Annotated in this window: 58 protein-coding genes (2 of these 58 only partly in view); 43 read left to right on the top strand and 15 right to left on the bottom strand. The window is 61.5% G+C overall.

All coding sequences use genetic code 11. The features are described from left to right. Window positions 1-995 carry the 3' portion of an SLC13 family permease gene (locus tag AB1E33_RS14170; RefSeq protein ID WP_372577924.1) on the top strand. It extends 784 nt beyond the left edge of the window, so 995 of the gene's 1,779 nt are visible here — the last part of the coding sequence; its start codon lies off the left edge, out of view; its stop codon occupies window positions 993-995. Between the two features lie 106 nt (window positions 996-1,101). Then, window positions 1,102-1,839 (top strand): YbaY family lipoprotein, encoded by a 738-nt coding sequence (locus AB1E33_RS14165; RefSeq protein WP_372577923.1) that lies wholly within the window; start codon window positions 1,102-1,104, stop codon window positions 1,837-1,839. Between the two features lie 7 nt (window positions 1,840-1,846). Here AB1E33_RS14165 and AB1E33_RS14160 read toward each other — a convergent pair whose 3' ends face one another. Continuing rightward, window positions 1,847-2,704, bottom strand: a complete 858-nt coding sequence (locus AB1E33_RS14160; protein ID WP_372577922.1) for a bile acid:sodium symporter family protein — start codon at window positions 2,702-2,704, stop codon at window positions 1,847-1,849. A 73-nt stretch (window positions 2,705-2,777) separates the two neighbouring features. Continuing rightward, window positions 2,778-3,512: a glutamine amidotransferase gene (locus AB1E33_RS14155; RefSeq protein ID WP_372577921.1), complete on the bottom strand. Its 735-nt coding sequence runs from the start codon at window positions 3,510-3,512 to the stop codon at window positions 2,778-2,780. Between the two features lie 108 nt (window positions 3,513-3,620). Here AB1E33_RS14155 and AB1E33_RS14150 point away from each other — a divergent pair, with 108 nt between their 5' ends. Further along, entirely contained in the window at window positions 3,621-4,241 is a 621-nt protein-coding gene (locus tag AB1E33_RS14150; protein WP_372577920.1) for an HAD family hydrolase, read from the top strand. A 16-nt stretch (window positions 4,242-4,257) separates the two neighbouring features. Here the strand turns inward: AB1E33_RS14150 and AB1E33_RS14145 are convergent, their stop codons facing one another. Continuing rightward, entirely contained in the window at window positions 4,258-6,030 is a 1,773-nt protein-coding gene (locus AB1E33_RS14145; RefSeq protein WP_372577919.1) for an SLC13 family permease, read from the bottom strand. 168 nt (window positions 6,031-6,198) lie between these two features. On the opposite strand from AB1E33_RS14145, the gene AB1E33_RS14140 reads away from it, so the two are divergent. From AB1E33_RS14140 to AB1E33_RS14120, 5 genes are all read left to right on the top strand, one after another. Next, complete coding sequence (locus AB1E33_RS14140) at window positions 6,199-6,783, top strand: TetR/AcrR family transcriptional regulator (RefSeq protein ID WP_372577918.1); 585 nt, start codon at window positions 6,199-6,201, stop codon at window positions 6,781-6,783. Between the two features lie 18 nt (window positions 6,784-6,801). Then, window positions 6,802-7,206, top strand: a complete 405-nt coding sequence (locus AB1E33_RS14135) for a hypothetical protein (protein ID WP_372577917.1) — start codon at window positions 6,802-6,804, stop codon at window positions 7,204-7,206. Window positions 7,207-7,211: 5 nt separating this feature from the next. Next, on the top strand, window positions 7,212-7,547 hold the full coding sequence (locus AB1E33_RS14130; RefSeq protein WP_372578170.1) for a serine hydrolase: 336 nt from the start codon (window positions 7,212-7,214) through the stop codon (window positions 7,545-7,547). 51 nt (window positions 7,548-7,598) lie between these two features. Then, a complete protein-coding gene (locus AB1E33_RS14125; protein ID WP_372577916.1) occupies window positions 7,599-8,024 on the top strand; it encodes a serine hydrolase domain-containing protein in 426 nt (141 codons plus the stop codon). 94 nt (window positions 8,025-8,118) lie between these two features. Further along, a complete protein-coding gene (locus AB1E33_RS14120) occupies window positions 8,119-8,859 on the top strand; it encodes a YebC/PmpR family DNA-binding transcriptional regulator (protein ID WP_372577915.1) in 741 nt (246 codons plus the stop codon). A 70-nt stretch (window positions 8,860-8,929) separates the two neighbouring features. On the opposite strand, the gene AB1E33_RS14115 is transcribed toward AB1E33_RS14120, so the two are convergent. Further along, window positions 8,930-9,367 carry a hypothetical protein gene (locus AB1E33_RS14115; RefSeq protein WP_372577914.1) on the bottom strand — a complete coding sequence of 146 codons (438 nt, stop codon included), beginning with the start codon at window positions 9,365-9,367 and terminating at the stop codon, window positions 8,930-8,932. A 32-nt stretch (window positions 9,368-9,399) separates the two neighbouring features. Between AB1E33_RS14115 and AB1E33_RS14110 the strand changes: the two genes are divergently transcribed. After that, window positions 9,400-10,233: a helix-turn-helix domain-containing protein gene (locus AB1E33_RS14110; protein WP_372577913.1), complete on the top strand. Its 834-nt coding sequence runs from the start codon at window positions 9,400-9,402 to the stop codon at window positions 10,231-10,233. A gap of 9 nt (window positions 10,234-10,242) precedes the next feature. Here AB1E33_RS14110 and AB1E33_RS14105 read toward each other — a convergent pair whose 3' ends face one another. Further along, a complete protein-coding gene (locus tag AB1E33_RS14105; protein WP_372577912.1) occupies window positions 10,243-10,545 on the bottom strand; it encodes a YciI family protein in 303 nt (100 codons plus the stop codon). An 89-nt stretch (window positions 10,546-10,634) separates the two neighbouring features. Here AB1E33_RS14105 and AB1E33_RS14100 point away from each other — a divergent pair, with 89 nt between their 5' ends. After that, entirely contained in the window at window positions 10,635-11,513 is an 879-nt protein-coding gene (locus AB1E33_RS14100; protein WP_372577911.1) for a LysR family transcriptional regulator, read from the top strand. Here AB1E33_RS14100 and AB1E33_RS14095 read toward each other — a convergent pair. Continuing rightward, entirely contained in the window at window positions 11,500-12,387 is an 888-nt protein-coding gene (locus AB1E33_RS14095) for a LysR family transcriptional regulator ArgP (protein ID WP_372577910.1), read from the bottom strand. The two genes, AB1E33_RS14100 and AB1E33_RS14095, sit on opposite strands and share 14 nt — an antisense overlap. A gap of 86 nt (window positions 12,388-12,473) precedes the next feature. On the opposite strand from AB1E33_RS14095, the gene AB1E33_RS14090 reads away from it, so the two are divergent. The 7 genes from AB1E33_RS14090 to AB1E33_RS14060 all read left to right on the top strand — a co-directional run bounded on the left by AB1E33_RS14090 (window position 12,474) and on the right by AB1E33_RS14060 (window position 19,769). Further along, entirely contained in the window at window positions 12,474-13,073 is a 600-nt protein-coding gene (locus AB1E33_RS14090; protein WP_372577909.1) for a LysE/ArgO family amino acid transporter, read from the top strand. Window positions 13,074-13,112: 39 nt separating this feature from the next. Continuing rightward, entirely contained in the window at window positions 13,113-14,024 is a 912-nt protein-coding gene (locus AB1E33_RS14085) for a DMT family transporter (protein WP_372577908.1), read from the top strand. Window positions 14,025-14,097: 73 nt separating this feature from the next. Next, window positions 14,098-14,670 (top strand): choline-binding transcriptional repressor BetI, encoded by a 573-nt coding sequence (gene betI / locus AB1E33_RS14080; protein WP_372577907.1) that lies wholly within the window; start codon window positions 14,098-14,100, stop codon window positions 14,668-14,670. Further along, on the top strand, window positions 14,667-16,175 hold the full coding sequence (betC, locus tag AB1E33_RS14075) for a choline-sulfatase (protein ID WP_372577906.1): 1,509 nt from the start codon (window positions 14,667-14,669) through the stop codon (window positions 16,173-16,175). Before betI ends, betC begins: the two co-directional genes overlap by 4 nt. A gap of 32 nt (window positions 16,176-16,207) precedes the next feature. Continuing rightward, complete coding sequence (gene betB / locus AB1E33_RS14070; RefSeq protein ID WP_372577905.1) at window positions 16,208-17,665, top strand: betaine-aldehyde dehydrogenase; 1,458 nt, start codon at window positions 16,208-16,210, stop codon at window positions 17,663-17,665. A 91-nt stretch (window positions 17,666-17,756) separates the two neighbouring features. After that, complete coding sequence (gene betA / locus AB1E33_RS14065; protein ID WP_372577904.1) at window positions 17,757-19,415, top strand: choline dehydrogenase; 1,659 nt, start codon at window positions 17,757-17,759, stop codon at window positions 19,413-19,415. Window positions 19,416-19,529: 114 nt separating this feature from the next. Beyond that, complete coding sequence (locus AB1E33_RS14060) at window positions 19,530-19,769, top strand: HP1242/YdcH family protein (protein WP_372577903.1); 240 nt, start codon at window positions 19,530-19,532, stop codon at window positions 19,767-19,769. Window positions 19,770-19,821: 52 nt separating this feature from the next. Here AB1E33_RS14060 and AB1E33_RS14055 read toward each other — a convergent pair whose 3' ends face one another. Beyond that, window positions 19,822-21,225 (bottom strand): helix-turn-helix domain-containing protein, encoded by a 1,404-nt coding sequence (locus tag AB1E33_RS14055; protein ID WP_372577902.1) that lies wholly within the window; start codon window positions 21,223-21,225, stop codon window positions 19,822-19,824. A gap of 60 nt (window positions 21,226-21,285) precedes the next feature. Then, a complete protein-coding gene (locus AB1E33_RS14050; protein WP_372577901.1) occupies window positions 21,286-22,500 on the bottom strand; it encodes a multidrug effflux MFS transporter in 1,215 nt (404 codons plus the stop codon). 181 nt (window positions 22,501-22,681) lie between these two features. Between AB1E33_RS14050 and AB1E33_RS14045 the strand changes: the two genes are divergently transcribed. From AB1E33_RS14045 to AB1E33_RS14020, 6 genes are all read left to right on the top strand, one after another. Further along, complete coding sequence (locus tag AB1E33_RS14045) at window positions 22,682-24,214, top strand: acyl-CoA carboxylase subunit beta (RefSeq protein ID WP_372577900.1); 1,533 nt, start codon at window positions 22,682-22,684, stop codon at window positions 24,212-24,214. A 75-nt stretch (window positions 24,215-24,289) separates the two neighbouring features. After that, window positions 24,290-24,727, top strand: coding sequence for a DUF6497 family protein (locus tag AB1E33_RS14040; protein WP_372577899.1), 438 nt, complete (start codon window positions 24,290-24,292; stop codon window positions 24,725-24,727). Window positions 24,728-24,941: 214 nt separating this feature from the next. Further along, window positions 24,942-25,079, top strand: coding sequence for a hypothetical protein (locus AB1E33_RS14035; protein ID WP_372577898.1), 138 nt, complete (start codon window positions 24,942-24,944; stop codon window positions 25,077-25,079). 69 nt (window positions 25,080-25,148) lie between these two features. After that, a complete protein-coding gene (locus AB1E33_RS14030; protein WP_372577897.1) occupies window positions 25,149-25,496 on the top strand; it encodes a hypothetical protein in 348 nt (115 codons plus the stop codon). A gap of 349 nt (window positions 25,497-25,845) precedes the next feature. Further along, window positions 25,846-26,049, top strand: coding sequence for a hypothetical protein (locus AB1E33_RS14025; protein ID WP_372577896.1), 204 nt, complete (start codon window positions 25,846-25,848; stop codon window positions 26,047-26,049). Between the two features lie 135 nt (window positions 26,050-26,184). Further along, on the top strand, window positions 26,185-28,230 hold the full coding sequence (locus AB1E33_RS14020; protein WP_372577895.1) for an ATP-binding protein: 2,046 nt from the start codon (window positions 26,185-26,187) through the stop codon (window positions 28,228-28,230). A 66-nt stretch (window positions 28,231-28,296) separates the two neighbouring features. On the opposite strand, the gene AB1E33_RS14015 is transcribed toward AB1E33_RS14020, so the two are convergent. After that, complete coding sequence (locus AB1E33_RS14015) at window positions 28,297-28,743, bottom strand: DUF4174 domain-containing protein (RefSeq protein WP_372577894.1); 447 nt, start codon at window positions 28,741-28,743, stop codon at window positions 28,297-28,299. Between the two features lie 183 nt (window positions 28,744-28,926). On the opposite strand from AB1E33_RS14015, the gene scpA reads away from it, so the two are divergent. The 6 genes from scpA (at window position 28,927) to AB1E33_RS13985 (ending at window position 34,464) form a co-directional block, all read left to right on the top strand. Beyond that, complete coding sequence (gene scpA / locus AB1E33_RS14010) at window positions 28,927-31,053, top strand: methylmalonyl-CoA mutase (RefSeq protein ID WP_372577893.1); 2,127 nt, start codon at window positions 28,927-28,929, stop codon at window positions 31,051-31,053. A 155-nt stretch (window positions 31,054-31,208) separates the two neighbouring features. Further along, on the top strand, window positions 31,209-31,817 hold the full coding sequence (locus AB1E33_RS14005) for a VOC family protein (protein ID WP_372577892.1): 609 nt from the start codon (window positions 31,209-31,211) through the stop codon (window positions 31,815-31,817). Next, window positions 31,814-32,317 (top strand): GNAT family N-acetyltransferase, encoded by a 504-nt coding sequence (locus AB1E33_RS14000; protein WP_372577891.1) that lies wholly within the window; start codon window positions 31,814-31,816, stop codon window positions 32,315-32,317. Before AB1E33_RS14005 ends, AB1E33_RS14000 begins: the two co-directional genes overlap by 4 nt. Before the next feature lie 31 nt (window positions 32,318-32,348). Next, window positions 32,349-33,029 (top strand): molecular chaperone DjiA, encoded by a 681-nt coding sequence (locus AB1E33_RS13995; RefSeq protein ID WP_249707807.1) that lies wholly within the window; start codon window positions 32,349-32,351, stop codon window positions 33,027-33,029. A 3-nt stretch (window positions 33,030-33,032) separates the two neighbouring features. Continuing rightward, window positions 33,033-34,046, top strand: a complete 1,014-nt coding sequence (locus AB1E33_RS13990) for an endonuclease/exonuclease/phosphatase family protein (RefSeq protein ID WP_372577890.1) — start codon at window positions 33,033-33,035, stop codon at window positions 34,044-34,046. 37 nt (window positions 34,047-34,083) lie between these two features. After that, the gene (locus tag AB1E33_RS13985) at window positions 34,084-34,464 is read left to right on the top strand and encodes a hypothetical protein (protein WP_372577889.1); all 381 of its coding nucleotides are present in this window, start codon (window positions 34,084-34,086) and stop codon (window positions 34,462-34,464) included. 113 nt (window positions 34,465-34,577) lie between these two features. On the opposite strand, the gene AB1E33_RS13980 is transcribed toward AB1E33_RS13985, so the two are convergent. The 4 genes from AB1E33_RS13980 to AB1E33_RS13965 all read right to left on the bottom strand — a co-directional run bounded on the left by AB1E33_RS13980 (window position 34,578) and on the right by AB1E33_RS13965 (window position 39,431). Further along, window positions 34,578-36,119: a Ppx/GppA family phosphatase gene (locus AB1E33_RS13980; RefSeq protein ID WP_372577888.1), complete on the bottom strand. Its 1,542-nt coding sequence runs from the start codon at window positions 36,117-36,119 to the stop codon at window positions 34,578-34,580. A 46-nt stretch (window positions 36,120-36,165) separates the two neighbouring features. Further along, on the bottom strand, window positions 36,166-36,855 hold the full coding sequence (locus AB1E33_RS13975; protein WP_372577887.1) for a P-loop NTPase family protein: 690 nt from the start codon (window positions 36,853-36,855) through the stop codon (window positions 36,166-36,168). After that, complete coding sequence (locus tag AB1E33_RS13970) at window positions 36,856-37,923, bottom strand: AI-2E family transporter (protein WP_372577886.1); 1,068 nt, start codon at window positions 37,921-37,923, stop codon at window positions 36,856-36,858. It lies immediately after the preceding gene. A gap of 140 nt (window positions 37,924-38,063) precedes the next feature. Then, window positions 38,064-39,431 carry an FAD-dependent oxidoreductase gene (locus tag AB1E33_RS13965; protein ID WP_372577885.1) on the bottom strand — a complete coding sequence of 456 codons (1,368 nt, stop codon included), beginning with the start codon at window positions 39,429-39,431 and terminating at the stop codon, window positions 38,064-38,066. 167 nt (window positions 39,432-39,598) lie between these two features. Between AB1E33_RS13965 and proS the strand changes: the two genes are divergently transcribed. From proS to AB1E33_RS13940, 5 genes are all read left to right on the top strand, one after another. Then, window positions 39,599-40,951 carry a proline--tRNA ligase gene (proS, locus tag AB1E33_RS13960; RefSeq protein ID WP_372577884.1) on the top strand — a complete coding sequence of 451 codons (1,353 nt, stop codon included), beginning with the start codon at window positions 39,599-39,601 and terminating at the stop codon, window positions 40,949-40,951. Between the two features lie 13 nt (window positions 40,952-40,964). Beyond that, complete coding sequence (locus AB1E33_RS13955; protein WP_372577883.1) at window positions 40,965-41,870, top strand: glycosyltransferase family 2 protein; 906 nt, start codon at window positions 40,965-40,967, stop codon at window positions 41,868-41,870. A 2-nt stretch (window positions 41,871-41,872) separates the two neighbouring features. Continuing rightward, window positions 41,873-42,658: a glycosyltransferase family 25 protein gene (locus AB1E33_RS13950; protein WP_372577882.1), complete on the top strand. Its 786-nt coding sequence runs from the start codon at window positions 41,873-41,875 to the stop codon at window positions 42,656-42,658. Between the two features lie 131 nt (window positions 42,659-42,789). Then, window positions 42,790-44,076: a lipoprotein-releasing ABC transporter permease subunit gene (locus tag AB1E33_RS13945; protein ID WP_372577881.1), complete on the top strand. Its 1,287-nt coding sequence runs from the start codon at window positions 42,790-42,792 to the stop codon at window positions 44,074-44,076. Continuing rightward, window positions 44,069-44,755: an ABC transporter ATP-binding protein gene (locus AB1E33_RS13940; protein WP_372577880.1), complete on the top strand. Its 687-nt coding sequence runs from the start codon at window positions 44,069-44,071 to the stop codon at window positions 44,753-44,755. The genes AB1E33_RS13945 and AB1E33_RS13940 overlap by 8 nt, the downstream gene beginning before the upstream one ends. Here the strand turns inward: AB1E33_RS13940 and AB1E33_RS13935 are convergent. Beyond that, window positions 44,739-45,176: a DMT family transporter gene (locus AB1E33_RS13935; protein WP_372577879.1), complete on the bottom strand. Its 438-nt coding sequence runs from the start codon at window positions 45,174-45,176 to the stop codon at window positions 44,739-44,741. The two genes, AB1E33_RS13940 and AB1E33_RS13935, sit on opposite strands and share 17 nt — an antisense overlap. 105 nt (window positions 45,177-45,281) lie before the next feature. On the opposite strand from AB1E33_RS13935, the gene AB1E33_RS13930 reads away from it, so the two are divergent. Continuing rightward, entirely contained in the window at window positions 45,282-45,671 is a 390-nt protein-coding gene (locus tag AB1E33_RS13930) for a c-type cytochrome (RefSeq protein ID WP_372577878.1), read from the top strand. Window positions 45,672-45,687: 16 nt separating this feature from the next. Beyond that, complete coding sequence (locus AB1E33_RS13925; protein ID WP_372577877.1) at window positions 45,688-46,092, top strand: c-type cytochrome; 405 nt, start codon at window positions 45,688-45,690, stop codon at window positions 46,090-46,092. Here the strand turns inward: AB1E33_RS13925 and AB1E33_RS13920 are convergent. Continuing rightward, window positions 46,089-46,769, bottom strand: coding sequence for a hypothetical protein (locus AB1E33_RS13920; RefSeq protein WP_372577876.1), 681 nt, complete (start codon window positions 46,767-46,769; stop codon window positions 46,089-46,091). The genes AB1E33_RS13925 and AB1E33_RS13920 overlap by 4 nt on opposite strands. A gap of 157 nt (window positions 46,770-46,926) precedes the next feature. On the opposite strand from AB1E33_RS13920, the gene AB1E33_RS13915 reads away from it, so the two are divergent. The 7 genes from AB1E33_RS13915 to AB1E33_RS13885 all read left to right on the top strand — a co-directional run. Beyond that, complete coding sequence (locus tag AB1E33_RS13915) at window positions 46,927-47,235, top strand: ArsR/SmtB family transcription factor (RefSeq protein ID WP_372577875.1); 309 nt, start codon at window positions 46,927-46,929, stop codon at window positions 47,233-47,235. Between the two features lie 90 nt (window positions 47,236-47,325). Beyond that, window positions 47,326-48,531: an oxidoreductase gene (locus tag AB1E33_RS13910; protein WP_372577874.1), complete on the top strand. Its 1,206-nt coding sequence runs from the start codon at window positions 47,326-47,328 to the stop codon at window positions 48,529-48,531. Window positions 48,532-48,769: 238 nt separating this feature from the next. Then, complete coding sequence (locus AB1E33_RS13905) at window positions 48,770-50,071, top strand: DUF8692 domain-containing protein (protein WP_372577873.1); 1,302 nt, start codon at window positions 48,770-48,772, stop codon at window positions 50,069-50,071. Between the two features lie 547 nt (window positions 50,072-50,618). After that, window positions 50,619-51,569 carry an ABC transporter substrate-binding protein gene (locus tag AB1E33_RS13900; protein WP_372577872.1) on the top strand — a complete coding sequence of 317 codons (951 nt, stop codon included), beginning with the start codon at window positions 50,619-50,621 and terminating at the stop codon, window positions 51,567-51,569. A 10-nt stretch (window positions 51,570-51,579) separates the two neighbouring features. Then, complete coding sequence (locus tag AB1E33_RS13895; RefSeq protein ID WP_372578169.1) at window positions 51,580-52,632, top strand: quaternary amine ABC transporter ATP-binding protein; 1,053 nt, start codon at window positions 51,580-51,582, stop codon at window positions 52,630-52,632. Further along, window positions 52,629-54,695 (top strand): ABC transporter permease, encoded by a 2,067-nt coding sequence (locus AB1E33_RS13890; RefSeq protein ID WP_372577871.1) that lies wholly within the window; start codon window positions 52,629-52,631, stop codon window positions 54,693-54,695. The genes AB1E33_RS13895 and AB1E33_RS13890 overlap by 4 nt, the downstream gene beginning before the upstream one ends. An 87-nt stretch (window positions 54,696-54,782) precedes the next feature. After that, window positions 54,783-55,441, top strand: the 5' portion of a protein-coding gene (locus tag AB1E33_RS13885; RefSeq protein ID WP_372577870.1) for an NnrU family protein. It continues 7 nt past the right edge of the window; the window shows 659 of its 666 coding nt (coding positions 1-659); the start codon lies at window positions 54,783-54,785; its stop codon lies off the right edge, out of view.

Raw genomic sequence — 55,441 nt, 5'->3', positions numbered from 1 at the left:
GCGATGCCTCGCTCAGGCGCAATCTGAAGGGGGTCGAATTGCGAGTCGGCGACCGCGTGGTCCTGCGCACTCAGATGACCGAGCTGCTGAGCCTGCAGAGCAACAAGGAACTGAAGCGGGTGGATCAGGTTTCGGCGGTCGAGACCTCGACGGTCGAGGTGCTGATTACACCGGAATGCCGCATGGTCGGGCGCTCGCTGGGTATGTTGCGCCTGCGGCGGCGCTTTGGCGTCTACGTTCTGGCGGTGCATCGACGCAACCAGAATATCGGTCGGCAACTGGATGAACTGGTCGTGCGGGTGGGCGATACGCTGCTGCTGGAAGGGGTGCCCGAGGATATCCGGCGGCTGGCTGCGGATATGGATATGGTCGATGTCTCGCGCCCGTCGGCACGCGCCTACAGGCGGGGGCACGCGCCTGTCGCCGTTGCCACGCTGATGGGGTTGGTGGTGCTGGCAGCGCTTGGGCTGGCGCCGATCCTGCCTTTGTCGATCATGGCGGTGGCGGTGGTGCTGGTGACGCGCTGCATCGACGCGGACGAGGCGTTCTCCTTTGTCGACGGACGCTTGCTGGCGCTGATCTTTGCCATGCTCGCCATCGGCGCGGCGCTGGAAAGTTCGGGCGCGGTGCGGCTGATCGTCGAAGCGATTGCGCCTTTCCTGGGCATGATGCCACCCTTCCTGGTGGTCTGGGCGGTCTATCTGCTGACCTCGGTCCTGACCGAGCTTGTGTCGAACAACGCGGTGGCGGTCGTGGTCACGCCGATCGCCATCGGTCTGGCAAGCGCAATGGGCATCGATCCGCGTCCGCTGATCGTGGCGGTCATGGTGGCGGCCTCGGCCTCGTTCGCGACGCCGATCGGGTATCAGACCAACATGATGGTCTACGGCCCCGGCGGCTATCGTTTCACCGACTTCATGCGCGTCGGTATTCCGCTGAACCTGAGTGTCGGGCTTCTGGCCTCGCTCGTGATCCCGTTTATTTGGCCCTTTTGACCCGCCAAAGTTGAGCGCTATTCGGCCAGTCTCGTTTTTTGCGACTTGAATTCGCGCACACCGCGCCGATCTTGAGGGCGCGTCGCATCGGGAAAGGATGAGCAAGATGTTGTTTTGGGGTCTGATGACCGCGCTGCTGACCAGCGCAACGGTTGGAACTGCCGCAATGGCGGGCACCATCGAGGGGACGGCCACCTACAGAGAACGGATCGCAGCGCCACCGGGAGCGGTGTTGCAGGTCAAGCTGGTCGATATCTCGCGCTCCGACGCGGCAGCAATCGAACTATCGGCCATGCGCTATGCGTTGGCGGGCGTGCCCGCAGACTTCACGCTGAGCTATGACGATGCCCTGATCGAAGACAGCCGGAGCTACGCGGTCGAAGCGTCGATCCTGCTGGATGAGCAACTGCTGTTTACCAACGATACCGTTCATCCGGTGCTGACGCGGGGCGGTACGCACACGGTGGAAATGGTGCTGGTCAAGACCTCGCACCCCGAACAGACGCAGGTGCTGGACAACAGCAAATGGCAAGTCAGCGAGATCGCAGGCGCCTTGGTGACGGCCGGGAAAAAGCCCGAGATCGCGTTTGCCGAGGGCGGGCAATTTGGCGCCACAGGTGGTTGCAATCGCTTTGTCGGCGCCGCGGAGATTGGAGCGCGCACGATCGATTTTCCCGACAACATGGCTGGTACTCTGATGGCCTGCCCGCCGGAGCAGGACGCGGTGGAGCAGGACTTTCTGGCCGGATTGACCCGCACAACCGGCTATGTGGTCAATGGCGATCTGCTGGCGCTGACCGACGCGTCGGGCGAGACGGTGATGCGGCTGACCCGCATCCCGTGAGCCGAGCTCAGCGCGCGCGGAACCAAATCAGGAACGGGATCGAAACCGCATACATGGTGATCGAGTAGACCGCCGATGGCAGTGCCAGCACGCTGAAACCTGTGGTGGTGCCGGTGATCAGCGCCGCCAGCGTGATGCCGAGCGTTGAATTCTGGATGCCGGTTTCGATCGAGATGGTTTTGGTTTCCTGCCAGGTCAGCCCCGCACCGCGCCCCAGCCCAAGGCCAATCAGAAGCAAGATGACGTTCAGCGTGATCAGGCCTGCCCCCATGGCGCCGAGGTTCTCTACAAAGATGGTCCAGTTGCCGGTAAGGGCTGCGATTACGATCAGGACGAAAAGCGTTGTCGCCAGCAGCGATAGCCCCTTGTCGATCCGCAATGCAAAGCCACGGGCAAAGGTCCGGATCGCAACCCCGATCGAGACCGGCAGCGTCGTGATCAGGAACATCGCGATCGCAAGCCCGGTGATCGAGACGTCGGGGGCCTGCTCGCCCAGAAAATAGCTAACCGACCAGGCGGCCAGAATTGGAACGGTCAGGATCGACAGCAAGCTGATGATCGCCGTCAGCGACACAGAGAGCGCGACATCGCCCTTGGCCAGTTTCGACAGTATGTTGGTCGTCACGCCACCGGGGCAGAATGACAGCAGCATGAAGCCTGCCGCGATCTGCGGCGGCAGGCCAAACAGATGCGCGATCGCAAACGCGGTCAACGGCAGCAGGATCACCTGGCTGACGGCTCCGACGGCAAAAGCGTATTTCCGCGTCAGCACACGGCGAAAATCCGCGATCTCAAGGCCTACGCCCAGTGACAGCATGATAATGGCCAGCGACAGCGGCAGGCCCACATTGATTAGAAAATCCAAACTGCTCCCCCCGTAGGTTTTCAGCGAAGCTAGAGGAGGGTAGGGCGTTCAGGCAACCGGGTATGCCGTAAGGTTATTCATATCTCTTGGCGAAACGGCGCAGGATTTCTCCGGGTTCGGTCACTTGGGCCGCCTTGCATTCCCCGATCAGCCGTTCGGCGTCGGAGGGCGGGAAATAGCCGTAATCCTTGTAGATCCTGATCCGCTGCTCGAAGTCATTCGCATCCGCCTCGGGGTGGAACTGCGTGGCATAGACATTTTCGCCGTACCGGATCATCTGGTAGGGGCAGGCCTCGGAGTGGACCAGATGCACGCAGCCCGGCGGCAGGTTCTGCACCGCCTCCTTATGACCCACAAAGGCTTCGAATTTCGGTTTCAGTCCGGTGGTGAGCGGGTCGGTCGCACCATCCTCCGTCAGCGCGCAATGCGACGGCCCGACAGGCTCGCTATAGCGTGCCTTGCTGACCTCACCGCCCAGATGGGCTGCCAGCACGCCCAGACCGTAACAGCAGCCCATGAAGGGATGATCCTGTTCTATAATCTGCGGCATCAACCCCATCACCTGTGCCTCGATCCGTGCCTCAAGCGCGGGTTTGGAGACCGGATCGTCGCTGACGCATCCCGGCCCGCCACCAACGATGATCCCAGCATAATCGCTCACTTGCAGCCCCTCGGGCAGCGTTTCGCAATCCAGCCGGATGCGATGGACGCGCTCTTCGGGCAGGCCGCATTTGTGCATAATCGAGGCAAACTCGGCATCCGCCGCGTCACGTTCGGGGCGCAGTTGCAGGATCAGAAAGCGTTTCATGGCTGGGCTTTAGCGCGATTTGGCCAGTATTGGCAACGCCTATGGGGGCGGCTTGCCTTCGTGTTATCCCGCGATACCGTGTGGGTTCTGCTTGCGACGGAGATTGTTATGGCCGAGCCTTCCATCATCGCCTGGGACTTTGATGGCGTTCTGAACCGGAACATCCGCGATGGCGTGTTTTTATGGGCCGAGAACTTTGAGCGGGACCTCGGGCAGTCGCTGGATGTCTTCACCAAACATATTTTTGCCGATGATTTTGACCGGTTCATCACGGGGCAGGAGGATTTGCGGGATCGTGTGGCCTCATGGGCCAATCTGGTTGGGTTCGATCCGGGTCCGGATGCTTTGCTGGAGTATTGGTTCAGTAACGATGCCTTGCCGGATGTCGAGGTTCTCAAGGTGCAGGCGGCGCTGTCGGCCAGAGGGATCAAGCATGTCATCGCGACCAACAATGAAGCTCGCCGCGCGCGATATATCGAAACCGTTATGGGGTTTGCCGACAGGGTCGGATATGTCTTTGCCTCGGGCCGGATGGGCGTACGCAAGCCGGACCCGGCGTTCTACGTGCGGATTACCGAGACTCTGGATGTCGCACCCGAAAGGATGCTTCTGATCGACGATTATCAGGCCAGCGTCGACGCGGCGCGCGCAATAGGATGGCAGGCCCATTTCTTTTCGGATGACAGCCGAAATGATGTTCTGGGCCAACTGCGAGCGGAGTTCTTGTGAGCTTGGGTATGATACCTCACATCGGCCAGAACACCAGGATCGCTGGGATCGAGACAGCTACCACCAGCACCTCCAGCGGCAGCCCAATGCGCCAGTAATCGCCAAACCGGTATCCGCCGGGGCCAAGAATCAGCGTGTTGTTCTTGTGACCGATGGGCGTCAGGAAGGCTGCCGAGGCGGCCACCGCCACCGCCATCAGGAACGGGTCGGGCGAGACGCCCAACGTGCTGGCCATCTGGATGCCAACCGGTGCCGCGACGATGGTGGTTGCCGTGTTGTTAAGCACGTCGGACAGCGTCATCGTCACAATCATCAGAACCGTCAGGATCGCCCAGGCTGGCAGCCCTTGGGTAAACTGAAGCAGGCTATTGGCGATGAGTTGCGTGCCGCCAGCGGTCTCCAGCGCTGCGCCCAGCGGGATCATCGACCCCAGCAGAATCACCACCGGCCATTCGATGTGATCATAAAGCTCGGCGATGGGCAGGATGCGGGTCAGTACATAGGCCACCACCACCAGCCCCAGCGCGACCGGCAGGTAGATCAGCCCGATACTGGCGGCCAGGACGGCCGCTGCAAACAGCCCTATGGCCAGCCAGACCTTGTCATTGGCAGTCACCGACAACCCGCGTTCGGCCAGAGGCAGACAGCCCAGCCAGTCGGTCACGTCTGCGGTCCTGTCACGGGGACAGAGCAGCAGCAGGATGTCGCCCGGCTCGACCTCGGTCTTGCGCACCTGGTGCAGGATGGGTTTGCCCTGGCGCGAAATGCCCATCAGCAGCGTGGTTTGCCGCCAGGCCAGCCCGATGCCCTGCGCCGAGCGCCCGGTGATCCGGGCGCTTTCGGGGGCCACCACCTCGATCACCTCCAGTCCGTCGCCTGCAGCGGCCAGCAATTCCTGCCGCTGGGCGTCCGAGAAATCCAGCGACAGGGCTGCGCGAAACTCGTCCAGCGCTTCGGGGTTGGCCTCCAGCACCAGCGCGTCGCCCGTCCGCAGCAGTGTGTTTGCGGCCCGGCCATAGAGGCGCTTGCCGTCGCGGATGAGGCCGATGATGGCCACATCCGACTGATCGGCGGTCTCATAGAGCTCGGCCAGCCGCTTGCCGATCTGGGGCGAACCTTCGGGGATGGTCAACTCGGCGATGTAGTCCGCCAGCGCGGTTGCGGTATCGGCCTCAGCCCCACGATCGGGGATCAGCCGCCAGCCAATCAGGGCAACGAAGGCCAACCCGGCTAGTGCCGCCAGTCCGCCCACCGGCGCGAAATCGAACATGTGGTAAGGCGTACCGACCGCCTGTTCGCGGATCGAGGCGATGATGATGTTCGGCGGCGTGCCGATCAGCGTGGCCATGCCGCCCAGGATCGTGGCGAAACTGAGCGGCATCAGCGTCAGGCCGGGCGCACGACCCGCCTTGCGCGCGGTCTGGATATCCACCGGCATCAGCAGTGCAAGGGCGGCCACGTTGTTCATGAAGGCCGACAGCACCGCGCCGATTCCGCCCATCAGCGCGATATGTGTCCCTAGTTTGCGGCCCGAATCCACCAACGTCCGCGTGATCAGGAACACCGCCCCTGACCGCACCAGCCCGGCCGAGACAACCAGCACCAGCGCCACCACCACCGTGGCGGGGTGGCCAAAGCCCGAGAACGCGTCCTTGACCGGGACAACGCCCAAAACAACGCCGATAAGCAATGCGGAAAAGGCAACCAGATCATATCGGTAGCGGCCCCAGAGCAGCATCCCAAAGACCCCGATGAACAATCCGAACAATATTATCTGATCCACAGTCATGGGATGACCCTAACCGGTTCATCGCAGTGGCGCGACGGGGAATTCGTTAGCCGCGCGATCAGGGATTCGTGACGCCGAGTCACTCGGATTCAATGTTGTCAAAGTGACAATAAATCCTCCAACCTATTTCTTGTCACTTTGACAAGAAACTGAGCGAAGGACGAATTTATGGCACGTCCAAAGATGGAAAAAGAACGCAAGGCACAGATCCTGGATGCTCTGGAGCAGATCGTTCTGCGTGACGGATTGGCCAAACTGACCCTGGCCAAGCTCGCGGCAGAGGCTGACCTGCCAAGGTCCCTGTTGCGCTACTTCGCAGGTAACCGGAATGATCTGATCCTGCTGCTGTTCGATCGCATGATCGAACGGGGTGAAGCCAAGCTCGAGGCATTTGCCCGATCCGAACAGGACAGGCTGAGCACAGAACAGGTGGTCGACCTCGCACTTGACGAGTTGCTGGGCGATGAAAGCCTCAGCCTCATGGTCGAAGAGTTATGGCCCTATGCGGCTTTGGATGACTGCATTCAGAGGCGTCTCCGGAGGTTGTACCAGCGGCTCTGTCAGGAACTGACTGACCACATGGCGTCAGACGGAATTGGCACCGATGGCGAGGATCGCTTTCGCCGGGCCTATGGCATCGTCGCGATGGGTTTTGGGGCCGCGGCTTTTTCCGATATCGGCTTTGCGCCGGAAGATCGCGAGGTCCTTCGCAGCACGGCGCGTGCGTTGCTTCGCCTGGACGAGAAATCTTAGATACTGAAGGAAAACGCCATGAAATGGATCAAACGCGGGGCCATCGCTTTGTTGGTGCTGGCTCTGATCGGTGGTGTCGTGTTCTGGGGCAAGATTCAGGACATTCGGGCGCTCCAGAACTATGCGGCCGTTTTCGAACCTGAAAATCTCGATGAGAACTTCCGGACGCTGCATCAAATCTATCCCTCAATTTCGATCCCGCAATCCGAGCCGGTGGCAGAGTTTGTTAGTAACCCGGACCCGGATGTCATTCCCGAAACCTACAGTTTCAACGGCTCAGACGAACCCGTCGGGCAGCTTTTCGAGCGGTTTCACTGGACCGGCTTGATCGTCCTGAAGGACGGTGAGTTGATCCACGAGGCCTATGCGCGCGGCAACACCGATAAGACACATCACATCGAGTTTTCGGTGACGAGTCACTAACTGCGATCCTGATCGGCATTGCTCGGGACGAGGGCCACATTCCCGATCTGAATGCACCAGTCACCGACTATGTGCCCAGCCTGAAAGGGTCGGGATATGACGGGGTAACGATCCAGCAGGTGTTGGATATGACTTCGGGGATTCGGTATGTCGAGGATTATGACGACTTGAATTCGGAGATTGTAAAAACTGTGGTAGCGATGCTGCGCGGATTGCAGGATGAGTATTCGACAACCATTGAACGCGCACGCGAGCCGGGTAGCTTCAACCTCTATGCCAGTATCGAAACGCAGGTTCTGGCGCAAATCCTACGCGGAGCCACCTGGCAGAGCTACACCTAGTATTTCGAGGAAAAACTGTGGTCAAAAATCGGAGCGGAATCGGATGCAAAGATGCTGGTCGATGCCGTGGGCGAGCCGGTGGCGTTCGGAGGCGCCAAACTGAGGCTGCGCGATCTGGCGCGGATCGGTCAAATGGTCCTTAACGGTGGCGTCTCTATGACCGGTGAGCGAGTCGTGTCGCAGGAATGGCTGGCCCGATCCGTTACAACCGACACGGCCCAATCGCAGCCGGGTGCGCATGACCTGACGGATTATCCGCTGGGGTACAAGAACCACTGGTGGATACCGGTCGACCGCGACGATGGTGATTTTACCGCGATCGGCATCTATAGCCAGTTCCTGTATATCAACCCGGTGCGGAAGGTTGTGATTGCCCTGAATTCGGCCTTTCCGCAGTATAATGAGGACCCTGAAGCCGAATTGCGGATGGTCACCCTGCTGCAGGCCATCGCGCGCCATGTCAGCCCCGGCACCTGACCAGCCACAGAGTGCTGGCCGGGGGGAACTTGAACCCGGCCTTCGGCTTGCTCTATAGAGGTCTGCGAAATTGCATTCCTCGGGAGTTCCAGACATGGCCGGCCATTCCAAATGGGCAAATATTCAGCACCGCAAAGGGCGTCAGGACGCCGTACGCTCAAAGCTGTTTTCCAAGCTCAGCAAGGAAATCACTGTCGCGGCCAAAATGGGCGATCCCGACCCCGACAAGAACCCGCGCCTGCGACTCGCGGTGAAAGAGGCCAAGTCGAACTCGGTCCCCAAGGACGTGATCGACCGCGCCATCAAGAAATCGCAGGCGGGTGAGGGCGATGAATACGAAGAGATTCGCTATGAGGGCTATGGTCCCAACGGCGTGGCGGTGATCGTCGAGGCGATGACCGACAACCGCAACCGCACTGCGTCCACCGTGCGCTCGACCTTTTCCAAGAACGGCGGCAACCTGGGCGAGACCGGCTCGGTCGGGTTCATGTTCGAACGCAAGGGCGAGGTAGTGTACACGTCTGAAGCGGGCGACGCTGACACCGTGTTCGAGGCTGCCATCGAGGCTGGTGCGGAGGATGTAGAAAGCTCGGAAGACGGCCACATCATCTATTGCGCCGACACCGATCTGAACGAGGTCTCGAACGCGCTGGAGGCTGCGCTGGGCGAATCCGACTCCACCAAACTGGTCTGGAAGCCGACCACGACCACCGAGTTGGATCTGGACGGCATGCAAAAGCTGATGCGGCTGGTGGATGCGCTGGAAGATGATGACGACATCCAGCGTGTGACAACCAATTTCGAAGCCGATGACGAGGTCATGGCGCAGCTCTGATTGCGAACTGAGCTCAGGGACAGCCCGGAGCATTGCTCCGGGCCCTTTTTTTGCTCAATCACACCGAACCTTACCCGGCCAATACCGTACGGTCCTGCGCCGGACGCCAAAGCGGCCCGGCACCAACCAGCAGAATGATCGTGTTGAACAAGACGTTCGAGGCATTGCCCGAGGCCGCCGATCCCGCGCTGTCCAGAACGAACCATGCAAGCAGGCCGTAGATCACGCTCTTGCGGACCGCCTCGGGAGCGTGGTCATAGACTAACTCGGACAGGTTCCAGATCATCACGCCCCAGCCCAGCAGGAACCCGCCCGCAAGCGCGGACAGAAACCGTGTGTCGGGTGCGGTGAACGTGGCGCTGCCATCCAGCGGCCATCCCAACAGGTCGAGAGTGATACGCGCCGGGCCGGTGGTGGCCTCGATCGCGCCAAGGAAAAAGATCGGTGCGAAGCAGCCCACGATGACCGCGACGATCTTCAGCCAGAACTTGTGAAATCTCTGAGACATCTCCGTCCTCCTTTTGGATATGGAGACAGGATGTGTCGGGTGAAGCCAGCGAGGCAATTACCTTCCAGGTAACTGACGCGGTTCCCGGTGTGCGCTATGCTGCGCCCATGACCGAGTTTCCCAGCACCCTGAAGACATGGCGCGCCGCGCGCCGGATGTCGCAACTGCAGCTGGCGGTCGAGGCCGAAGTGTCCTCGCGCCATATCTCTTTTCTTGAAACCGGACGTGCGCGGCCCAGCCGCGAGATGATCGGGCGTCTGGGTGAGGCATTGCAGATGCCGCTGGATGCGCGCAACCAGATGCTGGTCACTGCGGGCTTCGCGCCTCGCTATCAGCAGCGCCGGTGGCAGGCCGACGAGATGGCCCCGGTCCGCGAGGCGGTCGCCCATATGCTGGACAACCACGCGCCTTATCCGGGGTTGGCGGTGGATCGGCTCTGGTCGGTGCTGAGGATGAATGCATCGGCACGCCTGCTCTATGGTCCGCTGGGGCTGACCGAGGGTGGCAGCCTGCTTGACCTGCTGGTGTCGGATCATGTGCCCGATGTCATCGAGAACTGGCCCGAGGTCGCTCATCATGCCGCGCGCCGCTTGCGGATCGAAAGCGCGGCGCAGGGCGGGGTGGCGCGGCTGGACGCGGTGGCGGAACATCTGGCGCAGGTGCCATTACCTGCGGACCGGTCACTAGCACCGGTGGTGCCCACGATCCTGCGCGCCGGTGGTATGCGGTTGGCGTTGTTTGCCACCATCGCCCAGTTCGGCACGCCCGAAGACCTGCTGCTGGACGACCTGAAAGTGGAGCTTTACTTCCCCGCAGACCCGGAGAGCGGCGAAGCTCTGCGCGCGCTGGCAAAAGTCTGTGGTTAGGGCGAGAGCTTATGGAATCTGCCGGACCCCGTCCGCAAAGACCTGCTGCCAGCGCAGAATCTGATAGCTCTGGCGCAATCCGGTATCCCAGAAAGGATCGATGTGAACCAGGCGCTCTGCCTCTTCTTCAGCCGCAGCCTTGACCACCCATAGGCCGCCTTTGCCAGTGCCCGTAGCGTCAAAAAGCGGCCCTGCTGTCATGATTGTATCGGCATGCGCCTCCAGAAAGGCAAGATGGGCAGGCATCTGGGTCTTGCGAATATCCGGATCGGCATCGGGATTGTCCTGAAAAAGGATGATGAACTCTGCCATTTCCGCTCCTCTATCTGCGTATTCGATCACAGTATAGATCGAACTTTTTGCCGCTTTACCGAGCTTTTATCCCGGTTCATTCTGCAAAAATGCAGGACTATAACTGGAATGATCTGAAATTCATCCTCGCGCTTTATCGTTCTGGGAGAATGGCAGACGCAGCGCGCCTTGTTGCGGTGAACGAAACCACCATCGCCCGGCGGATCAGGGCGCTGGAACGGCAATTGGGTGCGCCGATTTTTGCGCGGATAGCGGATGGGCGGTACCAGGCAACCACATTCGGACAGCAAATCGTGACGCAGGCCGAGATGATCGAAACGCAGCATCTGCGGATTTCTGAAACCGCCGGGCTGACCCTGTGCAGCTTATCGGGCACAGTTCGGGTCAGCGCGGTGCCGGTTCTGGTGAACCGCATACTGGTGCAAGGTTTTGCCCCCTTCGCCCGCCAGCATCCGGACCTGAGAGTCGAGATTGTGCCGGAGGCGCGCAATGCCGATCTGACGAAGCGCGAGGCCGATCTTGCCCTCCGTTTCGCCCGCCCCTCGGCAGGTGGATTGCAGGTGAAGACCCGTAAACTCGCTGCGCTGCAATTTGCCGTTTACGGACCTTCAGGACCGCACGAGCGCGCTGACCTGCCGTGGATCATCTATGACGAGGCCAATGCGTCGCTGCCGCAAGCGCGTTGGTTGCTTGCCAAGGCTTATGGTGACATCAGCCCGCTGCGGGTCACCGATCTGGTCACTGCGCAAGAGGCGGTTGCAGCCGGACTTGGTCGCAGTGTGTTGCCGATGATCTGTGCCGAAGGAGACACGCGGTTGAAACGGTGCGATACCGGTGGCGCCCCACCGCCGGACCGTCCACTCTGGCTGTTGTTCCATGCCGATCAGGACCAGCGTGCCTCGGTCAAGGCGGTCAAGGACTGGATAACCGGAATAAACTGGCAAGGCGGCGCAATCAGAGATGCCTGATCAACCTGCCCGCGGCTGCCTGTTTCACGGCACGGGTGAGCGGGCTGAGCGCCAGGGCCATCACCCGGCTGACCTGCCAACTGAGCGCAACGTCCAGCGGCTGATCGGGCAGCAATTCGACAAGCTGGCCGTCATCGATGTGCGCGCGCACCAGCGGTTCGGGGTTCATGCCCCAGCCCAGCCCGGCGCGGGCGGCATCGACAAAGGCATGGGTCGAGGGCAGGAAATGGCTGGGCGGGGCGACCCGCTGGCCGATCGCCTGTTCGATCCACGTCCGCTGCAGTTCGTCCTTGCGGTTGAAGGTCATGCAGGGCGCGGTGGACAGGGTTTGCGATGTCACGCCATCCGCGAACCATCGTTTGCAATAAATGGGGCTGGCGGTCGCGAGATAGCGAAGATTCCCGAGCGGGGTCACGTCGCAGCCGGGCACGGGCCGTGGGCCGGACCCGATCGCCGCGCTAACCGCGCCGCGCCGCAGCCAGTCGGCCGAGTGGCCCTCGTCGTCAATCACCAGATCAAACAGCACGCCCTCGATCTGCGCCATCGCGTCGATGAACCATGTGGCAAGACTGTCGGCATTGATTGCGACGCGCAGGCGGGTGGGCTTGCGGGCCACCTCCAGCGACAGATCCCGGCTCAGCTGTGCCTCGAGCAGGCCGACATCCTCTGCGTGTTTGGCGATCCGCAACCCGGCTTCGGTACCGATACAGGGCGTGCCACGTTCGACCAGCGCCATGCCCACACGCTCTTCCAGCGCCCGGATGCGCTGCGAGATGGCCGATTGCGTCACCGCCAGCTCAGCGGCGGCGGCCTCGAAGCTGCCCAGACGCAGAATCGCGGCAAGGGCGCGCAGTTGTTTGGGATCGAATTGCATTAGAAAAACTTATTCTGGGCTAGTATCTTTAATTTGATAGCTTGTGCCTGTCCGGTTAGTCAAACCATGTTCATGGCGGAGGGCACATGGTGGCATCATTCATTCCCGGCTTCTTTCTGGGCTTCAGCCTGATCCTTGCGATCGGTGCGCAGAATGCGTTTGTGCTGCGTCAGGGGTTACGGCACACGCATGTCTTTGCGGTATGCCTGACCTGCGCCATCTCGGATGCGCTGCTGATCGCGGCGGGGGTGGCCGGGTTCGGGGCGCTGGCCACGGCGGTGCCATGGTTCGAGCCGCTCATGCGCTACGGAGGTGCCGCCTTTCTGATCGTCTATGGCGCGCGCAGTTTTCAGGCCGCATGGCGGGGCGGTGAAGCGCTGCAGACCCGGAACGGCGCGGGGGCCGGATTGGGGGCTACCCTGGCAACCCTGCTGGCGCTCACCTGGCTCAATCCGCATGTCTACCTGGATACGGTGGTGCTGATCGGCTCGGTCTCGGCGCAATATCCGGACCGTCTGAGTTTTGGGCTGGGGGCGGTGACCTCAAGCTTCGTGTTTTTCTATTCGCTGGGCTATGGTGCGCGGCTGCTGGCGCCGCTTTTTGCCCGCCCACGTGCCTGGCAGGTACTGGATGTGCTGATTGGAGTGGTCATGTGGGCCATCGCCGCGAAACTCATTATCATGTGAAGGGTTGTTCCGCCGCACAATTGGGTATTGAACGGCCTCATGTCGACGCCCGATTCCCCACAGCAGCGCCCGCTTGCCGGTATCCTCTGGATGCTTGCGGCGGGTCTGTGTTTTGTGCTGATGACCGCTCTGGTCAAGGTGATCGGCGGCACCATGCACCCGATCCAGCTGGCTTTTCTGCGCTATCTGCTGGGGTTGGTCTTTGTCATTCCGGTGATCCGCCCGCTGATCACCACGCGGCTCACCCCGCGCCAGTGGTCGCTGTTCGGCATCAGGGGCGCGCTGCATTCGGTCGCGGTGATGCTGTGGTTCTTTGCGATGACGCAGATCCCCCTGGCCGAGGTGACGGCGATGAACTACCTGACCCCGATCTATGTCACGCTGGGGGCAGTGTTCCTGCTGGGCGAGACACTGGCCGCCCGCCGGATCACTGCGATTGTCTTTGCGCTGTTCGGGGCGCTGATCATCCTGCGTCCCGGCTTTCGCGACGTGTCGCCGGGCCATCTGGCGATGCTGGGCACGACGCTGATGCTGGGCGGGTCCTATCTGCTGGCCAAGGTCACCGTGGACGAGGTGCGCCCGGCGCTGGTTCTGGCCCAGATGTCACTTTGGGTGACGCTGTTTCTGGCACCCTTTGCCGCAGCGGTCTGGCAGCCGTTCAGCCCGTCGGATCTAGGCTTTGTCTTTCTGATCGCCGCCCTGGCGACCGCCGGGCATTATTGTATGACCCGCGCGCTTCAGGCCGCCCCGGTTGCGGTGACTCAACCTGCCACCTTCCTGCAACTGGTCTGGTCAGTCGCTCTGGGCGCGTTGGCATTCGACGAGGGCGTGGACCCGTGGGTGGTTGCGGGCGGGACGCTGATCCTGGCATCGGTCAGCTTCATCTCGTGGCGCGAGGCGGCGCTGCAGCGCCGCCAGATCACCCCGGTCAATATTGCGCCGAAGCCGTAGCGCGGGTTATTGATTGACGGGTCAATAAAATCGTCCTAGCTGTTTTCCCTAACCTGACGGAAAGGGAGTGAGCATGCCGAAACTGGGAATGGAACCGATTCGACGCGAGGCGATCGTGCGGGCGACCATTGCCGAGCTCGGCCAGTCGCGCTCGCTTGATGTGACCGTCAGTCAGATCGCCAAGCGGGCCGGCATGTCCAGCGCGCTGGCGCATCACTATTTCGGCGGCAAGGACCAGATATTCCTGGCGGCGATGCGCCGCATTCTGGCGGATTTCGGGGCCGAGGCGCGGGCCGAGCTAAAAGCGGCTGCGCCCCAGGATCGCGCTAGGGCTGTGATCCGCGCCTGTTTCGCACCTTCGTGTTTTACGGCCGATGTGATCGCGGCATGGATGACCTTCTATGTCATGGCCCAGACCAATGACGATGCGCTGCGCCTCTGGCAGATCTATCAGGCCCGTATCCGCTCCAATCTGGTGCATGCGCTGAAAGGTCGGGTCGACGATCCCACCGATGTCGCCGAAACGCTGATCGCGCTTATCGACGGGCTTTACATCCGGGCGGCGCTGGGCGCTCCGGAACGGCCGGAACTGGCCGTGCGACAGGCAACCACAATTCTTGAAACACTAACAGGGAGACGTTCATGACTCAGCCCAACATTCTGATACTGATGGTAGATCAGCTTAACGGAACCCTTTTTCCCGATGGCCCCGCAGACTGGCTGCACGCGCCGAACCTGAAACGGCTGGCGGCGCGCTCGACCCGGTTTGCCAACGCCTATACAGGCTCGCCGCTCTGTGCGCCCGGGCGGGCGGCCTTCATGTCCGGGCAGTTGCCCTCACGCACAGGCGTCTATGACAATGCGGCTGAGTTCTGCAGCGATATCCCGACCTATGCGCATCACCTGCGCCGGGCGGGGTATTACACCTGCCTTAGCGGCAAAATGCACTTTGTCGGCCCCGACCAGATGCACGGATTCGAGGACCGACTGACCACCGACATCTACCCCGCTGATTTCGGCTGGACGCCGGATTACCGCAAGCCGGGCGAACGGATCGACTGGTGGTATCACAACATGGGCTCGGTGACCGGCGCGGGCGTGGCCGAGATCTCGAACCAGATGGAATATGATGACGAGGTCGCATACAACGCCACCGCCAAGCTCTATGATCTGGCGCGCGGCAAAGATGACCGCCCCTGGTGCCTGACAGTCAGCTTTACTCACCCGCACGACCCTTACGTGGCGCGGCGGAAATACTGGGATCTTTATGAGGATTGCGATCATCTGCAGCCGGAGGTCGCTGATCTGGGCTACGACAATCAGGACCCGCATTCGCAGCGCATCTTTGACGCCAATGACTGGCGCAGCTTCGACATCACCGACGAGGATATCCGCAAGTCACGGCAGGCGTATTTCGCCAACATCTCCTATCTGGACGACAAGATCGGCGAGATCTTGCACGTCCTGGAGTCGACGCGGCAAGAGGCGATCATCCTCTTCGTCTCGGACCATGGCGACATGCTGGGCGAGCGGGGTCTGTGGTTCAAGATGACCTTCTACGAGGGCTCTGCCCGCGTACCGCTGATGATCTCGGCGCCTGACATGCCTGTCGGGCGGATCGACACGCCGGTTTCGACCATCGATGTGACGCCCACGCTGGGCGCGCTGGCGGGTGTGGATATGGCCGAAATCGCACCTTGGACCGATGGCGAGGACCTGGTGCCGCTGGCAAACGGAACTGAACGCAGCGCGCCGGTGGCGATCGAATACGCCGCCGAGGCCTCTTACGCGCCGTTGGTTTCGTTGCGGCAGGACAGGTGGAAATACAATCGATGCGCACTGGACCCCGATCAGCTTTATGATCTGCAGTCCGACCCGCATGAACTGACCAACCTGGCCGGGGACCCGGGTCATCAGGACACACTGCAAACCTTTCGCGCCCAAGCTGACGCGCGCTGGGACCTTGACGCATATGACGCCGATGTGCGCGCCAGCCAGGCCCGCCGCTGGGTTGTCTACGAGGCGTTGCGGAAGGGCGGCTACTACCCGTGGGACTATCAGCCGCTGCAACGCGCCTCGGAACGTTACATGCGCAACCACATGGATCTGAACATCGTCGAGGAAAGCCAGCGCTTTCCGCGCGGCGAATGACCCTGCGGCCCCTTTTCGAACGACGAGACACAATGAGCTACCCAACCCAACCCACTGCCAGCCATTTCATCAATGGCGCTTATGTCGAAGACACCGGTGGAACGCCGATCGAGGTGATGTATCCCGCCACCGGGGCGGTGATCGCCTCGGTGCATGCGGCGACGCCCGCAATTGTCGAGCAGGCCATCACCTCGGCCCGCGCGGCGCAGGGCGCCTGGTCTGCACTCTCGGGGACCGACCGCGGCCGCATTCTACGCCGGGCGGCGGACATGATGCGCGAACGCAATCATGACTTGAGCGTGCTGGAGACCTATGACACCGGCAAACCTTATCAGGAGACCTCGGTCGCTGATGCCACCAGCGGGGCCGACGCGCTGGAGTATTTTGGCGGTCTTGCCGCGACGCTGACCGGTGAGCATATTCAGCTGGGCGAGGATTGGGCCTATACGCGGCGCGAGGCGCTGGGGCTGTGCGTGGGGATCGGGGCGTGGAACTATCCGACCCAGATTACCTGCTGGAAAGGTGCACCCGCCTTGGCTTGCGGCAATGCGATGATCTTCAAGCCCTCGGAAACCACGCCGCTCTGCGCGTTGAAAGTGGCCGAGATCCTTCATGAGGCAGGGCTGCCCGCCGGGCTTTACAACGTCATTCAGGGCATGGGTGAGGTCGGCGGTGCCTTGGTCTGTGACCCGCGCGTGGACAAGGTCTCGCTCACCGGGTCGGTGCCGACGGGCCGCAAGGTCTATGCCGCTGCGGCGGCCGAGATCAAGCATGTGACGATGGAGCTGGGCGGCAAGTCGCCGCTGCTGATTTTCGACGATGCCGATCTGGATAACGCCGTCAGCGGCGCGATTCTGGGCAATTTCTATTCCTCGGGTCAGGTCTGTTCCAACGGCACGCGGGTCTTTGTGCAGAAAGGTATCAAGGAGGCGTTTCTTGCGCGTCTGACCGAGCGGCTGGGGCAGGCGGTGATTGGCGATCCGCTGGACCCGGCCACCAGCTTTGGCCCCATGGTCAGCCAGCGGCAGATGGAGATCGTGCACTCCTATATCGCCAAAGGCGTCGAAGAGGGCGCACGGCTGGTCACGGGCGGCGCGCGCGTGGAGCGTGAGGGGTTCTTTCTGCAGCCCACAGTCTTTGCCGATGTGAGTGACGACATGACCATCGCCCGCGAAGAGATCTTCGGGCCGGTGATGGCGGTGCTCGATTTCGACACTGAAGAAGAGGCCCTAGCGCGCGCCAACGCAACCGAGTTCGGCCTTTCGGCGGGTGTCTTCACCTGCGACCTGGCCCGCGCGCATCGTGTAGTAGCCGGGTTCGAAGCCGGGACATGTTTCATCAACTCCTACAATGACGCGCCGGTCGAGGTGCCGTTTGGCGGCTCGAAACTGTCGGGTGTGGGACGCGAGAACGCCAAGGCCGCGATTGAGCATTATAGCCAGTTGAAATCCGTCTATGTGCGCATGGGCAATATGGAGGCTCCGTACTGAGCGGGGCTGTTTCCGAATTGAGCGCTACCGCGCGCTCTTTTTCTGACAATGACAGATGTAACGCACCGGAGCTTGCCGGGCAGAGGTGGAAATGGAAGCGGATTTTGTGATCGTCGGCGCGGGCAGCGCAGGCTGCGCGATGGCCTACCGGCTGAGCGAGGCGGGATCCTCGGTGCTGGTGATCGAACATGGCGGCACCGATATCGGCCCGTTCATCCAGATGCCCGCCGCGCTGAGCTATCCGATGAACATGTCGCGCTATGACTGGGGCTACAATTCCGAGCCGGAGCCGAATCTGAATAACCGGCGGCTGGTGGTGCCGCGTGGCAAGGTGATCGGCGGGTCGTCCTCGATCAACGGCATGGTTTACGTGCGCGGCCATGCGATGGATTTTGATACTTGGTCCGAGATGGGGGCCGAAGGCTGGGCCTATGCGGATGTCCTGCCTTATTACAAGCGGATGGAACATTGGCATGATGGCGGTCATGGCGGTGACAGCGAATGGCGGGGCAGTGATGGCCCGCTGCATGTCAGCCGCGGCCCGCGCCGCAATCCGCTCTACCATGCGTTTGTCGAGGCCGGAAAGCAGGCCGGGTATGAGACCACCGGCGATTACAACGGCGAAAAGCAGGAAGGCTTCGGCCCTATGGAACAGACCGTCTGGCGCGGACGGCGCTGGTCGGCGGCGAATGCCTATCTGCGGCCCGCGCTGAAACGGCCTAATTGTGATCTGGTCAACGGGCTGGCGCAGCGGGTGGTCATCGAGAATGGTCGCGCAGTGGGTGTCGAGATCAAGCGCGGCAGCAGCACGCAGGTGATCCGGGCGCGGCGCGAGGTGGTGCTGGCGGCTTCGTCGATCAACTCGCCCAAGCTGTTGATGCTGTCGGGTATTGGCCCGGCGGGGCATCTGGCCGAACATGGGCTCGACGTGGTCGCGGACCGACCCGGCGTCGGTGCCAACCTGCAGGACCATCTGGAGATCTATTTCCAGATTGCCTCGCTGCAGCCGATCACGCTCTACCGCCACTGGAACCTTATCAGCAAGGCGGTGATCGGGGCGCAGTGGCTGTTCACGAAGACCGGGTTGGGGGCCTCGAATCAATTCGAGAGCGCTGCGTTCATTCGGTCGCGCAGTGGTATTCCTTATCCGGATATCCAGTATCACTTCCTGCCGATGGCCGTGCGCTATGACGGGCAGGCGGCGGCCGAGGGGCACGGGTTCCAGGCCCATGTCGGACCGATGCGGTCGCCCTCGCGCGGGGCTGTCACGTTGCAGTCTTCGGACCCGGGTGCGGCGCCGGCGATCCGGTTCAACTACATGTCAACCGAGCGCGACTGGGAGGATTTTCGCGCCTGCCTGCGCCTGACTCGCGAGATTTTTGGGCAGGAAGCGTTCAAATCCTTTGCCGGCAAGGAGATCCAACCCGGTGCCGACCTGCAGAGCGACGACGAGTTGAACGGCTTCATCGCCGAACATGCAGAAAGCGCCTATCACCCCTGCGGCACCTGCCGCATGGGGCGGGCCGACGACAAGCATGCGGTGGTCGATCCCGAGGCGCGTGTGATTGGCGTCGACGGGCTGCGGGTTGCCGACAGCTCGATCTTTCCGCAGATCACCAATGGCAACCTGAACGCGCCCTCGATCATGGTTGGCGAGAAAGTGTCGGATCACCTGCTGGGGCATAACCCGCTGCAGCGCTCCAACGCGCGCGCCTGGGTTCATCCGGATTGGGAAGCCGAACAGCGTTGATCCGCGCCGGGCTGTTGAAATCCGGCCCGGCGATGCACAGCTTGATCCGTGTCAAAGCCGCGCCCCTGCGCGTGGCTCTACTTTGGGCGGACGATCAAATTCAGGAGCACCCATATGTCCCACACCCCGCATGAACTGGCCGAAGAATTCCCCGACAAAGCGGATCTGATGAGCCAGCTCAAGCAGAGCGATGCGCATTTCGCGCGGCTCTCGGACGAATATCATGAAGTCAATCGCGCGGTGCATCGCGCCGAAACAAATGTCGAGCCCATCGAAGACCTGGCTGAGGTCGAATTGCGCAAGAAACGGGCCGCGCTGAAAGACGAAATCTGGGGCATTCTGGCCAAGGCCTGACTGCTTTTGGTTCAGGGACGGCCACGCTGTCCCTGAGCGTTTCGGGCATGTATCAATCGACCAGGTATGGCAGCGTTCCACGCGTGTCGGGATCGATGGTCAACCTGCGTTCGAGCGGCGGAACCGAGCGTTGATGGCAGGTGGCGCGTTCGCAGATGCGGCAGGAAATGCCAATCGGTTCATAGGCACTGGCATTGTTCACGTCGAGATTGTCGGCATAGACCAGCGCATCGGCGTGGCGTATCTCGCATCCCAGCGCGATGGCATAGCGGCGCACCGGTGCGCCGAACGACCCGCCAGGTTTCGACACATCCCGCGCCAGCGAGATATAGCGCACCCCATCGGGTGTCTCGGCCAGTTGGCGCAGAAAATGTCCCGGCGTTTCAAAAGCACGATGCACATTCCACAGCGGGCAGGCTCCGCCGAACCGCGCGAATTGCAGTCGCGTGGCAGAGTGGCGCTTGGTGATCGTACCTGCCTGATCGACCCGCACGAAGAAGAACGGAATGCCCTTGGCACCGGGGCGTTGCAGGGTGGATAGCCGGTGCGCCACCTGTTCGATTGACGCGCCAAAGCGGTGGCCGAGCAGTTCCAGGTCATGCCGCGTCTTGCGCGCGGCCTCCAGAAAGCTGCCATAAGGCATCAGCGCGGCCCCTGCAAAGTAGTTGGCAAGCCCGATCTTGGCGATCGAGCGCGCGGCCTCGGTCTGAAACCGGGCGAAATCGAGCGTAGCCTCAAGCAGCTTGTCATGCGTCAGCAGCGCAACTTGCAGCAGCAGTTGGAACAGGCGGGTCTCGGGTGCGGCGCGCGAGGACAGCTTGAGCTGGCGCGCCTCGGGGTCGTAGCTGCGCAGAGTATCGGTATCGACATTTCTGACGGTGATTCCCTGTGCGCCCAGCGTCGCCTCTGCAGCGGCACCGATGCTGCCATTGTCGCGTTTGGCCAGTTCGGCGAACCGTTCGGCGCTGCGGTCGACCGCGTCGATATAGTTGTCGCAGTAGTGAAAGAAATCGCGAACTTCTTCCCAGGGGCTGGCCTGCAGGCGGGCATCTTCACGTCCCAGCGCCTCGTCCAGCGAGGCCAGCCGTTCATGGGTCTGGCGGTAGTGGCGGTGCAGCTCGATGAAAGCGCGGGCCAGAGCGGGCGCGTTCGAGGCGGTCAACCGCAGATCGGCGGGCGGTGGCATGGTGTCGGCAAAAAGGGGATCGGCCAGCGCTTCGCGCATGTCCGAGACCAGTCGTTCGCTGTCGCCGCTGCTCAGCTCCGTCACGTCCAGCCCGAACTCCTGCGCCAGCGCCAGAACCACGGTGGTCGACACCGGGCGGTTGTTGTTTTCCATCTGGTTGAGATAGGGCAACGAAATGCCAAGCTTGGTGGCGAATTCTTTCTGGGTCAGGGCCAGCCTGTGGCGGATTTCGCGCAGTTTGGCACCGGCATAGAGCTTTTGGGGAGGCATGAGTGGCCTTTGCAGATTTACCTATTGGTCAGGTTAAGTTTGCAAACCCGTCGGCGCAAGTCATCCCAGTGCCAGCCGTCTTTCCCGTCGAATGACCAACGTGATCGACACCAGCGCAAGTAACGCCGTGCCCAGCATCAGGCCCAGCAGCGGTGACTCGGTGCTGCCGGGGCCCAGCAAAGTGCCTGCCAGCGCGCTCAGCGCTGCGCCGCCCCCCAGCATGATCGCGCCTGACAGTCCCGAGGCGGTCCCGGCCAGATGTGGGCGCACGGATAGCGACCCGGCGGTGGCATTGGGGATTGCCATACCGTTGCCAAGGCCCACGAAGGTCATGAAACCAAAAAATGTCAGCGCCGAGGCCAGCCCCGACACGGTTAGAGCCAGTGACAACCCGACGCCGCCCGCATTCAGGATGCAGCCCCAGAGCACCATCCGGTTCACGCCAAAACGCATGGAATAGCGCCCCGACAGGAAATTCCCCAGAAAATAGCCCAGCGCCGGGGCGCCAAAGTAAATCCCCATGACCGAAGGCGACATGCCATAGATCTCGGTCCCGACAAACGGCGCTCCGCCCAGATATGCAAAGAAGGCCCCCGAACTCATCCCCGAGGCCAGCGAATAGCCCCAGAATCGGGGCGAGGTCAGCAACTCGGGATATTCGCGGAACTGCGCGATCAGGGTCTTGCCGCTTTTCAGGGCGGTCTCGCCGAAATCAACATAGGTGAGCGCAAGCGTGAACGCGCCGAGGATGAAAAGCAGCCAGAAATTGGCGTGCCAGCCGAATATTTCGTCCAGAAACCCGCCGATGGCGGGGCCGATCATCGGCACCACGGCCATGCCCATGGTGACATAGCCGATCATCGAAGCCGCTTGGTCCTGATCATACATGTCCCGTACTGCAGCGCGTGACAGCACCATGGCCACCACCACTACGGCTTGACACATGCGGGCGACCAGAAACGCCTCGGCGCTGGGTGCATAGATGCAGGCGAGCGTGGCCAGCAGGAACAGCGCAAGCCCCCACAGGATGACGGGCCGCCGTCCGGCCTTGTCGGCGATCGGGCCGATCACGATCTGCATTAACGCGTTGACCGCCAGATACAGCGCGACGGACAGCTGCATCAACCGGTACTCGGTTTCGAAATGCAGCGTCATGTTCGGCAGGCTGGGCAGAAAGATGTTCATCCCCAATGCCGACAGACCCGTCAGCAGGATCAGTGTCCCGATTCTGGGCGGGCTACGCTGTGCCGAAGTCTCATTCTGAAGCTGGGTCATTTTATCGGATGTATGCGCAGGCTGAGCAGCTGTCTATAACGGATGGTCGTAAAGGTGTTAGTTAGCAGTTTTGCATTTCGCATCATCATGACTTCAAAAACTTTGCAAATTTGCCGAATAGCTCTTTGGTCGCGTCGTTAACACCTATATGGTCCGCCCGATTTTGAAAGGGACACCGGTCATGAAAGATATTCTCTCCGAGCTTGAAAGTCGCCGGGACGCGGCGCGTCTGGGCGGCGGCCAAAAGCGGATCGACGCCCAGCACGGACGCGGCAAGCTGACCGCGCGCGAGCGGGTCGAACTGCTTCTGGATGAGGACAGTTTCGAAGAGTTCGACATGTTCGTCAGCCACCGCTGCACCGATTTCGGAATGGAAAAGCAAAAGCCTGCGGGCGATGGCGTTGTGGTTGGCTGGGGCACGATCAATGGCCGTCAGGTCTATGTGTTCAGCCAGGACTTCACCGTGCTGGGCGGATCGGTTTCGGCCACGCATGCAATGAAGATCTGCAAGATCATGGACATGGCTGTGGCCAATGGCGCCCCTGTGATCGGGATAAACGATTCCGGCGGTGCGCGGATTCAGGAGGGCGTTGATTCGCTAGGCGGCTATGGTGAGGTGTTCCAGCGCAATATCGAAGCCTCGGGCGTGGTGCCGCAGATCAGCGTCATTATGGGGCCTTGCGCGGGTGGCGCGGTCTATTCACCCGCGATGACCGACTTCATCTTCATGGTCAAAGACAGCTCTTACATGTTCGTGACCGGCCCCGACGTGGTCAAAACCGTCACCAACGAGGTGGTCTCGGCCGAGGAATTGGGCGGGGCGTCGACCCACACCAAGAAGTCCTCAGTTGCGGATGCCGCGTTTGAGAACGATGTCGAGGCGCTGGCCGAAGTGCGTCGCCTGGTGGATTTTCTGCCGCTCAACAACCGCGAAAAGCCACCCGTGCGCCCCTTCTTCGATGAGCCGGGCCGGGTCGAGACCTCGCTGGACACGCTGGTGCCGGAAAACCCCAACACGCCGTATGACATGAAGGAGCTGATCACCAAGATTGCGGACGAGGGTGATTTCTATGAGCTTCAGGAAGACTTTGCCAGGAACATCATTACCGGGTTCATTCGCATGGAAGGGCAGACCGTCGGCGTGGTGGCCAATCAGCCGATGGTTCTGGCCGGGTGTCTGGACATTGACAGCAGCCGAAAGGCGGCACGGTTCGTACGATTCTGCGACTGTTTCGAGATTCCGATCCTGACCCTGGTGGACGTGCCCGGCTTCCTGCCCGGCACCACGCAGGAATATGGCGGTGTGATCAAACACGGTGCGAAGCTGCTTTTTGCGTATGGCGAGGCGACAGTGCCGAAAGTCACTTTGATCACCCGCAAGGCCTATGGCGGAGCATATGTTGTTATGTCGTCCAAGCATTTGCGCGGCGATTTCAACTATGCCTGGCCGTCCTCCGAAGTGGCGGTGATGGGGGCCAAGGGCGCCACCGAGATCATCCACCGTGCCGACCTGAACGATCCCGATAAGATCGCCCAGCATACCACTGATTACGAAGACCGCTTTGCCAATCCCTTCGTTGCGGCGGAACGCGGCTTCATCGACGAGGTGATCATGCCGCAATCAACCCGCAAGCGGGTGGCGCGTGCCTTTGCCTCGTTGCGCGGCAAGAAAAGCCGGACGCATTGGAAGAAACACGACAACATTCCGCTTTAAGCAATCTGGGGCGGGCCGCCGTGGTGCAACGCAGTGGCCTGCAGATCCGTTTCAACCGTAGGAACACACCGGTACATGAACCGCATGGTCAAAAATCGAACCTCGCTTGGCGCACGGACCGGGCAGTCGCGCGCTGCTCTGGCGCTCTGCCTGATGGCGGGGTCGGCACTGGCGGATGCGCGGATCCCGGTGCCCTCGGGGCAACCGGTCGAATTGCTGGATGTGCTGCTTGACACCAACCCCGGCGCGCTTTGGCTGCGGTTCCGTTTCATGGCGCCTACAATTGGCGAGACCACCACGCAGGTGGGTTATGAGGCCGCTATCCATGACATGGAATTCCTGTGCAACAAGCTGGTGGTTCCCTATGTCGGCAAGCATGATCTCGACCCCGCCCGCATCGTGATTTCGCTGTCGGACCGCTCGGTGGAATTCGGACAGTCTGACCCAAAGGCAACCCAGTATTTCGAGACCTATCGGCTGGAAGACGCGCGCTGCATATGGGAGGAATACTAATGCACCCACAAGATGTTGTGTTTTATCGCCTCAATGGCGGGCAGCGTGTCGTCCTGCCCCAAGATAGGAAGCCTGTGCGGTTTTGCACATGGGCATTTCCGGGCGGCTCGCCTATTGTCGCCACGATCCGCGATCTGGCGGGTCGCAATCAAAAGATGACGTGGGCAGGGATCCAATCCTCTGCAGAGGCTGCGTTTTTAATCAGGAGAAGCAGATGTCGAAGTGCATCAAATTTGTTACCATGGTTGCCTTTGTCGGCACCGTCGCCGCATGTGCCGGCCAGCAGGAAGAAGAAATCGTCGTGGTCGAGCCGGTCTCGACCGAGCCGGTCTTCACGGGCAAATACAAGTAATAGCGGTCCGGGGCCGGCCATCGCGCTGGCCCCGACCCATCCATGGCACCCTGTCCGGGGGGCGTCGCCATGCTGAAACATCGCGGTTTTCCCGGTCGTCTTCCCGGCACCGATTTCCAATTCACCATCCGCAGACCAAATCCCAAGGGCGTGACGCCTCTGGTTGCGCGCGACCGCTATCGCGACCGCAGACCGGCGGATAAACGCGCTGATGCGGGCTTCATGACCGTACTTTGGGAGCAATTCGGTGATGAACCATTCGAGCGTGGCAATCTGGATGCCGGGCGACTGAACTGGTTGTTCGGGCGCGAAGTGATTCCCGCAGAAGACCCTTTTGATCCCGCAAGTTACGAGGCGCTGCTTGTCATCGACATCAGGGTCGCTCGGGCCTCTTTTCCTGACGTTTTCGGGGATTGATCGGCATGAACCCGCAGGTGATGAGCGCAAATCGGCAGAAAGTGGCTCAAAGTGAGCCTTGCGGCTTGCAGCGCTTGGTTTGTGGCGAACTGTCGGGCAACGTCTCAACTGTGGGTGGCTACGCATTGCCTGCGTCACCTGCAAACCATCTATTCCGTACCCCTTCTCTGTGCGGGCAGATTGATGTTCCCCCCTTCAATCTGCCCGCCTTTTTTTCGCCCGGCGCAGCGCGCACGGGTCGGCGGGGATTTGCGCAGGCATCTCTATCAACCCGAATTGACTTGCTCGTGACCGCGATGCGGCTGCATGACTGCGCCCATAAATCCTACAAAAAAGAAGGAAGAGCAGGATGTATTCGAACAAGATTGTGTTGGCCTTGGCGGCCTGTGCAGGTCTGTCGGCCTGCGGCGACAACACCACGGAACGGGTGTTATACGGCGGTGCGGCGGGGGCTGCGGGCTCGGCTATTCTCGACACCAACGTTGTCGCCGGTGCGGCCGTCGGCGCCGCCGCCAACGTCATCTATTGCGAGGAAAACCCCGGCAAGTGCTGATCGCGCTGCTGGCCTGACCTCACTGAAAACGCGGCCCGCAAGCGGGCCGTCTGAACTCATGCGAATCGCCGCTCCGGTCCGACAGGACGGGGGCGGCGTTTTGCGTCTGCGGAATTACAAGACAAAGGACTGCCCATGTTCAACAAGATCCTGATCGCCAACCGGGGCGAGATCGCCTGCCGGGTCATCAAGACCGCCCGCAAGATGGGCATCGCGACCGTTGCCATCTATTCCGATGCCGACAAGCAGGCGCTGCATGTGAAAATGGCCGATGAAGCGGTGCATATCGGCCCGCCACCCGCCAACCAGTCTTATATCGTGATCGACAAGGTGATGGAGGCGGTACGGGCCTCCGGTGCGCAGGCGGTGCATCCGGGCTATGGCTTCCTGTCAGAAAACTCGAAATTCGCCGAAGCGCTCGAGGCCGAGGGCGTCGCCTTTGTCGGCCCGCCGGTTGGTGCCATTGAAAGCATGGGTGACAAGATCACCTCAAAAAAGATCGCGCAGGAGGCCAATGTTTCGACCGTGCCCGGTTACATGGGGTTGATCGAGGATGCCGAGGAGGCCGTCAAGATCTCCAACGAGGTCGGCTATCCGGTGATGATCAAGGCCTCCGCAGGTGGCGGTGGCAAGGGCATGCGGATCGCGTGGAATGACGACGAGGCGCGCGAGGGCTTCCAGTCGTCCAAGAACGAGGCCGCAAGCTCGTTCGGGGATGACCGTATCTTCATCGAGAAATTCGTCACCCAGCCGCGCCATATTGAAATCCAGGTGCTCTGCGACACCCATGGCAATGGCATCTATCTAGGCGAGCGCGAATGCTCGATCCAGCGCCGGAACCAGAAAGTCGTGGAAGAGGCACCCAGCCCGTTCCTGGACGAGGCGACCCGCAAGGCGATGGGTGAACAGGCCGTGGCGCTTGCCAAGGCGGTGGGCTATGCCAGCGCCGGTACGGTGGAATTCATTGTTGATGGCGACAAGAATTTCTACTTCCTGGAAATGAACACCCGCCTGCAGGTGGAACACCCGGTGACCGAACTGATCACCGGTGTCGATCTGGTGGAACAGATGATCCGCGTCGCCAATGGCGAGGCGCTGAGCATCACTCAGGACGATGTCACGCTGACCGGCTGGGCCATCGAGAACCGGCTTTATGCCGAAGACCCCTATCGCAACTTCCTGCCGTCGATCGGTCGTCTGGTCCGTTATCGCCCGCCGCAGGAAACCGCATCCGGCCCGCTGCTGGTCAATGACAAATGGCAGGGTGACGCGCCCGAGGGCGAGGCTGCCGTGCGCAACGATACCGGTGTCTACGAGGGCGGCGAGATCAGCATGTATTATGACCCGATGATCGCCAAGCTCTGCACCTGGGCTCCGACCCGCGAGGCCGCGATCGAGGCGATGCGCGTCGCGCTGGACAGTTTCGAGGTCGAGGGCATCGGGCACAACCTGCCGTTTCTGAGCGCAGTGATGGACCACCCGAAATTCGTCTCGGGCGACATGACCACGGCCTTCATCGCCGAGGAATATCCCGACGGATTCGAAGGCGTCAAGCTGCCCGAAGGCGACCTGCGCCGGATTACAGCATCCTGTGCCGCCATGCATCGCGTGGCCGAGATTCGTCGTACCCGCGTGTCGGGCCGGATGGACAACCACGAACGCAAGATCGGCACGGACTGGGCGGTGAGCCTGCAGGGCCAGCGGTTTGATGTGGTCATAGCCGCTGACCGCGACGGCTCGACGGTCACGTTCTCGGATGGTGGCCAATACCGCGTCGCCTCGGATTGGACGCCGGGCGACCAACTGGCGGTGCTGGATGTGGATGGCGAACCGCTGGTGCTGAAGGTTGGCAAGGTCTCGGGAGGGTTCCGCATTCGCAACCGGGGCGCGGACCTGAAAGTGCATGTGCGCACACCGCGTCAGGCGGAACTGGCGCAGCTGATGCCTGAAAAACTGCCGCCCGACACCTCGAAAATGCTGCTTTGTCCGATGCCGGGCCTGATCGTGAAGGTCGATGTCGAGCTTGGTCAGGAAGTGCAGGAGGGGCAGGCGCTCTGTACCGTCGAGGCGATGAAGATGGAAAACATCTTGCGCGCCGAGAAGAAGGGCGTGGTGGCCAAGATCAACGCAGGCCCCGGCGACAGCCTGGCCGTGGACGACGTGATCATCGAGTTCGAGTGATCCGGGACCTTATGGGAAAGGCGGCACAGTGACCGTAGTGAGTGTGAAATCAGATCGACAGCGAGGTCAGTTGAGCCCGCGCTGCTCGCGCAGCTCGCGCTGGCGCAGCGGCATGTTGTCGATGGATCGGCTGATTTCGCGCACGCTCCACGGAAAGGGTTTGCGCAGGCGCACGCCGCCATCCTTGCCGATGATGACCAGTTGGAACCCGCGCGGGCGCAGCTTCTTGCGCAACGCCGACAGGTTGGCCGGGTCGGTATCGGTCAGGACCACCACATCGCGGTCCGTCAGCATCCCTTCGCCGCTGGTCAGCATGTCGACCTGCTGCTGGTACCGAGGGTCGGCAGGCGTGTCGGCAAAGACAACAATGGGGCGGTTCGTCCAAAGAAATTCGCTCAGATCGCTGTCCTCCGCTGCGCGGACCAACCCGGCCTCTTCCGGCTCGGTGCCGTCCGTCGCGGTGACCGCGAAGGGAATTAGTGTTGCGAAAACAAGCGCCAGCGTGCGTTTCATACCCTCTCCCTTTGGATTGAATATAGAGGCGCGGACGCGGAATGCGACCGCCGAATTGCACCCGTCCCCCAAAATCTTGCCTCTCGCAGGACCCTCTGCCCCTCCTGCGATGCGCGCAACAGCTCAAGATATATCCGGCAAAGCCCGCTTTGCCATTCTCCGACAAGACGAGAGGACCCCGAGATGACGACGACCGCTGATTGGCGGGCGCTGGCCGAAAAGGAACTGCGCGGCCGCCCGCTGGAAGATCTGAACCGCGAAACGCTGGAGGGGATAGAGGTCAAACCGCTCTATACCGCCGACGACACCGCAGAGCTTGACCACATGGGCAACCTGCCCGGCATTGGGCCGTTCACCCGCGGCGTGAAGGCCACCATGTATGCCGGTCGCCCCTGGACGATCCGGCAGTATGCAGGTTTCTCGACGGCCGAGGAATCAAATGCGTTCTATCGCCGCAACCTGGCCGCCGGTCAGCAGGGTGTGTCGGTGGCCTTCGATCTGGCCACGCACCGAGGCTATGACAGCGACCATGCCCGCGTCGTTGGCGATGTGGGCAAAGCTGGTGTGGCCATCGACAGCGTCGAGGACATGAAGATCCTCTTCGATGGCATTCCGCTGGACAAGGTCTCGGTTTCGATGACGATGAATGGCGCGGTGATCCCGGTTCTGGCCAGCTTCATCGTTGCGGGCGAAGAGCAAGGCCATGACAAATCGCTGCTGGCGGGCACCATTCAGAACGACATTCTGAAAGAGTTCATGGTGCGCAACACTTACATCTACCCGCCCGAACCGTCGATGCGGATCATATCGGACATCATCGAATACACCTCGAACGAGATGCCGAAATTCAACTCGATCTCTATCTCGGGCTATCACATGCAGGAGGCCGGGGCGAACCTGGTGCAGGAGCTGGCCTATACGCTGGCCGACGGGCGCGAATATGTCCGTGCCGCCACGCAGGCAGGCATGGATGTGGACAAGTTCGCCGGGCGGCTTTCGTTCTTCTTTGCCATCGGCATGAATTTCTTTATGGAGGTTGCCAAACTGCGCGCCGCGCGCACGCTCTGGCATCGGGTGATGACCGAGTTCGGCGCGAAATCCGAACGCTCCAAGATGCTGCGCACCCATTGCCAGACCTCCGGCGTGTCGCTGCAGGAACAGGACCCCTACAACAACGTGATCCGCACCGCCTATGAGGCGATGAGCGCGGTTCTGGGTGGCACGCAAAGCTTGCACACCAATGCGCTGGACGAGGCGATTGCCTTGCCCACCGATTTCTCGGCGCGGATCGCGCGCAACACGCAGTTGGTGCTTCAGGAGGAGACCGGCGTCACGGACGTGGTCGATCCGCTCGCGGGCTCTTACTACGTCGAAAGCCTGACCAATGAGTTGATCGAAAAGGCCTGGGCCCTGATGGAAGAGGTCGAGGAAATGGGTGGCATGACCAAGGCCGTCGCCTCTGGCATGCCCAAGCTGCGGATCGAGGAGAGCGCCGCGCGACGTCAGGCGATGATCGACCGGGGCGAAGAGGTGATCGTCGGGGTCAACAAATACCGCAAGGAAAAGGAAGACCCGATCGACATTCTCGATGTCGACAACATGGCGGTCCGCGACGCGCAGATCGCGCGGCTGGAACGCATCCGGACCACGCGCGCCGATGCCGCCTGCGTGGCGGCACTTGACGAATTGACCCGCGTGGCGCGGGAGGGTGGAAATCTGCTTGCCGCGGCGGTCGAAGCCGCGCGGGCCCGTGCATCCGTGGGAGAGATCAGCATGGCGATGGAAAAGGAATTCGGCCGTCACCGCGCCGAGGTGAAGACGCTCGCCGGTGTATACGGCGCGGCTTATGAGGGCGACGAGGGCTTTGCCGCGATCCAGAAATCCATCGAGGATTTCGCGGAGGCCGAAGGCCGTCGCCCGCGCATGCTGGTGGTCAAAATGGGCCAGGACGGCCATGACCGGGGTGCCAAGGTGATCGCCACCGCCTTTGCCGATATCGGGTTCGACGTGGATGTCGGTCCGCTGTTCCAGACGCCCGATGAGGCAGCCCAGGACGCGGTGGACAATGACGTCCATGTGGTCGGCATTTCGTCGCAGGCCGCCGGTCACAAGACACTGGCGCCGCAATTGGTCGAGGCGCTGAAGACGGCGGGTGCCGAGGATATCATCGTAATTTGCGGCGGGGTGATCCCGCAGCAGGATTACCAGTTCCTCTATGATCACGGGGTCAAGGCGATCTTCGGGCCGGGCACCAACATTCCCGAGGCGGCGCAGGATATCCTGAAACTGATCGCCGAAGCGCGAAACTGAGGTCGGGCAGGGGGGCTGCCTGCCCCCCATCGCGCGGGACGCGCAGTTCCCTCCCGATGATATTTTCAGCCAGATGAAGGGGCGGATCGGCGCCCCTTTTTTTTGCGTTGCGCAGGGCGTTCCGCGCTGTAGCCTGCGGCGCAGGAGGACCTGTCATGCGTTTGGATCATCTGGCTGTTGTGGGTACAACTCTGGAAGAGGCGGTGGAGCATGTCGAGGCGGCGTTGGGCGTGCCTCTTGGTCCAGGCGGACAACATGCCAAATACGGCAGTCATAACCGGCTTTTGGGACTCGCGGACGGTCTCTATCTGGAAGCGATCGCCATCGAGCCGGGGGTGACGCCGCAGGAGCGACCGCGCTGGATGGATCTGGACCGGTTCACCGGCCCTGCGCGGCTGGCGAATTGGATCCTTCGCTCGCAGGATCTGGCGGGTGAACTGGCGCTGTTGCCCGCGCCCTCGCAGCGGATCGTGGCACTTGAACGCGATGAGCTGCGCTGGCAGATGACCGTGCCGGTGGATGGTATCCTGCCATTTGACGGGATGTTTCCGTCGGTCCTGCAATGGTTTGGCCGGGTGCCAAGCGACAGTTTCGCTCCAACCGGCTGTGCGTTGCTGCACCTGACACTCAGACATCCGCAGGCAGAGGATCTGCGCGCCGCACTTGGGCGGGTCCTTTCGGATCAGCGGATTTCGGTGGAAGCCGGTGCCATCGGCATGTGCGCCGAGTTCGACACGCGATCGGGGCGGCGGGTTCTGGAATGAGGATCAGGGAGGCAGAGGAGGGTGATGCGCCGGCGATCACCGCGCTAATCAACGACATGGTGTGCGGATCGCTGATCACTTTCACAATCGAAACACGCAGCCCCGAGAATGTGGCGGATCAGATCAGACAGAACGCGTATCCGTATCTGGTGGCGGAGGCGGGTGGCAAGGTGCTGGGCTATGCCACTTACAAGCCGTTTCGCTACGGTCCCGGCTATCGCCACAGCATGGAGCACTCGATATTGCTGGCCCCCGACGCGCATGGGCAAGGGATTGGCCGGGCGCTGATGGCCCGGCTTGAGGCCATTGCTGCAATCGAAGGCGTCCACGTGCTGATCGCTGGCATCAGCAGCGCCAACCCGGGGGCGGTGAGGTTTCACAAGGCGCTCGGGTATGATGAAGTGGGACGGATGCCGCAGGTGGGCAGAAAGTGGGATCAATGGCTCGATCTGGTGCTGATGCAGAAAATTCTTGCTGCTGACGCAGAAACCCTTACCTGACAGTGTCACAATTCCACGGTAGGCTGTTGCCATGTCACTCTGGACCAGAATATCCGAAGCGCTGAGCGCACTTGCCAAAGGCGAAAGCCTGTCGGACGTGTTCGAGCGTTTGCGCACTCCGCCCGAGCGCTCGGTGGCATTTGCTATTGCCGTTGTGGCCCTTGGCGCCAAGATGGCCAAGGCCGATGGGCAGGTGACCCGCGACGAGGTCACCGCCTTTCGCGAGGTGTTCCAGATCGCGCCCGAAGACGAAGCGGGCGCGGCGCGGGTCTTTGACCTCGCCCGCAACGACGTGGCCGGGTATCAGGATTACGCGCGCAAGATCAAACGCATGTTCGAAGAGGATTCGACAACGCTGTGTGACCTGATGGAGGGGCTGTTCCATATCGCGATGGCGGACGGGTTCTATCACCCCAACGAAAACGAATTTCTGAAAGAGGTCAGCGGCATATTCGGCCAGACCGAGCAGCAGTTCCGCGCCTTGAGGGCGCGGTTCGTGCCGGATGCGCCCAAGGACCCATATACGGTGCTGGGCGTGGCGCCGGACATGCCCCGGGACGAGATCCGCAAGGTCTGGCGGCAATTGGTGCGCGACACCCATCCCGATGCCATGATGGCGCGCGGCGTGCCGGAAGAGGCGGTGAAACTGGCGGAGAAACGGATGATCGACATCAACCACGCCTGGGACGAGATCAACCGGGCCGCTGCCTGAGCGATGCGGCTGGCGACCTACAACATCGAATGGTTCGCCAATCTATTCGACGAAGAAGACGCCCTGCAAATGGATGATGCGCGGTCGGGTCGTTATGGCGTGACGCGGGCTGAGCAGTCCGAGGCGATTGCCAAAGTTCTGACCGCCATTGACGCCGATGCGGTGATTGTTGTGGAGGCCCCCGATACCGGGCGCAGGCAAAGCACCGTCGCCGCGCTGGAAACCTTTGCCGATGCCTTCGATCTGCGTGCGAACAAGGCGCTGATCGGCTTTGCCAACGATACCCATCAGGAAATTGCGCTGCTTTATGACCCCGCGCAGCTCCGCGCACGGCATGATCCGCAAGGGGAGGAAACCGGCAAGAAGGGCAGCGGGGACGCGCCGAGATTTGACGGGGTTTTTCGCATCGATCTGGATATCGACGCGACCGAGGATCTGGTGAGGTTTTCCAAACCGCCGCTGGAATTGGCGGTGGAAACCGCCTCAGGCACGCAGCTCCGCATGATCGGCGCGCATCTGAAGTCCAAGGCCCCTCACGGGGCCGAAACCCGCGACGAGGTGATCCGGAGTTCGATCGCCAACCGGCGCAAGCAACTGGCGCAGGCAATCTGGCTTGCCGCCCGGGTCAGGGCGCATGTGGAGGCCGGGCAGGAGTTGATCCTGCTGGGCGATCTGAATGATGGTCCGGGGCTGGATGAGTTCGAGCATCTGTTCGGGCGTTCTTCGGTTGAGATATTGCTCAGGGCCGGGCTCTATGATCCCCATGCGAACAAGGCGCTGCAGCCCCGGCCCGGCGCGGTACCAACGACCGCGCGATTCCATTTGGCCGGGCAAGGGCGTTACCTGCAGGCCTTGCTGGATTACGTCATGATCACGCAGGGTCTGCGGGCGCACCGGCCCGCCTGGCGCATCTGGCACCCGTTCGACGATGTCGATTGCTGGTCGGTGCCGGACCTGCGCGACGCGCTGCTGACGGCCTCTGATCATTTCCCGGTGACGCTGGATATCGAGATATGAGCTTTGAACGCGGCCAAAGCGCGCCTATACTGGGTATATGCGTATGTTGCTTGCCATTGCACTGACTGCCGGTCTTGCGGTACCGGTCTCCGCTCAGGAAGACGAGGGGCGATCATTGATGGATCTGGGGGCGGAATTGTTTTTGGATGGGCTGCGGCAGGAAATGGAGCCGACCCTGCAGAGCCTTCTGGGACTTGCCGATGATCTTGGCCCTTCGATGCTGAGCTTCTTCGAGGAAATGGGACCGGCCTTTGCCGATATGGCGCAGGAAGTGAATGATTGGAGCGTCTATGAGGCGCCCGAGATTCTGCCCAATGGTGATATCATCATCCGCCGCAAGCCCGAGCCGAAACCCAAGACGGAACCCGAGATCCCCGAACAGGCCGCCGAACCGAACCTTGAAGGCACCGAGATCTGAGGGGCCGTGCTCTAAGGCACAATCCATTTGATCTGAAACGCAGATGTTACTCTATCCATTTGTTTTGACGCGCAATTTATTTCGAAAACCGGTTCCCATTTTTGGATTGCGCTCTAGCCGCGGATCAGCATTTTGGTTTCAGCCTCAAGCGCGGTGCTGAGCGATTTCAGGCGCGCTTCGGCCACTTCGCTGAACAGCGGGAGGGCTGAGGCGGGCAAGCGCAGCTCCAGCACCTTTTTCTTGGGATACCAGTTCAGTTTGCCGATCTTGGCATCCTCGCGCATCCACATCATCGCCCCGAACCGCATCGCCTTGCCAAGAATCTCGGCCTGTTTCTGGCCCTTGTTGCTCAGCAGCTCATACAGTGGTTCGAAGCGGTTACCTTCGCGTTTGTTGCGATAGCGGTGCTGCAGGGCGAGGCCGAGAAAAACCCGCTCGGAATGTTTCAGGCCACCCATATTGGCGCGGGTCACATAGTCGAAACAGACCTCTGCACGGTAGTCGGGATGCGCCCTCCAGCTTACGTCATGCAGCAGGCAGCCGGCCTTGACCAGCCGGGTTACTTCGGCGGGCTGGGATTTGAACAGCGGCATGACAAAGTCAAAGAGCTGCTTGCCGAAGCCGGGCAGGCGAGCATCCTTGGCTTCGGCAAAGCGGCAGGCCTCGATCAACGGATCACGGTCGCGCAGTTTCTGCGACATCTGTTCATAGAGCAGCCCTTCGCGGATGCCATAGCTGGATACAGCGATGTCTTTGGGCTTGAAGGTGCGGATCAGGCGGGTCAGCACATCCATGGCATAGGGCACCAGCGCCATACGAGAACCGGAAACGCCCGCCGCGCTGCGCAACTCGTCCGGGTCGCCCGCCTCGATGAATTTCACTGTCTTGCGGATGTCCGAGGCTGTCATCCGGTATTCGTGCAGAACCGCCAGCGGATAACCGCGGCGCAGCATGTCGAGACGCGCTATTGCACGCCAACTGCCGCCCACGAGGAACAGCCGGTCACGCTGCGGACCCAACTGATCGCGCAAACCCTCCATCACCTTCTTGATCTGGGTCTTGCGCCCGCGCCTGCCACCGGAGATATCCCGCAGCTTCAACGGACCCAGTGGCGAGGTCAGGCGCTTGCCGACCTGACCATCGGAAATTTCGGCCAGTTCCATCGACGAGCCGCCAATATCGCAGATCAAGCCATACGCGCCAGGCCAGCCTAGCAGCACGCCCTGGGCCGACAGCCGCGCTTCTTCATCGCCATCAATCACCTGAATGGTCAGCCCGGTCTTTTTCTTGACCTCGGCGCAGAACTCGGGCCCGTCTTTGGCCTCGCGCACTGCGGCGGTGGCGACGACGCGCAAGGGGGGCAGATCCAGCCCGTCGGCCAGGTGTTGAAACCGGTGCAACGCGGCCAGCGCCCGTTCGCGGCCCGTGGGGTTGAGCTTTCCGGTCTCGGACAGCCCGGCCCCCAGCGCACACATGAGCTTTTCATTGTAGAAGTAGGCTGGCGAGCGCGCAGCCCCGTCAAAGACGACCAGCCGCACCGAGTTCGAGCCCACATCGACCACGCCGACACGGGACAGCGCCCGCGCGTCTGGGTCGTTGAACAGCGGTTGTCCGAACGATCCCCAATCCGGGGCGGGATTTGTGTGCTGGTCCATATCGTTCCTATCGCTGTTGAGAGGATGCGGGGCGGTGCTTCAAGGGTCAACTCCCGGCGGCGGCCGGATCGGCCTTTTCTGCCATCAGCCGGGCGGCCAGCGCCCGCGTGATCTCGCGCTTTTCGGTCAACGCAATATGATCAAGCCGCTCGACCATGTGCGCGGCGACATCAAAGCGGCGGTCCATATGCCGCACCAGATAGCGAATCAGATCGGGGCGCGGATTGAGTTGGCGGTCGTAAAAAAGCTTGGCGATCACCGCCCCCAGCAACTCATCATCGGGCGGCTCAAGTGCCACGTGCTGGGCGCCCTGCACCCGGCTGTGCAAATCCGGCAGCGACAGCGCCCAGAAGGACGGCGCGGCACGACCCGTCATCAGCAGCGGGTGTCCATTGGCCAGCGTCAGGTTGTGCAGGTGAAACATCGCATCCTGTGCGGCGGCGTCCTTGGCGATCAGCGGTATGTCCTCGACCGCGAGCGGGGCGTCCGACAGGCGGAGCAGGTCTTCGGACGCCAAGGCGGTGGCGGATATGATGCGCGCGCCGGTTTCGGTTGCCCAGACATGGGTCAGGTGGGTCTTGCCCGATCCCTCCGGTCCGGTCAGGACCAGTTTGCCGCCGGGCCATGACGAAGCCGAGAGTAGCGCCACAGCCATGGCGTTGGAGGGCGACACGAAGAAATCCTCGCGCCCGCGCGCGGTCTTTGATGGCAACTCGAAGCTGAGTTGTTCTGCCATTTACGGGGCGTCCTGTTCGCTCTGTCCGCTATACAATCTGCTGTCGAGGTATTTCGAGGTGGCAAACCGGGCCAGCACGCCCAATGCCGCCGCCATCGGGACAGCAACCAACATGCCGACGAATCCGAAGAGCACGCCAAAGACCGACAAGGCTAGGATCAGCCAGACCGGGTGTAGGCCCACCGAACTGCCAACAAGCTTGGGGGTCAGGAAATTGCCCTCGACCATCTGCCCGGTGGCAAAGATCGCGGCGACCAGCCCGACCGAGACCCAATCACCCCAGAACTGGAACAGCGCCAGCCCGATCGCCAATGCTCCGCCGATCAGCGCGCCCAGATAAGGGATGAAGGTGACCAGCCCGGCAATCGCACCCACTAGTAGGCCGAATTGCAGCCCGACAAGCATCAACGCGATGGAATAATAGCTACCCAAGATCAGACAGACGGTGCCCATGCCGCGCACGAACGCCGACAGCACGGAGTTGATCTCGCCCGCCAGTTGCCGAATGACCGGTGCGTGCTCACGCGGCAGCAACTCGTCGAGACGCGCGATCATCCGGTCCCAGTCAAGCAGCAGATAAACCGCCACCACGGGCGAGACCACAAGCAAAACCACGATATTGATCGCCGAAGCCGCCGATCCAACGATCGTTTGAACGAACGCGCCGGAATTCGATTTCAGAGAGTCACCGATGGAGACAAGGACCTGATGCACATTGGAATCGCGATCCAGCAAGGACGGGAATTTTTCGTGAACGAAGGTTCGCAGGTCCTGAAACAACTGCGGCAGGATGTTGATCAGGTCGGCAAGCTGGGTGATCAGCGCAGGAACAACCATCACCAGAAGCACGGCAAATAGCAGGACCGACACGACGGTGATCAACGCGGTCGCGCCGATACGCGACAGGCCCATCCGCTCCAGCCGATCGGCGACGGGGTCAAGAAAATAGGCGATGGCCGCACCGATGACAAAGGGCAAAAGAACATCGCCCAAGGCCCACATGATCAGGATGAACACCACTGCGGCGATGCCCCAATACCGAATCTGAGTTGAAACTGGCAGTGACATTGGACCTCTTTCCGCTTGCCACACTCATCGCCCATGGGGCGCTGGCGATCAAGAGCATGTTGCTTGTTTCGTTACGGTATCGGGTCGCAGGGATATACCAGCACCCACAGCATCGTAGGAGCCGCGCAATGTCCGGCGGGTCAGTGGGTCCGCACCTCCTGCCGGTGCAATTCTGCCTGAACGGCGGTCAGGTCGATTTCGTCCAGCGCGCGGTTGCTTTTCAGCGACAGCGCGGCGGCCACGCCCGCGCCTTGTCCGGCGACGGCACAGCAGGACATGTTGCGGGTGGCCGCATGGGCGATCCGGTCTCCCCCGGTCGAGCGGCCTGCGACGAGCAGGCCGTTGATCCCTTTGGGCAGCAGCGAGCGGTAGGGGATCTGCATGTACCGCCCGGTGGTGGGCAGGATCAGGATACCGTATCCGTCGATGAACTCGGGGTAGATGCCGATCGTGTCGTCGAACCGGCCTTCATGGCGCACATCGTTCTCGGTCATGTTGTAGGCGGCGTCGATCTTGCGGGTGTCGCGCACGCCGATGGTCATGCCGAAATTGCGCAGACGGGCGTTCTCGCAGCCGGGCATGAACCGGCGCAGCGCCTCGATGGCGAGCATTGATTGCCGTCGCCCCTCGATCTCGCCCAGGGTCAGACTGTCGGGGTCGGTGCCGTCCACTTCGTCGAGGTGGATCAGGTTCATATAGGTCAGCTCGCCTGTCTCATGCAGTGCCCCCCAGGTTCCGGCAATGGTGTTGAGATGGGCGGGGATCAGCCCCTCTTTGATCGCCTGATCGAAAGGCTTCTTGATGAAGGGCGAGAACATGTCGTCTTCTTTGCCACTGGTCTCGATCTCCCATTCGCCGCCGCCGCCCCAATCCCTGTAGGTCTGCGGATCGGATTTGATCCCCTCCATGAAGGCGCGCTTATCGACACCTGCCAGATGGAACATCACCGAGGCGGCCATCATCTGCTCGCGCTCGGTCTTGTAGGTCGGCGCACCGGCGCGATGTGCTACATCAGCGTCGCCGGTGGCGTCAATGACGACACGCGCAAGAATGGCCTCGCGCCCGGCTTTCGATTCCACGATCACGCCAGTGACGCGATTGCCCTCCATGATCGGTTCCACGAACTGCCGGTGCATCATCGGGTGAATGCCCGCCTCCTGCACCAGCTTGTCGGCCACCAGTTTGAAGCCTTCGCTGTCCAATTCGTAGCTGAGCGATTGCGATTCCGGCACCGCCGCGTCCATCTCCTTGGCGCGCTGTTCGAACTCCCAACCGATCCCGCCCGCTTCGACGGTTTTTTCATGTCGATACCAGGCAAAACCTTCGACACCCACGGCGGTGATATTGCCGCCGAAACAACCGAACCGTTCCAGCAGCGTCACTTCGGCACCTGCGCGCGCAGCGGCAAGGGCCGCGGCCAGTCCACCGGGGCCGGAGCCCACGACCAACACCTCGGTGCGATGCACCACCGGAATATCGCGCGCTGGCTCCCGTATCGTGTCGGCCATCCTGTCCTCCCTCATGTCCGCATCGTGTCAGGGTCGGGGCCAGTGCCGCGTCGGTCAATCCCAAAACCGACCTTGCGCCTGTCGGGAATGCACCTTTGACCGATTGCCTGTGCTGCGGCAATGGCATAGACCGCAACAAACCGCCGCCTGCAACAATGAGAGTGCCAATGCGCCTGTCCCGCTATTTTCTGCCCGTCCTGAAGGAAAACCCCTCGGAGGCCCAGATCGTGAGCCACCGGCTGATGCTACGTGCGGGCATGATCAAGCAGGCCACCGCCGGGATCTATTCCTGGCTGCCGCTGGGTTTCAAAGTTCTACGCAAGATTGAAAACATCGTGCATGAGGAACAAGCGCGGGCGGGACATATCGCGATCCAGATGCCGGTGATGCAATCGGCGGACCTGTGGCGCGAGAGCGGCCGCTATGAGGCCTATGGTCAGGAAATGCTGCGCATGAAGGATCGGCATGACCGCGACATGCTGTTCACGCCCACTGCTGAGGAATTGGTGACTGACATTTTCCGCAGCCATGTCAGCAGCTACAAGGACCTGCCGCTGACACTCTATCAGATCCAGTGGAAATTCCGCGACGAGATCCGTCCCCGCTTTGGCGTGATGCGGGGGCGCGAGTTCTACATGAAAGACGGCTATAATTTCGACTTGACCAAAGAGGACGCGCTGCACGCCTATAATCGCCATCTGGTCAGCTACCTGCGCACCTACGAGCGAATGGGGCTGCAGGCGATCCCGATGCGCGCCGATTCCGGTCCGATTGGCGGCGATGACACTCATGAGTTTTTGGTGCTGGCGGATACGGGTGAATCCGAGGTGTTCTATGACAGCGCGGTGACCGACCTGACTTTCGGCGATCGTGAGATTGACTATGATGATCACGCGCAGTGCCAGGGTGTGCTGGAGGAGTTCACCTCAAAATACGCCCGCACCGACGAAACCCATGACGAGGCGCTGTTCGATCAAGTCCCCGAGGACCGCCGCCGCGTGGCGCGCGGGATCGAAGTGGGGCAGATCTTCTATTTCGGCACCAAGTATTCCGAGCCGATGGGGGCCACGGTGCAAGGTCCCGACGGCAAGCCGGTGCCGGTGCATATGGGCAGCCACGGGATCGGCGTCAGCCGTCTAGTGGGCGCCATCATCGAGGCCAGCCATGACGACAAGGGCATCATCTGGCCTGAAGGCGTGACGCCCTTCCATTGCGGTATCGTCAACCTGAAACAGGGCGACGACGAGGCGGATGCCGCCTGTGATACGCTCTATGCCGAGCTGACCGCGCTGGGGTTGGAGCCGCTCTATGACGACCGTAACGAGCGGGCAGGCGGCAAGTTTGCCACGATGGACCTGATCGGTCTGCCCTGGCGCATCACGGTGGGCCCGCGCGGTCTGAAGAACGGCGTGGTCGAACTCACCAGCCGCCGCAGCGGTGAAAGCGAAGAACTGAGCCCCGAAGAGGCGGTCAAGAAAGTGGCCTGCATCTACGCGGCGCATCTTCTACCCCGCTCGTGACCGGCGCCGGGGCATGTCCAAGCCGCTGATATCGGTCATAACGGTCACCCGGAACCTCATCGAGGCCGGGCGCAGCGACACCATGCGCGCGGCGCTGGATTGCGTGCAGGCCCAGAGCTTTCGCGGGCTTGAACATGTGATCTGGGACGGGGCCTCAAACGACGGCACGCAAGCATTGCTGGAGGGTTGGCAGGCGGAGATTGCGGGCGATGCCAACGCGATCCCCGTCACCTATAGAAGCGCTGTGGATCAGGGTCTCTATGATGCGATGAACAAAGCTGTTGAGCTGGCCAGCGGCGACTATGTGATCTTTCTAAACTCGGACGATTCTCTGGCCAGCAATGACATCCTGCGGGATCTGGCGGACCTTGTGCGATCCGAGAGCCCCGATTTTGTCTTCGGCGGCACGTTGCAGACATTGGAGGATGGCAGTACCAAGAACCACAGCCGCACAAATCTGTCGGCTTTCCTGCAGCGGATGCCATTTTGCCATAACTCGCTGCTGGTTCGACGGGACGTGTTTCTGGCGCTGGGCGGCCACGATCTGTCTTACCGGGTTGCGTCAGACTATGACTTTGTCTTTCGGATGCTGATGGCGGGGCACTCAGGTGCCAGCACCAAACAGCCGGTCTCGAAGTTCAGCGCGCGCGGGGTGTCGGCCGACGTGCTGGGCGTGGCCAAGGACTATGCCGAGGTCTGGAGCCGGTATTTTGGCCAGATGGCGGGATGCGGCAAGATTGACGGAGACACGACGTTGAACTGGTATCGCTCGGGGCAACTGCCGATCTCTATGTGCCGTGCGGCGCTGCGGGCGGCCAAGGGCAATGAAACGATGCGGCGGGCGGCGCTGCACAGCCTCAAGATCACCTTGCGCCGGCGGATCCAGCCCTGGCGCAAATGGGACTATTTGCAGGGCTGATCATGCAGATATTCGTCATCAACCTCGACCGATCACCCGAGAGGTTCTCTGCGATCCAGTCCGAGTTCGCCAAGGTAGGGCTCGACCACCACCTGACCCGGATCAGCGCCACAGACGCCCGAGCCCCCGATTTCGCCGCGCCGGGCTATGCCCCCCATAGCTGGCGGGACCGGTGGGAGTTGAAGCGCTCTGAACAGGCGGTGTTCGAAAGCCATCGCTCGGTCTGGCAGCGGATTGCCGATCTTGCGGACGCGGCGGGTGTCATCTGCGAGGATGACATACTTGTGTCGACCGCCTTCCCACGCCTTTTGGAGGCTTTGGAGAGCGAACGCTTCGGTGTCGTGAAACTTGATGGGTTCAACGCGTCGCGCCGCTATGGCAGTGCTGCGGATATGAACGGCTGGCAATTACGCGCGATTGTCGAGCCAGTGCCAAGTGCTGCCTGTTATGTGGTGTCATCGGCTGCCGCCCGGCAATTGCTGGTGGACAGCGAAAAATATTGCGAAACGCTGGATGATTTCGTGTTTCGCGCCCGCGCGGGCATTGTCCCGGCTCAACTCTTTCCCGCCGTGGCCGTGCAGCAGATGTGCTGCATCTCTGTCGATGGCACTCAGACGCCTGATACAAGTCAGCGGGAACAGCAGGACAGCACCAAAGCCGCCAAGGGGCCTGCACTCTACCGCGTGTGGAAAGAGATCCGGCGGAGTCTGCGCAAACGCCACCTGCGCGGGTTTGAGGCGTGTGTGCCCGCGCTTTGCGACGATTTGCCCCAATATCGCGATGCCTGAACCGGTGTTGAAAGTAGGACGGCGGATTGAGGCCGTCGGCACATGACCGCCACCTGCTGCGCGCCATCGCAGCTTGACCCCGGACGGCGGACAACGCAGTTTGCGCCGACTTTGTTTCGAGGAACTCCGTGATGGCCTCTCAACCGGCACCTTTTGCCCCTTTCGAATGGAAGATCGCGTGGCGTTACCTCAGGGCGCGCCGCGCCGAAGGGGGCGTCAGCGTGATGACCTGGATCAGCCTGATCGGGATCACGCTGGCGGTCTTTGCCCTGATCGCCACGCTTGCCGTGCGTTCGGGCTTTCGGTCTGAATTCGTCGGTACCATTCTGGGGGCCAACGCCCATGTGACAGTTTACAGCGTGGGCGAGGTGGATGCGCAGGGGCGCGTCAGCCGGACCATCGCCGATTATGACGCCATGGCTGAGAAAGTAGCGCAGGTGCCGGGCGTGACCCGCGCCGCGCCCTTAGTGCGCGGGCAGGTGATGATCGCCCAGCAGGGCCGCAACGCAGGTGTGCAGGTTCTGGGCATCTCGGCCGAAGACCTTGCCAGCCTGCCCGGTATCGTGGATGACGAGACCTCTTACGGTGATCTGGCGCGGTTTGACGAAGGGATCGCCATCGGCTCGGGTGTTGCACGCACGATCGGGGCCAGTGTCGGGGATCGCGTCAAGCTTATCTCGCCCGATGGGGCCAAGACCGCCTTTGGCACTTCGCCGCGCGTCAACGCCTATGAGGTGGTCTATGTGTTCAGCGCCGGGCGCTATGACATCGACAATACCCGCGTTTACATGCCCTTCGCCGAGGCGCAAAGTTTCTTCAATCGCGAAGGCGTAGCGGACGAACTTGAAGTGATGGTGGAAGAGCCCGAAGCGCTGGATAAGGTGGTGATCCCGATCCTGGTGGCTGCCGGGGATGCTGCGCGCGCCTGGACATGGCAGGACGCCTCTGGTGGCTTCCTGCGCGCGCTTGAGGTCGAGGACAACGTGATGTTTATCATCCTGTCGATCCTTGTCCTGATCGCGGCCATGAACATAGTTTCGGGCCTGATCATGCTGGTCAAGAACAAAGGGCGCGATATTGGAATCCTGCGCACCATCGGGCTGAGCGAGGGCTCGGTCCTGCGTGTGTTCTTCATCTGCGGGGCGTTCACCGGGCTGATCGGTACCGCGCTGGGCGTGGTGCTGGGTTGTCTGTTTGCGATCTATATCGAACCGATTTTCTCGTTCGTGAACTACTCCATGGGCGGCGGTGTCTGGGACCCAGCGATAAGGGGCATCTATGCCTTGCCCGCCGAGCTGCACCTGTCGGATGTGCTCAAGGCGGTGGGGCTGTCGCTGGGCCTGTCGTTTTTCGTGACCTACTTTCCCGCCCGCCGCGCGGCGCGGATGAACCCGGTTGAGGCGCTGCGCTATGAGTGATCCTGTCCTCAGCCTGTCGGGGCTGACCAAATCCTACAAACGCGGCACGCCAGGCGAGGTGAAGGTGCTGCGCGGTACCGATCTCGAGATCGCGCCGGGCGAGGTGGTGGCGCTGGTGGCCCCGTCGGGTGCGGGCAAATCCACCCTGCTGCATATCGCGGGCCTGCTGGATACGCCCGACGCGGGCATCGTGCGGATCGGTGGTCAGGACATGAGTGGCAGAAGCGACCGAAGGCGCACGGCAACGCGGCGGCGGGATGTGGGCTTTGTCTATCAATTCCACCACCTTCTGCCCGAGTTCACGGCGCTGGAAAACGTCACCTTGCCGCAACTGGCCAACGGCGCCGGTGAGGTCGAGGCGCAGGCCCGCGCCCGCGACCTGCTGGCGGGTGTCGGCGTGGTTGGGCGAGCCGATCACCGGCCCGCGGCGCTGTCGGGCGGCGAACAGCAGCGTGTGGCCTTCTGCCGGGCGCTGGCCAACGCGCCGCGGCTGCTGCTGGCGGACGAGCCGACGGGCAATCTGGACCCGGCTACCTCGGATCAGGTGTTCGGCGCGCTGATGGATCTGGTGGCCGGGACCGGCTTGTCGGCGCTGATCGCGACCCACAACCTTGATCTTGCGGCGCGGATGGATCGGGTGCTTCGGCTGGAGGATGGCGCGATCAAGCCAGTTGCGTGATCGCCACGCCAAGCGCCATGATCGCGATACCGGCGGCGCGCGTCAGGTTCAACGGGCTGATCTGCGCCCCGAACAGCCCGTAATGATCGATCGCGGCGGCTGAGATCAGCTGCCCGATCAGCACGAAGAACACCGCGTTGCCCACCCCGAAATGCGGGGCGACATGGGTGATCGACAGCACGTAGAAGGCCACCAGAAGGCCGGCCAGAAACAGGTGTCTGGGCGCGCCACCCAGCTTTGCCAGGGCCTGCGGGCCGGGAAACAGCAGCATGACCAGTGCCGAGGCCGCAAAGGCGATGGCAAACAGGACCACGCCGGCGGCGGTTGGCGATCCGATAAGTTTGCCAAGCGCTGCGTTCAGCGCGGCAAGCACCGGAATGCCGATCCCGGCGGCCAGCATGATCAGGGCGTATTGTGTCATCGGGTCCGGTCCTTGGGTCGGTTCATGGGTTGATCTGGATCATTGCGCTCCCGGCCCGCGCGGGCAAGCGTTCCGATGTGGATTTTCCTGTGCGGAGCGAGGCCGATGAAAGCACCGTTGATCTGTCTGTTGTTGACCCTGGCGCTGCCCGCTGTGGCGCAGGATGCCGAAAATGGCGAGGCGCTTTATTTGAAACACTGTGCCACCTGCCACGGGATCGACGTGACCGGGCAGGGCCCCATGGCCGGTGTCTTGATGATAAAGCCGGCGGATCTGACGGCGTTGTCGAAGGATGGCGTGTTTCCGACTGAACGAGTGGTCCGCCGCATCGACGGGCGCGACCCCCTTGTCAGCCACGGCAGCCCGATGCCGGTCTACGGCGATTTCTTTGAAGGGCAGGACAAGGCCATCAAGACGCACTCGGGCCAGCCGATCTTGACAAGCGCGCCCATTGTTGACCTGCTGACCTATCTTGAGACGCTGCAACCCGGATAGAGGAGACTGGGACATCATGAAACCAAGGTCCATTCTGATGCTGCCCACGGTGGCTCTGCTGACGGCTTGCGCCACTGAGAACACAATGCCCGAAGCGGGGGAGGGGGCGGTTCTCTTCGCGCAGAACTGCGCGGTTTGCCATGGCGGTGACGCCAAGGGTGGCCCCCTGGCGAATGGCCAGCGCGCGCCTGATCTGACCCACATCGCAGAGCGAAATGGCGGCTTTTTTCCCCGTGCGCAGGTTCTGTCCCAAATCGACGGTTATGGAAGGGGCAAGGCGTCGGCCAGTATGATGCCCCAATTCGGGGCCTTGCTGGAGGGCGAGACGGTTCCGGTCGAAGTGGATGGAACACTGACGCCAACGCCCCGCCCTCTGGCGGCCCTACTGGCCTATCTGGAAAGCATCCAAATCAACGGCTAATCGCAAACCCCGTCGATCTCGACCCCGTCCCATGGCAAGTAAACATCGCTTTCGCGCAATTTAGGCAGATCCGAGACCGGGAAGGCCGCGCTGAGCATTTTGTGCAGTCGTTCGGTTCGCGCTGCATCTGGCGCCAACGCACGGCAGCAGACATACTCCTCGACAATTGCGCCCTGCTGTTCAAACCCGTAGTCCAGAAAATCGGGCGTCTTTTCCAGATCGAACAGATAGGGGTCATTGGCCCCGCCATGTTCTGCCGCGGCGCGCAGCGGATGATAGCCGGTCTTGCGGCGGTTCTGCCATTGCCAGACATGGGTCAGCTCATGGGCAAACAACATCGCCTGAACCAGGTCGAGGCGATCCGGGTAGTCCGGCGCATAATCCTCCAAATACCAGTCCCGTGTGAACAGCACGCGGTTGAACAGCGCGACGGCGGCGGGTTTCGAGGTGACGATCTCTTCCTTGACGGGGGGCAGAATACGCTCGCGACAGGTCACGCGCGGGCGTGGTTTGCGCTGAAAAGTCACGCTGCCCACAGGTGCGCCCTCGACCAGCCGCACCCGGTCCAGATTGAGCGCATCGCCATGGATGCGACTGGCAAAATCCTTTTCGGTTTCGGTCAGGGGGCGACCGCAGGCCGCAACCAGAAACAGGATCACAAGAAGACGCAGGAACATGTGCAAAACCCTAGCCCGACCGCCATCCGCCGCAAGCATTTTCTGGCAACAGACGCAGCAGTGTTGTTCCCGTCCGGCATGGCATCGCGGATAGTGGCGGTGTCGGGGTGCAGAGCGGGGGTTGACAAGAAAGCAATATATCGAGATATCTCGATATATGGACGTTGAAAAATCAATTGCGGCGCTGAACAATCCGATGCGGCGGAAGATTCTGGAATGGCTCAAGGACCGTTCCAATTTTCCACCTGCCTTGCCCGAGCATGCCGATCTGGACGGAGTCTGTGTGGCTTATATCCAGGAAAAGGCGCAACTGTCTCAATCCACCATATCGAACTACATGGGGCTTCTGAAACAGGCGGGATTTGTCACTGCCGAACGTCACGGTCAGTGGACCTTCTACCGCCGCAACGAAACGAATATCCGGGCATTTCTGTCCGCTGTTCAGGACGAACTTCTGAAGCCTTAACTTCGCTGGAACCCTCGCTGAAGCAGAACACGCCTGAGAAAACCGATATATCGAAATATCCCGATGGAGGACAGCCTGATGGAGAAGGACATGAGCAAAACCGACGAAGAGGCGCGGACAGTGCTGGGGAAACCTCTGGACCTGCCCTGCGGTGCCCGGTTGAAGAACCGCCTGCTCAAGTCCGCGATGTCCGACAGCCTGGGGGATGGCGCGGGAAACCCTACGCAGGCCCAGGCACGGCTTTATGAGCGTTGGGCAGAGGGGGGTGCGGCGCTGTCGCTGATCGGCGAAGTTCAGACAAGCCCGCAATACCCTGAGAAACCGGGAAATCTCGTGCTTTCGCCCGAGCCGGATCTGGCGGCGCTGAAATCGCTTGCGACGCGGGGGGCGGTCAATGGCGCGGCTCTGTGGCCGCAACTGGGTCATGCTGGGGCCTTGTCGCATGGGCCAATCAGCAAGCCCAAAGGGCCGTCAGCGCTGAATGTCGAGGGCCTGAAATGCGAAGGCATGACGCGCGCCGACATCAAGGCCTTGCCAGGGGTCTATGCCCGCGCCGCCGGTATTGCGAAAGAGGCCGGATTTGGCGGTGTTCAGATTCACGCCGGCCACGGGTTCCTGTTCAGCCAGTTCCTGTCGCCGCTGTTCAATCACCGCATGGATGCCTATGGCGGTTCTATCGCCGGGCGTTTCCGGATCATTGACGAGACCATCTCAGCCGTGCGTCAGGCGGTGGGGGCCTCGTTTCCCGTCGGCATAAAGATTAATGCCACCGACAAACTTGTCGGTGGTCTGAACGAGGATGACGCGCTGGAGGTCGTGCGGCTGATCGACAGGACCTCCGTTGACCTGATCGACGTGAGCGGCGGCACGTATTTTCCCGGTGCGGCGTCCAGCTCGGATGGGCTGTCCTCCTCTGGCCCGTATTTCCTGGGATTCGCGCGCCAGGCCAAAGGGCTTACCTCCATCCCGATCATGCTGACCGGCGGGTTCGAGACGAGACAACAGGCGGTAGGGGCGATACTGGGCGGCGCCGCAGATGCCATCAGCCTGGCGCGCTCAATGGTGCTGAACCCGTCGCTGGCAAACACATGGCTAAGCGAATCGGGCGGCGATCCGGAGTTTCCGGTGTTCGATGCGCCTGTGCGTGGCGGTGTTACCGCGTGGTATTCGATGCGCCTGACCGCTCTTGCTGAGGATGCCGAAGCCCTGTTCGACCAAACTCCAGCGGCGGCGTTGGAAGCCTATGACGCGCGCGATGCGCAGCGATGCGTTACGTGGAAACAGCGGTTTCAGTAGGTCCGTGGACGAACGCGCACGCCAGTTCGTCTGGACCGCCACGGGAAATCTGGTTTCAGGTTTTCTGCGATATGCGCTGGAAGCGAATGCGCCGGTCTTTAATCGCCGGCTTCGCTAGTTTTCTGCGACGCACAGGATATCGGCGAGGTCATTTGGCATTTGTAGTCCACGGTGTCGCCGACGGTAAGATTCCGGCAATGGCGTCCAGAGCGCCTGTATTCTCATTGCCAAGCGCAAATTGCAAAAATCATCCAAATCTGTAACGATCTTGTTACATTTTTTGGCATTTTCTTGGTGGCGAGGTTTCAGTGGTGTCACTCGAGTTGCCGTCTTTGCGGCTTCCCGCAAACCGGATTTCGGCCGAATTTTTTTTATTGCAGCAGTTTGTGCAGTTCTTGTCCTGATGGCTTACATGATTGAATTCCGGACAGTCATCAATGGGGCGCAATCGGTCCCGAAGATCGTTCAGGAAATCAACCTAGCACATGAAAACAATGTAGCGGCATGGTTCTCGTGCGCGCTCCTAGCGATCGTTGGACTTCACATGATGGACGGCCACACTCTCTTCGGGTCGGTTCTGCCACACGTTGCGCGGGCTTGGGTCATGATCGCAAGCGTGATGTTCTTACTGAGCGCAGACGAGGTCGGCTCATTGCACGAAAGGCTTTCTGGCGTTGGTAGGTCGATGGGCGTCGGGTCGTGGGGCCTGCTGCTCCCGCTCGGCGCTGTACTTGCCGCAGTACTGCTTTGGGCGATGGCGACAATCTGTTGGGCGGGGGGTGCGCAGCGCAAACAAGCGCTGACCCTGCTGATGGGATTCGCGCTGCCGGGCTCGGTTGCCGTCCAGGAAGTTCTTGAACACTCGATGACTTGGAGTGGCGCTCGTGCAAGCGCTGCGCGGATTGCAATTGAGGAAGGCAGCGAACTGCCCGGGATGCTGGTTCTCTTGAGTGTTGCGATCGGTAACTCGTCAGGGATTCTGGCTGATCGACACGGTCGCTATGGCGCGCTCTTCGAGGTGCTGGCGGAGTGTCGTGGCGCATTGCAGATCGGAATAATCTTACTGGCGCCAGTGATATCTCATCTGACTGCCGATCTTCAGGATCACGGGCGCGGGCGGCCAGCCGATTGGCTTGCCGCAATGGCGTTTCTTTCAGCGGCGGCGGTCGTCGCGGTTGGCTGGTTGCTGGGTCGGAACGGCCACTCTATTCTGGTGGTCGTCGGCCTGCTGCTTACACTGTCATGTGCTTGCGTTGCCATATCTCCCGACGGAGCCTTCGAAACCGCGGCCATGACTGTGAATGGTAGAGCGGTGCTTCTTGTTGCCTTGACCGCGGTGCTGCAGGCGGTCAGCTACTGGATGGCGTACAGGACAGCATCACCTCTCTGGCTGGTGGTTCTCATTACCGGCGTGTGCCTTGCTCTGCTGGGGCTGTCGGAAAGGCGCAGCGTTGCATTCCTTCTTACAATTGTGCTTGGCGCATTGATCAACCTCGAAATGTCGCTAGCGCAAAAGACAGAACCAGACTTCGAAGGATAAGTGGGGCCTCAGTTGCGGTGGGTCGTCGCGGGCGTTAGTTCAAGCGACCGCAATGCTGGCACTGGGATATCGGTTTTGCGCCAATCTTTGTTGTTTCGACGGTCTTCCAGTGTCTGGTGAGAGTGGCTGCACTCCCAAGGGCCAAAAGAGGCGCGGTCTAGACCCACTTCCGCCACCACATGGCCAAAACATTCGTCTTTTTATCTTTGAGGCGCATGGCCATACCTGCCATCTTGTCGATCCGCATGAGCGTTTGATCTTTATAGGGCCTCCAGATGCATTTCTGATCTAATGCAACAAACGGCGGTCATCTCGACGCTGTAATATTTGCTGCACCTCGCAAGCTGTCTGCGTGCCCATCGAGAACCGGAATCACTCCGCCAATCCACTTTCTGGGCACTTTTCACTCGACAAAAACAATATGACCTGTTTGATAATTGACTGCTCAATCAAGAAAACAGCGCGCAGGTTGCGCCGCGTGATACCGGTCCGGAATCAGCCGATGCTGGCAGGGCGCGCAACAGACGCATAACAGGGAGAAGTGCAAATGAAGACAGCTAGCTTGGGGATCATTCTGAGTGCCGTGGCCGGTATGGTGCAAGCCGCGGATATGGGGGCTGTGGACGAGCCGATCAAACTCGCCGTCAATGAATGGACCGGCCAGCATGTGACAACCCATGTGGCGGGCGAGATGCTCAAGGCCGCAGGTTACAATGTGGAATTTGTCACTGCTGGCATGATGAACCAGTTTCAGGCGCTGGCCGATGGTGACATCCACGCGACGCTGGAAATCTGGTCCTCGAACGTGTCCGACGAATATGCCAAGAAGGTGGAAGAGGGCACAGTGGTCGAGATCGGTGATCTGGGCCTCGATGCCAAGGAAGGTATCGCCTATCCCGCTCATGTGGCCGAACTGTGTCCGGGCCTGCCCGCCTGGGAAGCGCTGCAGGACTGTGCGCAGGTCTTCGCCACCGCCGAAACGCTGCCCGGCGGCCGCCTTGTAGACTATCCCGCCGATTGGGGTACACCCGGTGCCGATCGCATGACCGGTCTGGATCTGCCCTTCAAGGCCGTGCCTGCCGGGTCCGAAGGGGCGCTGATTGCGGAACTGCGCGCCTCGACCGAGCGTAAGTCGCCGCTGCTCATCACTTTCTGGCAGCCGCATTGGGCAATGTCGGCCTATGACGTGCAGTTCGTCGACCTGCCCGCGGGCGAAGAGGCGTGCTTCAACGATCCGGCCTGGGGGCCCAACCCAAACGCAGTCAACGACTGCGATTTCGCACCCTCGCGCATCTTCAAGGCCGGTTGGTCCGGGTTCGAGGAAAAATGGCCCGCCGCGTATGAAATCCTGACCAACTACGCGCTGGCGGTTGAAGACCAGCAGCCGATGATGGGTGCAATTGACGTGGAAGGCGGGGCCGTCGAAGAGGTGGTCGCCAACTGGATGTCCTCGAATGAGGACAAGTGGCGCCCGGTCGTTGACGCGGCAACCAAGTGAGCCGCAACAGGTGACGCAGGCACACACGCCAGCCATCGCCTGCCGGAATGTCTGGCAGGTGTTTGGCGACGGCACAGAAAAGGCCCTGACCGACGCTCTGGCTCGGTCGGGGAATGATGCGGACACGGCAGCAGAGACGCTACGCGATGCCGGGATGATCCCGGCAGTGCAGAACGCGACCTTCGAGGTCCGCGAGGGCGAGTTGTTCGTCATCATGGGACTGTCTGGTTCGGGTAAATCCACGCTGATCCGCTGTATCTCACAGCTTTTGCCGGGCACAGGAGGCGAAATCCGGATTGTTGGCGAGGACGTGCGCGGCGCCAGCAAGAAACGCCTGACGGAATTGCGCCGACAGAAGCTGGGTATGGTGTTCCAGCATTTCGGCCTGTTCCCGCATATGACCGTGACCGAGAATGTGGCCTATCCACTGCGGGTGCAGGGGATCAGCCGCAAGGAACGCACGGAGCGGGCGCGCGAAGTGATCTCACTGGTCGGGCTTGAGGGCCGCGAGGACAGTTTCCCGCGTCAGCTCTCGGGCGGGCAACGCCAACGCGTCGGCATTGCGCGTTCGTTGGCCGTGAACCCCGATATCTGGTTTTTGGACGAGCCGTTCTCGGCGCTGGATCCGCTGATCCGGCGGCAGTTGCAGGACGAGTTCCTCAACATTCAGGCGACGCTGAAGAAATCCATCGTGTTCATCACCCACGACATTGCCGAAGCCCTGAAGCTGGCGGATCGCATCGCGATCATGCGCGATGGCAAGATCGTGCAGATCGGCACCCCGACCGAAATCGTGTTGCGTCCGATCGATGATTATGTGCGCGAATTCTCCAAGGATGTGGCCAAGGGCCAGCATGCCATTGTCTCCTCGGTTATGCGGGAAGGGGAGACGCAGTTTGGTCCCGACGATCCGGGGCTGCAAACCAGCATGACGCTGGATGCAGCGCTTGCCAAATGCATGAACCTCTATGAGCCGGTGCCGGTGCGGGATACCAACGGCGAAGTTGTCGGCACGGTCCACCCGTCCGATCTGGCAGCCGCCCTGCAGGTGGACGAGGCATGAGTATCGCCGAACAGCTTACCCCACCAGCGCTGACCCAACTGAGCAAAGGCACGCAAGCTGCTCTGATCACGCTGTTGGTCGGAGCGCTGTGTCTGGCGCTGGAGCCGTTGGTGCCGTGGCTGGTCACCTGGCCTGCGGAATGGGTGCTGCCCGCGACGGACTGGGTCGGGGCCGGGTTGAAGTGGTTTCTGGAAGGGATCAAGCCGGTTGCACGGCTTTTCTCCGAGTTGATGCGCTATCCGATGGACTGGGCGAATGCGGCGCTGGGCGCGACGCCCTGGCCCATCGTGATCGGGTTGGTGACGGCGCTGGGCTGGTATATCGGCGGCTTACCGATGGCTGCGTTGGGTTTTCTGGGGCTGAGCTTTGTGCTGTCCTCGGGCTATTGGCCGCAAAGCATGAACACGCTGGCGCTGGTGGCGGTTTCGGTGCCGCTGGCGCTGATCCTTGGCGGAGCGATCGGTATCCTCGCCAATGAAGTTCCGAAGGTGAAATCCGTCGTGCAAGCGGTGCTCGATGTGATGCAGACCGTACCGACCTTTGCCTATCTCACACCTTTGCTGCTGCTGTTCGGATTTGGCCCGGTGGTCGGACTGATCGCCTCGGCGATCTATGCCGCCCCTCCCATGGCGCGCAACGTGATGCTGGGGCTGGAACGGGTCGAGCCAGAGATCAAGGAGGCCGCCATCATGTCCGGCGGCACGCGCTTTCAGCAACTCTTTCAGGTCGAGATCCCCTCTGCCACCACCCAGATCATGATCGGGGTGAACCAGTGCCTGATGGCGGCGCTGTCGATGGTGATCATTGCAGCGGTGATCGGCGGCTTCAACGATATCGGCTGGGAAGTCCTGCTGACCATGCGCAAGGCGCAGTTCGGCGAGTCGCTGCTGGCGGGCATGGTGATCGTTGTCTTTGCCGTTGTCATCGACCGGATGAGCGGCGCGCTGGCGACCGAGCGCAAGCGTCATGACCGCCGTGTGGTCTGGGCGCTGGTGGTATTTGGAGTGCTGTTCACCGCGCTGTTCTGGTCCAGCCTGCCGGACGCGTCGGAATTCACCTTTATGGACCCGGTTGCGGGCGCAGTTGATAGCGGCCTGACCGCCTTCACGCAGGCCAATGGCCCGTGGCTGGATGCACTGAAGAACAACTCGATGTTCTATGTGCTGCTGCCCTTGCGGATCGGGCTGGATCAGGCGGTGCTGCCCTTCACCTGGGGCTTTGCCTGGACGCCGGCCATGAGCTACGGGTTGTTTGCGGTAGCTGCAGTGATCGCCCTGCTGATGGCCTGGCGCGGCCATGCGACCGGTGGGCTGATGGTGCTGATCGGCATCGGCATGCTGGAAACCGGCATCGCCAATCTGCCATGGCCTTTCGTGCTGACCGGTACGGCGGCGCTGGGCTGGGTTGCCGGAGGTCGCAAGCTGGCGTTGATGTCGGTGATTCTGCTGAGCACGATTCTTGTCTCCGGTCTATGGGAGAGGGCACTCTTGTCACTCTACCTCAGCGGTGCGGCGGTCTTTGCCTGTGCCCTGGTGGGCGGAGCAATTGGCCTGTTCAGCGCGGTCAGCGTGACCGCCTGGAAAATCGTGCGTCCGATCTGCGACATGCTGCAGACGATCCCTCTGTTCGTGTTCCTGATCCCGGTGCTGATGGTGTTCCAGATCGGCGAATTTTCGGCTTTTCTGGCGATCTGCGCCTATGCGGTGGTGCCGATGATCCGCTACACACGCCACGGGCTGGTCAACACTCCGGACGAGATGCTGGAGGCCGCGATCTCCAGCGGCGCGACCGAGTGGCAGATCCTGCGCGATATCCGCGCGCCATACGCCGCACCGACCATCCTGCTGGGGTTAAACCAGACCATCCTTTATGCCTTTGCCATGCTGGTGATCGCGGCGCTGATCGGCACCACCGGTCTGGGCCAGTCGATCTATCTGGCGTTGGGCCAGGCGGATGTGGGCTTGGGCATCTCGGCGGGCGCAGCAATGGCCATCCTCGCGCTGATCGCGGATCGCATGGTGCAGGGCTTTGCAGAGGAACGCAGGCAGGCGCTGGGGCTGTAATCTGGTCCGCGCGACTTGATCGATGACAAGGCGCGCGGGGCCACTCTGCTACAGAACGGGGATCGCAAAGCGACACGAGGCGATGGAATGAGCGGCTGGACCGAGTTCACACTGGCGCTGCTGGCTTTTCTGGCCAGCCACATGATCCCGGCCCGGCCCCGGGTCAGGGCCGCGCTGGTCGGGGCGCTCGGGTTGCGGCCCTACATACTGGGGTATTCCCTGCTGTCGGTGCTAATTCTGATCTGGCTGGTCTCAGCGACCGCACAGGCGCCTTATGTGCAGGTCCTGCCACCTCATGCCGCGCTGCGCTGGGCTCCGGCACTGCTGATGGCGCTGGCTTGCCCACTGATCGTGGCGGGTATGTCGATGCGCAACCCGTTTTCGTTCGGTGGGTTGGGGCGGGGCAGTTTCGACCCCGAGCATCCCGGCATCCTTGCCCTGTCACGCCATCCGCTGCTGTTGGCGCTGCTGTTCTGGTCGCTGGCGCATCTATTGGCCAATGGCGATCTGGCCCATGTGATCCTGTTTGGCGGCTTTGCTGCGTTCTCCGTCGCAGGCATGGCCCTGATCGATCGGCGCAAGCGGCGCATGATGGGGGCGGAATGGGACTGGCTGGCCCGCAACACCGCGCGTTTCTCGGTGTGCGGACTATCGGCATTGCTGCACCCACATGCCTTGATGGGCGGCGCGGCGCTCTATCTGTTGTTTTTCGCCGTGCATGGAACGGTGATCGGTCTGTCACCCGT

The sequence above is a fragment of the Ruegeria hyattellae genome (assembly GCF_041537925.1).
Classification (GTDB): Bacteria; Pseudomonadota; Alphaproteobacteria; order Rhodobacterales; family Rhodobacteraceae; genus Ruegeria_C.
The sequence above is the reverse complement of the archived record's forward strand: the minus strand, read 5'-3'. Positions and strand labels throughout refer to the sequence as shown.

Excerpts from the sequence above, each read along its gene's own strand:
- AB1E33_RS14165 (WP_372577923.1), top strand. The coding sequence starts at position 1,102 with ATGTTGTTTTGGGGTCTGATGACCGCGCTGCTGACCAGCGCAACGGTT.
- AB1E33_RS14155 (WP_372577921.1), bottom strand. The coding sequence starts at position 3,512 with ATGAAACGCTTTCTGATCCTGCAACTGCGCCCCGAACGTGACGCGGCG.
- AB1E33_RS14150 (WP_372577920.1), top strand. The coding sequence starts at position 3,621 with ATGGCCGAGCCTTCCATCATCGCCTGGGACTTTGATGGCGTTCTGAAC.
- AB1E33_RS14145 (WP_372577919.1), bottom strand. The coding sequence starts at position 6,030 with ATGACTGTGGATCAGATAATATTGTTCGGATTGTTCATCGGGGTCTTT.
- AB1E33_RS14140 (WP_372577918.1), top strand. The coding sequence starts at position 6,199 with ATGGCACGTCCAAAGATGGAAAAAGAACGCAAGGCACAGATCCTGGAT.
- AB1E33_RS14135 (WP_372577917.1), top strand. The coding sequence starts at position 6,802 with ATGAAATGGATCAAACGCGGGGCCATCGCTTTGTTGGTGCTGGCTCTG.
- AB1E33_RS14125 (WP_372577916.1), top strand. The coding sequence starts at position 7,599 with ATGCTGGTCGATGCCGTGGGCGAGCCGGTGGCGTTCGGAGGCGCCAAA.
- AB1E33_RS14120 (WP_372577915.1), top strand. The coding sequence starts at position 8,119 with ATGGCCGGCCATTCCAAATGGGCAAATATTCAGCACCGCAAAGGGCGT.
- AB1E33_RS14115 (WP_372577914.1), bottom strand. The coding sequence starts at position 9,367 with ATGTCTCAGAGATTTCACAAGTTCTGGCTGAAGATCGTCGCGGTCATC.
- AB1E33_RS14105 (WP_372577912.1), bottom strand. The coding sequence starts at position 10,545 with ATGGCAGAGTTCATCATCCTTTTTCAGGACAATCCCGATGCCGATCCG.
- AB1E33_RS14100 (WP_372577911.1), top strand. The coding sequence starts at position 10,635 with ATGCAGGACTATAACTGGAATGATCTGAAATTCATCCTCGCGCTTTAT.
- AB1E33_RS14095 (WP_372577910.1), bottom strand. The coding sequence starts at position 12,387 with ATGCAATTCGATCCCAAACAACTGCGCGCCCTTGCCGCGATTCTGCGT.
- AB1E33_RS14090 (WP_372577909.1), top strand. The coding sequence starts at position 12,474 with ATGGTGGCATCATTCATTCCCGGCTTCTTTCTGGGCTTCAGCCTGATC.
- AB1E33_RS14085 (WP_372577908.1), top strand. The coding sequence starts at position 13,113 with ATGTCGACGCCCGATTCCCCACAGCAGCGCCCGCTTGCCGGTATCCTC.
- betI (WP_372577907.1), top strand. The coding sequence starts at position 14,098 with ATGCCGAAACTGGGAATGGAACCGATTCGACGCGAGGCGATCGTGCGG.
- betC (WP_372577906.1), top strand. The coding sequence starts at position 14,667 with ATGACTCAGCCCAACATTCTGATACTGATGGTAGATCAGCTTAACGGA.
- betB (WP_372577905.1), top strand. The coding sequence starts at position 16,208 with ATGAGCTACCCAACCCAACCCACTGCCAGCCATTTCATCAATGGCGCT.
- betA (WP_372577904.1), top strand. The coding sequence starts at position 17,757 with ATGGAAGCGGATTTTGTGATCGTCGGCGCGGGCAGCGCAGGCTGCGCG.
- AB1E33_RS14060 (WP_372577903.1), top strand. The coding sequence starts at position 19,530 with ATGTCCCACACCCCGCATGAACTGGCCGAAGAATTCCCCGACAAAGCG.
- AB1E33_RS14055 (WP_372577902.1), bottom strand. The coding sequence starts at position 21,225 with ATGCCTCCCCAAAAGCTCTATGCCGGTGCCAAACTGCGCGAAATCCGC.
- AB1E33_RS14050 (WP_372577901.1), bottom strand. The coding sequence starts at position 22,500 with ATGACCCAGCTTCAGAATGAGACTTCGGCACAGCGTAGCCCGCCCAGA.
- AB1E33_RS14045 (WP_372577900.1), top strand. The coding sequence starts at position 22,682 with ATGAAAGATATTCTCTCCGAGCTTGAAAGTCGCCGGGACGCGGCGCGT.
- AB1E33_RS14040 (WP_372577899.1), top strand. The coding sequence starts at position 24,290 with ATGAACCGCATGGTCAAAAATCGAACCTCGCTTGGCGCACGGACCGGG.
- AB1E33_RS14035 (WP_372577898.1), top strand. The coding sequence starts at position 24,942 with ATGTCGAAGTGCATCAAATTTGTTACCATGGTTGCCTTTGTCGGCACC.
- AB1E33_RS14030 (WP_372577897.1), top strand. The coding sequence starts at position 25,149 with ATGCTGAAACATCGCGGTTTTCCCGGTCGTCTTCCCGGCACCGATTTC.
- AB1E33_RS14025 (WP_372577896.1), top strand. The coding sequence starts at position 25,846 with ATGTATTCGAACAAGATTGTGTTGGCCTTGGCGGCCTGTGCAGGTCTG.
- AB1E33_RS14020 (WP_372577895.1), top strand. The coding sequence starts at position 26,185 with ATGTTCAACAAGATCCTGATCGCCAACCGGGGCGAGATCGCCTGCCGG.
- AB1E33_RS14015 (WP_372577894.1), bottom strand. The coding sequence starts at position 28,743 with ATGAAACGCACGCTGGCGCTTGTTTTCGCAACACTAATTCCCTTCGCG.
- scpA (WP_372577893.1), top strand. The coding sequence starts at position 28,927 with ATGACGACGACCGCTGATTGGCGGGCGCTGGCCGAAAAGGAACTGCGC.
- AB1E33_RS14005 (WP_372577892.1), top strand. The coding sequence starts at position 31,209 with ATGCGTTTGGATCATCTGGCTGTTGTGGGTACAACTCTGGAAGAGGCG.
- AB1E33_RS14000 (WP_372577891.1), top strand. The coding sequence starts at position 31,814 with ATGAGGATCAGGGAGGCAGAGGAGGGTGATGCGCCGGCGATCACCGCG.
- AB1E33_RS13995 (WP_249707807.1), top strand. The coding sequence starts at position 32,349 with ATGTCACTCTGGACCAGAATATCCGAAGCGCTGAGCGCACTTGCCAAA.
- AB1E33_RS13990 (WP_372577890.1), top strand. The coding sequence starts at position 33,033 with ATGCGGCTGGCGACCTACAACATCGAATGGTTCGCCAATCTATTCGAC.
- AB1E33_RS13985 (WP_372577889.1), top strand. The coding sequence starts at position 34,084 with ATGCGTATGTTGCTTGCCATTGCACTGACTGCCGGTCTTGCGGTACCG.
- AB1E33_RS13980 (WP_372577888.1), bottom strand. The coding sequence starts at position 36,119 with ATGGACCAGCACACAAATCCCGCCCCGGATTGGGGATCGTTCGGACAA.
- AB1E33_RS13975 (WP_372577887.1), bottom strand. The coding sequence starts at position 36,855 with ATGGCAGAACAACTCAGCTTCGAGTTGCCATCAAAGACCGCGCGCGGG.
- AB1E33_RS13970 (WP_372577886.1), bottom strand. The coding sequence starts at position 37,923 with ATGTCACTGCCAGTTTCAACTCAGATTCGGTATTGGGGCATCGCCGCA.
- AB1E33_RS13965 (WP_372577885.1), bottom strand. The coding sequence starts at position 39,431 with ATGGCCGACACGATACGGGAGCCAGCGCGCGATATTCCGGTGGTGCAT.
- proS (WP_372577884.1), top strand. The coding sequence starts at position 39,599 with ATGCGCCTGTCCCGCTATTTTCTGCCCGTCCTGAAGGAAAACCCCTCG.
- AB1E33_RS13955 (WP_372577883.1), top strand. The coding sequence starts at position 40,965 with ATGTCCAAGCCGCTGATATCGGTCATAACGGTCACCCGGAACCTCATC.
- AB1E33_RS13950 (WP_372577882.1), top strand. The coding sequence starts at position 41,873 with ATGCAGATATTCGTCATCAACCTCGACCGATCACCCGAGAGGTTCTCT.
- AB1E33_RS13945 (WP_372577881.1), top strand. The coding sequence starts at position 42,790 with ATGGCCTCTCAACCGGCACCTTTTGCCCCTTTCGAATGGAAGATCGCG.
- AB1E33_RS13940 (WP_372577880.1), top strand. The coding sequence starts at position 44,069 with ATGAGTGATCCTGTCCTCAGCCTGTCGGGGCTGACCAAATCCTACAAA.
- AB1E33_RS13935 (WP_372577879.1), bottom strand. The coding sequence starts at position 45,176 with ATGACACAATACGCCCTGATCATGCTGGCCGCCGGGATCGGCATTCCG.
- AB1E33_RS13930 (WP_372577878.1), top strand. The coding sequence starts at position 45,282 with ATGAAAGCACCGTTGATCTGTCTGTTGTTGACCCTGGCGCTGCCCGCT.
- AB1E33_RS13925 (WP_372577877.1), top strand. The coding sequence starts at position 45,688 with ATGAAACCAAGGTCCATTCTGATGCTGCCCACGGTGGCTCTGCTGACG.
- AB1E33_RS13920 (WP_372577876.1), bottom strand. The coding sequence starts at position 46,769 with ATGTTCCTGCGTCTTCTTGTGATCCTGTTTCTGGTTGCGGCCTGCGGT.
- AB1E33_RS13915 (WP_372577875.1), top strand. The coding sequence starts at position 46,927 with ATGGACGTTGAAAAATCAATTGCGGCGCTGAACAATCCGATGCGGCGG.
- AB1E33_RS13910 (WP_372577874.1), top strand. The coding sequence starts at position 47,326 with ATGAGCAAAACCGACGAAGAGGCGCGGACAGTGCTGGGGAAACCTCTG.
- AB1E33_RS13900 (WP_372577872.1), top strand. The coding sequence starts at position 50,619 with ATGAAGACAGCTAGCTTGGGGATCATTCTGAGTGCCGTGGCCGGTATG.
- AB1E33_RS13890 (WP_372577871.1), top strand. The coding sequence starts at position 52,629 with ATGAGTATCGCCGAACAGCTTACCCCACCAGCGCTGACCCAACTGAGC.